This is a genomic window from Microtetraspora fusca (assembly GCF_001570365.1).
In the GTDB taxonomy this organism is placed as follows: domain Bacteria; phylum Actinomycetota; class Actinomycetes; order Streptosporangiales; family Streptosporangiaceae; genus Microtetraspora; species Microtetraspora fusca.
Genome location: NZ_BBYK01000055.1, coordinates 98932 through 155819, shown reverse-complemented (window position 1 = coordinate 155819; position 56888 = coordinate 98932). Strand labels below are relative to the sequence as shown.

Here is a 56888-nt window from a genome sequence, read left to right as displayed (position 1 = left end):
GGCGTGGTGACGCCCTCGTACGCGAGGTGGAGGGCCATGCCCATGTCGGCGTGGGCGAGGTTGTGGCAGTGGTTCATCCACATGCCGGGGTTGGTGGCGCGGAAGGCCACCTCCCACACCTCTCCGGGGCGTACGTCGAAGGTGTCGACGTACAGGGGGCTGCCGGTCGGCGGGCGGCCGTCGCGGCTGAGCACGAGCACCCGGTGCCCGTGGAGGTGCCAGGGGTGGGTCTCGCGGCCCCGGTTCACGACCTTGATCCGGACGAGGTCACCCTCCGCCACCATCTGCGTGGGGATGGAGGGGAACGCCTGCCCGTTGACCGTGTGGGCGTACGCCGGTCGGCCGTTGACCATGGCCAGGCCCTGGTCCAGGACGAGGGTGAACCTGCGGTCGTCCGGTGCGCCGGGGTCGAACGGCGGCGCTGTGGGCCGCCCGTACGCGAGGGGGTCGAGCTCCGGCCAGCTCGCGGTGGACGTCACCGGGCCGGACGGTCCTGGGGAGGGAGTGGCGGCGGTCCCCGGGGTCTCGGAGGGAGTCCTGGCCTGGGACGTGCCCGATGCCGGGGGCACCAGCCGCAGCCCCTCGGTGCGGTCGTCCACGATCAGCCGCACCCCTCCGTCCCGGGACGGCTCGAGTTCGAGCGGCATGGTGAAGACGAGGTCGTACCGGCTCCCGGCGGGTAGCCGCAGGCCCACCTCGCTGATCTCGCCGGGCTCGTTCACGTTGTTGCCGTCGATCGCCGCCAGCCGGTACGGCGTGCCGGTCAGGGCGAACCGGTGCGGCGTGTTGTCGGTGTTGACCAGGCGCAGGCGCACCGGCATGCCGGGGGCGGCCCGCTGCTCGATGGGCTGGTCGTGGTTGCCGAGGACGGTCCTCCCGGAGAACGTGTGCACAGGGAGGGTGAGGTCCACGCCCTCGGTTCTGGGGGCGGAACGCGGGCGGACCACGAGGGTGCCGTACAACCCCATCCGCACGCCGAGGTCGGACACCTCGTGGGTGTGGTACCAGTACGTGCCGACCTGGGTGGCGAGGAAGCGATAGACGAACTCCTCGCCGGGCATGACCGCGTTCTGGGTCAGGCCGGGGACGCCGTCCTCGCCGGAGGGCACGTCGTAGCCGTGCCAGTGGAGCGTCACGCCCGACTCGATGTCGGCGTTGCGCAGCCGTACCTCGATCAGGTCGCCCTCGACGGCGATGATCGGCGGGCCGGGCACCTGGCCGTTGAACGTCCAGGCGGAGACCTGCTGCCCGGACGACAGGGCGATGGTGGAGGTGCGCGCGGTCAGCATGTACCGGCGCACCCTGCTGCCCTCGGCCGGGGCGGCCGGGCCGCGCAGCGAGGTCACCGGCACGGCCTGCTGCCCGTGCCGGTCGTGCTGCGCGTGCTGTTCCTCGGAGACGCCGCCGAGGTCGCTCGTCTCGCCCGGCGCGAGCGCCAGCCCGGTCCCGAGCAGGCCGACCGCGAGGATCGCGGACATGCCGGGGCGCAGGCCGCGTACGGGAGGGCAGGCGATCCGCCAGCTCACCAGCAGGGCCACCCCGAGGAACGCGATCGTGAGCAGGCCGGTACTCCAGGTCGCGGGATAGCCGAGCAGGAGGGTGTGCGCCAGCCCGGCCGCGGCGGCGAATCCGGCGCCGAACAGGGGCATGACCACGATCGGCCGGGCCGCGGCGACCCCGCGCCCGCGGGCCGCCCGGACCAGGCGCGGCCCGGCGAGCACGGCCGCGACCAGGACGGCGAGGCCGAGAAGGGGCACCGCGATGATGACCTTCTCCTGGACGAACCACCAGCCGGCCCGGGCGAGCATGATCACGCAGCCCATCCGGGCCAGCGTCAGCAGCACGGCCACGGGAAGCACGGCCAGCGCCGTTTTCGGACGCCGGACGGCGGCCGCCGCCCCGGCCCCGAGCCACGCGAGCGTGGTCAGGGCCGAGGCGAGAAGGTCGAGCGCGAGCAGCCCCGAAACGGTCATGACACCGGCGCCGTCACGTTCTTCGGAGCCGCTCCGTCAGCGGACGCGAGCCGGCGGGCTCCGGCGAGCACCTGCCCGGCGACGCCCATGATCGCCAGGCCGTTGACCGCGTGCAGGCCGAGCACGGCGAGCGACCCGGCGGTGGTGTTGCCGGTGCTGTCGTTCAGCGCCCGGCCCAGGATGATGATCAACATCTGGACGACGACCAGGCCGAGCGGCAGGATGCTCAGGCCGATCAGGCGGCCCGGTGCCTTCGCCAGCGTGGCCACCACGGTGACCACCAGAGACAGGACCGGGATGACCATCATCCCGAGCGTGGCGTGCAGCCCGTACGAGTCGTCGGCCTGTGGCTTGTCGAAGGCGCCGATCCCCGCGAAGTAGAACTGCGCGAGTACGGCGAGCAGTTGCAGGCCGGCCAGCGCGACGTAGACCCTGCGCACGGTGCGCTCCCTTCAGATACGTGGGTTCGGGAGGATCCTGTCCCATCACGCCCGTGCCGTCGTCGTCCGGCCAGAGACACGTCGAGTACGACCAGGGGAGTACGCGAGGGGGGTGCGGCGTCTCGCCCGTCGCCGGAGGAAGGTGCGGCGGCTTCCCCGGGACGGGAGACATCCTGCTCGGATCTGCTCAGATCACGCTCAGGTCATGCTCGGATCACGCGTGCCGGTCGCTCAGATCAGGCCGAGCGCCAGCATGGCGTCGGCGACCCGCTTGAAGCCGTCGATGTTGGCGCCCGCCACGTAGTTGCCGGCCATGCCGTACTCGTCGGCGGTGCTCAGGCAGCGGTCGTGTATGTCGCGCATGATCTCGCGCAGCCGGCGCTCGGAGAACTCGAACGTCCACGAGTCGCGGCTCGCGTTCTGCTGCATCTCCAGCGCGCTGGTGGCGACGCCGCCCGCGTTGGCGGCCTTGCCCGGTCCGAAGGCCACGCCCGCGTCCTGGAAGACCCGGATCGCCTCGGGCATGGTCGGCATGTTGGCGCCCTCGCCCACGGCGAGGCAGCCGCCGCGGACCAGCCGCTCCGCGTCCTTGCCGGTGATCTCGTTCTGCGTGGCGGACGGCATCGCCACCTCGCAGTCCACCTCCCAGACGCTGCGGCCGGGCACGAACACGGCACCCTCGCCGGCGCGCTTGGCGGCGTACGCGCTCAGCCGCTGGCGCTCGACCTCCTTGACCTGCTTGAGCAGGTCGAGGTCGATGCCCTTCTCGTCGACGACGTATCCGGAGGAGTCGGAGCAGGCGATCACGAGGCCGCCGAGCTGACGCACCTTCTCGATCGTGTAGATGGCGACGTTGCCCGACCCGGACACCACGACGCGCTTGCCGTCGAAGGACGTGCCGCGCGCCTTGAGCATCTCCTCGACGAAGAAGGCGCAGCCGTACCCGGTGGCCTCGGTGCGCACCTGGGCGCCGCCGAAGCTGAGCCCCTTGCCGGTGATGACGCCGGACTCGTACCGGTTCGTGATGCGCTTGTACTGCCCGAAGAGGTAGCCGACCTCGCGGCCGCCGACGCCGATGTCACCGGCGGGAACGTCGGTGTACTCGCCGATGTGGCGGTAGAGCTCGGTCATGAAGCTCTGGCAGAAGCGCATGATCTCGCGCTGCGACCGGCCCTTGGGATCGAAGTCCGAGCCGCCCTTGCCGCCGCCGATGGGCAGGCCGGTCAGGCTGTTCTTGAAGATCTGCTCGAAGCCGAGGAACTTGATGATCCCCAGATAAACCGACGGGTGGAACCGGAGCCCGCCCTTGTACGGCCCGAGCGCGCTGTTGAACTCGACCCGGAATCCGCGGTTGATCTGCACCTCGCCCTGGTCGTCCTCCCAGGGAACTCGGAAGATGATCTGCCGCTCGGGCTCGCAGATACGCTCGATGATCTTCGATTCCGCATACTCCGGGTGCTTGCCGAGAACCGGGCCGATGCTCTCCAGCACCTCGCGTACAGCCTGGTGGAACTCGATTTCCCCGGGATTGCGGCGCAAAACGTTGTCGTAGATGGTCGACAGCTTCTCGTGTAGCACCCGGTACCCCGTTCGTTCAGGTCTGGTGGTCCATGCCCCCCAATCTTATGAGTCCCGACTTGGCGTTGTTATGCCGGATCGGCACGTCAAGGCCGCTTTGCGTCCATATTTCGGACAAAGGCGGTTGGCGTCGGCTTTTACCTGCGGCTCCTGTTACGGTGGGTCGCTTACGTGGCCTCTCTGCCATGCTCTGTTGTAGGTCTCTTGATGCTCTCTTGACGGAGGCGTTCCGTGGTGCGGCGGTCTTCTCTGACAGGGCCGACGAAGTGAAGGTGCGGCAGGCCGGGTGGGGCTCGGCCGTACTCGACCGGTTCCAGAACCCGACACAGGTCCTGGCGACCGTGTTCGGCAGCGTGATCCTTGTCGGCACCCTTCTCCTACGGCTCCCGATCGCCACTACCTCGGGTGAGCCCGCTGACTGGGGGGCCGCGCTGTTCACCGCGACCTCCGCCGTCTGTGTGACGGGGCTGGCCATCGTCGACACCGGCGGGCACTGGTCGGGCTTCGGCGAGGGAGTGATCGCCGGGCTCGTTCAGGTCGGCGGGTTCGGGATCATGATGCTGGCCACCCTGTTCACCATGCTCGTCTCGAACCGGATGGGGTTGCGCGCCCGCCTCATGGCCCAGGCCCAGACCAGTACGCTCACCGTGGCCGACGCTCGCCGGGTGGTCCGCAACGTCATCGCCTTCAGCCTCGTCTCCGAGACGATCGTGGCGGTGATCCTCACCGGCAGGCTGATGATCGGGTACGGCGAGCCGTTCGGTGAGGCGGTCTACCATGGCGTCTTCCACGCCATCTCCGCGTTCAACAACGCCGGATTCTCGCTGTGGCCAGACAGTTTGACGCGGTTCGTGTCCGATCCGTGGATCTGCCTGACCGTCGCCGGAGCGGTGATCGTCGGCGGGCTGGGCGTCCCTGTGGTGTTCGAGCTGCTGCGCTCCTGGCGGCGGCCCAGCCACTGGTCGGTGCTCACCCGGGTCACGGTCGTCGTCACCGCGCTCCTGCTCTCGATGGGAACGCTGGTGTTCCTGATGACCGAGTGGCGCAACCCCGGCACCATGGGCGCCCTCGACGACTCCGACAAGCTGCTGGCCAGCTTCTTCACGGCCGTCATGCCGCGCTCGTCCGGTTTCAACACCATCGACGTCTCCCAGATGGCGCCGTCGAGCTGGCTGGCCACCGACGTCCTCATGTTCATCGGCGCGGGCAGCGCCGGCACCGGGGGCGGGGTCAAGGTCACCACGTTCGGGCTGCTCGCCTTCGTCATCTGGGCCGAGATGCGGGGCGAGACCCAGGTCAACATCGGACACCGCAGGCTCACCGAGTCCGCGCAGCGCCAGGCGGTGGCCATCTGCATGCTCGGCGTCGCCCTGGTCGCCGTGTCCACGTACGTGCTGCTCGTCATGACCCCGCACAGCCTGGATCGAGTGCTGTTCGAGGCCGTCTCGGCGTTCAGCACGACGGGCCTGTCCACCGGCATCACCGCCGATGTGCCCCCGGCCGGACACCTGCTACTGGTGGTGCTCATGTTCATCGGCAGGATCGGCCCCCTCACGCTCGGCTCGGCGCTCGCCCTCAAGGAGCGCACGCGGCGATACGAACTACCCGAGGAGCGAGTGATCGTTGGCTGACAAGAGAAACGACCCGGTCGTGGTCATCGGGCTCGGCCGCTTCGGCAGCTCCCTCGCGCTGGAGTTGGCGCGCAGGGGCACCGAGGTTCTGGCCATCGACAGTAGGCCCAAGAAGGTGCAGAGCCTGGCCGGGCAGATCACGAACATCGCGGCCGCCGACGCGACCGACATCGAGGCGCTGCGCCAGCTCGGCGTGCCCGACTTCTTCCGCGCCGTGGTCGCCATCGGCAGCGACCTGGAGGCGAGCATCCTCGCCACCTCGCTGCTGGTGGAGCTGGAGCTCGAGGACATCTGGGCCAAGGCGGTCAGCCGGCAGCACGGCCAGATCCTGAACCGGATCGGCGCCCACCACGTCGTCTTCCCCGAGCACGACATGGGCGAGCGGGTCGCGCACATGGTCAGCGGCCGGATGCTCGACTATCTCGAGGTGGACGAGGACTTCGCCCTGGTCAAGACGCACCCGCCCAAGGAGTTCGTGGGCGTCCCGCTGGGGGAGTCCAAGCTGCGCCGCAAGTACGGCGTGACGATCGTCGCGGTGAAGAGCCCCGGCGAGGAGTTCACCTACGCCACCCCCGACACCGAGCTGTCGTACGGCGACATCGTGCTCGTCTCCGGCAGGAGCGACAACGTCGAGCGCTTCGCCGAACTCCCCTAAGCCCAAGCTCCCCTGCCCCCTGCCTCTGCCCCCCTGCCTCTGCGCCCTGCCTCTGGGCCCCGAGTCGAGCCTGAACGGCTCGGCGAGGGGCGATGACGCACCCCATCTGTCACATAAGTGGCAACAGGTCACTTTATCTGTCATTTGTCGGGATTTACGGAGATCGTGGAGCTGGCTCAGGGGCAGGCCGGGCATAATTCGCCCTGGTCACGCGTTTGCTTAGCTGTACTAACTTCTTCACGCTAGGGGGCAAAGAAGATGTGCGGTATAGCCGGTTGGGTCGACTACGACCGTGATTTGAGAGCCGAGCGCGACGTCGCTCTCGCCATGACCGAGACCATGTCGTGCCGGGGCCCGGACGCCGAGGGACTGTGGACGGAGCCGCACGCGGCACTCGGTCACCGCAGGCTCGCCATCATCGACATCGAGGGCGGCCGCCAGCCGATGGCGGCGGAACACGACGGGCGGGTGCTCGCCGTCCTCACCTACAGCGGCGAGGTCTACAACTTCCGCGAGCTGCGCGCCGAACTGGCCGCCCGCGGCCACCGCTTCCGCACCGAGAGCGACACCGAGGTCGTCCTGGAGGCGTACCTGGAGTGGGGCGAGGACTTCGTCGACCGGTTCAACGGCATGTACGCCTTCGCGATCTGGGACGCGCGCCGCGAGGAGCTGCTCCTGGTCCGCGACCGGATGGGCATCAAGCCGCTGTACTACTACCCGACCCCGTCCGGGGTGCTGTTCGGCTCCGAGCCCAAGGCGATCCTCGCCAACCCGCTCGCCGAGCGGGTGGTCGACGCCGACGGGCTGCGCGAGCTGCTCGCCTTCGTCAAGACGCCCGAGAGCGCCGTCTACCGGGGCATGTACGAGGTCCGTCCCGGCCAGATTGTCCGGGTCCGCCGTGAGGGGCTGACCAAGCGCCGCTACTGGCGGCTCGAGTCCCGCGAGCACACCGACGACCTCCCCACCACGATCTCCACGATCCGCGGGCTGCTGGACGACATCGTCGGCCGCCAGCTCATCTCGGACGTGCCGCTGTGCACGCTGCTGTCCGGTGGTCTCGACTCCAGCGCGGTGACCGCGCTGGCCGCACGGTCCCTGGGATCGACCAAGGTGCGCTCGTTCTCCGTCGACTTCGCCGGGTACACCGAGAACTTCCAGCCCGACACCATGCGCGACACCCCCGACGGGCCGTACGTCAAGGACGTGGTCGAGCACATCGGCGCGGACCACACCGACATCGTGCTGAACTCCGCCGACCTGATGAACCCGGTCGTACGCGCCGCGGCGCTGCGGGCGCGTGACATCCCGGCGGGCATGGGCGACATGGACACGTCGCTCTACCTGCTGTTCAAGGCGATCAGGGAGCGCTCGACGGTGGCGCTGTCCGGCGAGTCCGCGGACGAGGTGTTCGGCGGCTACCGATGGTTCCACGACCCGGAGACGGTGAACGCGGGGACCTTCCCCTGGCTGGCCACCGTCGGCGTCGGCCACCGCAACGGCCTCACCACGCTGTTCGACGAGCCGCTGCTGCGCAAGCTGGACATCCCCGCCTACCGGGCGGACGCGTACCAGCAGGCGCTGGCCGAGGTGGAGTCGCTGCCCGGAGAGAGCGGCCTGCAGAAGCGGATGCGCGAGGTGAGCCACATGCACCTCACCCGCTTCGTGCAGATCCTGCTCGACCGCAAGGACCGGATGAGCATGGCCGTCGGCCTTGAGGTGCGTGTCCCGTTCTGCGACCACCGCCTGGTGGAGTACGTCTTCAACACCCCGTGGGCGATGAAGACGTTCGACGGCCGGGAGAAGAGCCTCCTGCGCGCCGCGACCCAGGATGTCCTCCCCCGCTCCGTCGTCGAGCGCCGCAAGAGCCCGTACCCCTCGACGCAGGACCCGGCGTACGAGCGGGCGCTCCAGGCGGAGACGGCTCGGCTGCTCGGCCGGGACGACCTCGCGCTCGCGCCGCTGCTCGATCTGACCAAGGCACGGAACGTCCTCGACCACGAGGTGGGCACGACCAGCCTCCAGGAGAACAGGACCGCCATGGAGCAGTTCGTCCAGTTCAACGCCTGGATGGAGGAGTACGGGGTGCGGGTCACCATCTGACCCCGGACTCCGCGAGCACCACGGAACAGCGCCGCCTTCCGGGGCGGCGCTGTTCGCGTCCGCCCGGCGAAACAGCACCACGACAGCACCGGAAAGAGCCCAGCGAAACCGCTCGGGAAATAATCGACGCCGGATGTAGAGGAAGCCTTTCCCACCCCGACTGAGGGGTGGCAGCGGCCGACGGGGCGCGCGGGACCGAGAGGAAGACCGAGATGAAGTACGTGGCGATGATCTACGGCAACCAGGCCAAGTGGGACTCCTTCCCCGCGGAGGAGTGGCCGGAGGCCATCGCCAAGCAGGAGGCGTTCAACCGCAAGTACCGCGAGACCGGCGAGCTCCTGGGCGCCTACGGCCTGGCGGACGCGGCGAGCGCGCAGCTCATCCGGCGCAAGGACGGGGCCGCGGTGGCGACCGACGGGCCCTACCTGGAGACCAAGGAGTACCTGGCCAGCTTCTACCTGCTCGACTGCGAGAGCCTGGAGCGCGCGCAGGAGATCGCGGCCGACATACCCTTCGCCGACGTGGATCCGGTGGAGCTGTGGCCGATCCTGCACGAGTCCGCGGCGGACATGTGAGCGTGGACCGCGACATCGAGGACCTGCTGCGTGAGCTGGCGCCGCAGGTCCTCGGCGCTCTGGTCCGCCGGTACGCCGTCTTCGACACCTGCGAGGACGCCGTACAGGAGGCGTTGCTGGCCGCGGCGCTGCGGTGGCCGGACGAGGGCGTGCCGGAGAACCCCCGGGCCTGGCTGGTCACCGTCGCCTCGCGCCGCCTGGTGGACGAGGTACGCAGCGAGCAGGCGCGCCGGCGGCGCGAGGACCACGTCGTGCTGGCCACCCCGCAGGCGGAGCTGCTCAGCCGCGCCGCCGACGCCGACCGGGACGCGGACAGGGACGACTCCCTCGCATTGCTGTTCCTGTGCTGCCATCCGGCGCTGTCCGCGCCGAGCCGGATCGCGCTGACGCTGCGCGCCGTCGGTGGCCTGACCACCGCCCAGATCGCGGCGGCGTTCCTGGTGCCCGAGGCGACCATGGCTCAGCGCATCAGCCGGGCCAAGCAGACGATCAGACAGACGGTCGACCAGACGGGCACGCCGTTCGGCTCACTGGGGCCCGCCGAGCACGCCGAGCGGCTCGGCGAGGTGCGGCACGTGCTGTACCTGATCTTCAACGAGGGGTACACGACCTCCGGCGGGGACGACCTGACCGCGCCCGCGCTGGCGGAGGAGGGAATCCGGCTCACCCGGCTGCTGCACCGCCTGCTGCCCGGCGACGGCGAGACCGCGGGCCTGCTGGCGCTGATGCTGCTCACCGACGCCCGGCGCGCCGCGCGCACCGGACCGGGCGGCGACCTGGTGCCGCTGGCGGAGCAGGACCGCGCCCGCTGGGACCGGAGCCTCATCACGGAGGGCATCGAGCTGATCAGCCGGACGCTGCCCCGGGGGCGGGTCGGCCCGTACCAGCTCCAGGCCGCGATCGCCGCCGTCCACGCCGAGGCGGAGCACGTGGACGCCACGGACTGGCCGCAGATTCTCCTGCTGTACGACCTGCTGGAACGGGTCGAGCCGAACCCGATGGTCACCCTCAACCGGGCGGTCGCCGTCGCGATGGTGGACGGCCCCGCAGCCGGCCTGGATCTGCTGGCCGCTCTCGCGGCCGACAAGCGGATGGCGCGCCACCACCGTCTGCTCGCCACCCGCGCCCACCTGCTGGAACTGCTGGGTGAGGACGCGGCGGCGGCGGAGGCCTACCGCGACGCGGCCCGGCGCACCGGCAGCGCCCCCGAGCGGCGCCACCTCACCGCCCGCGCGGCACGCCTCGCCGCGGGCCGCCGCTGATACGGGCCCGCCCCACTGTCTTCCCTGCGTCCTTCCCGGGCGCGCCGGACGGGGGGCGAGGGCCCGTGCCGGGATCACGCCCGCTCGCCGGTCCGCCGGTGGCGGAGCAGCACGACCTGGTCGTCGAGCACGCGCGACTCGACCAGGTCGAGGCCGGTCCTGGGGATGCCCTCCCGGAAGGCCGGCTTCCCCCCGCCCAGGACCACGGGATGGACGAAGACCCGGTACTCGTCGATCACGCCGTGCTCGCTGAGGTGGGACGCCAGCTCGGAGCCGCCGAACAGCAGCAGCGTCGCGCCCGACTCCTTGAGCGCGGTCAGCTCCTTGACCGCGTTCTCGCGGATGATCCGGGTGTTCCACCCGGCTTCCTCCAGCGTTCGGGAGACGACGACCTTGGGCGTCTCGCGCCAGATCGGGGCGAAGGCCAGGTCGTGCTCGTGCGTCGAGTACTGCTCGGCCCGCGGCCAGTAGTTCGACATCACTTCCCAGACCACGCGCCCGTAGAGGAAGGTCTTTCCCCCGCTGGACAGCTCCTGCGAGTAGGCGGACAGCTCCGGGCCCATCAGCGGCCAGTCGAACTCGCCGTTCGGGCCCTCGATGAAACCGTCCAGGGACTGGTGCACGAAGTGGATGAGCTCGCCCATGGCGGCGTCCTCCCGTATCTGTGGGTCTCTCGCGCCCTCCATGCGCGCTGTCACCAAGGAGACGGAGCGGTCGCCGGGTTCTCGACATGTTCTCGACGGCTTTCGCGAGATTTTTCCGGCGCCGCGGTCACGTCCGTGGTCAGCGGGGCCAGTTCGCCACCGTCTCGGCCTTGATCGGGTCGATGTAGCAGCTCAGCGTCGTACGCCGGGCCCGGTCGAGCACGCAGACCTTGACGTCCACCCGGGTGATCTCGCCGTCCGAGGAGAGCCGGAAGCCGCTGCTCGCCGCGCAGGTCGTCCTGGGCTGCGCCCAGCCCGTGCCGCCGCCCGCGTAGTGGAAGCGAGCGCGGATGTACGCGCAGTGGTCGCGGTGCCGGTCGCGGTCGTACAGCGTGCCGGAGACGACGAACGTCTCGGCGCTGAAATCGGTGATCCACACGTCTGCCGTGGCGTACCCGCCGTGGCCGCCCTTGGAACGGACCTGCCCCCAGTGGAGCCGTGCCCCGGCCGCCTTCACGGTGGCCGTGGTGGTGGCATTGGTGGTGGCCTTCGTGGTCGTAGTCGTGGCAGCCGCCGGAGTCGCCAAAGCGCTCGTGGCGGCCAGCGTGAGCAGCGCGGCGGCGGCGATTCCACGGGAGACGGCTCCCCGGGCGGTCGTGAACGAGGGGGTGATGGTGCTGTTCTTCATGGACCCATGAGTAGTCCCGCCGACTTGGAAGCACCTTGTATCCGGCTGGGTCGTGGCGGTTCAGTGGCGGTTCAGCGGAGGGGCGGGAGGCAGGTGGGGAGGAGAAGAATGGTCATTTCTCGTACAGCGATTCTCATCTCTGCGTAGTGTCTGCATCACTCATTGTGATCGAAGCGGGGGTTGTCGTTGTTGACTCGCGCGCAGATCCGGCTCGTCATGGCCGGACTCATGCTCGCCATGCTGCTCGCCGCCCTGGACCAGATGATCGTGGCCACCGCGCTGCCGATGATCGCGCAGGAGCTCGGCGGGCTGGATCAGCTCTCCTGGGTGGTCACGTCCTACCTGCTCGCCTCCACGGCCGGGACCCCGCTCTACGGCAAGCTCTCCGACCTGTACGGCCGCAAGCAGATCTTCCAGGGCGCGATCGTCATCTTCCTGATCGGCTCGATCCTGTGCGGCCTCGCCCAGAACATGGCCCAGTTGATCGTGTTCCGGGGCGTCCAGGGGCTCGGCGGCGGCGGGCTCATGGCGCTGGCGATGGCGGTGATCGCGGACGTCGTCCCGCCACGTGACCGGGGCCGCTACCAGGGCCTCTTCGGCGGCGTCTTCGGCCTGGCCAGCGTCGCGGGCCCGCTCGTCGGCGGCTTCTTCACCGACCACGCCACCTGGCGCTGGATCTTCTGGATCAACCTTCCCGTGGGCGTGGCCGCGCTCGCCGTGATCGCGGTCGCGCTGCACCTGCCCCGCGCCACGGTGCGGCACAGCATCGACTATCCGGGGGCCGTCCTCCTGGTCGCCGCGGTGTGCGCCATCCTCATGGTCACCGTGTGGGGCGGCCGGACGTACGACTGGGGATCGCCGCAGATCATCGGGCTGGCGGTCGCCGGGGTGGGTCTGACGGCGGCCTTCGCCGCCCGCCAGCGCAGCGCGGCCGAGCCGATCCTGCCGCCGCGGGTGATCGCCGACCCGGTGGTCGCGGTGAGCGCGGGCCTGTCGCTGCTGTCCGGCGTGGCGCTGTTCGGCGCGGTCGTCTACCTGCCCACCTACTTCCAGATCGTGCGCGGGCAGTCGGCGACGGAGTCCGGCCTCGCCCTGGTCCCGCTGACCGGCGGGGTGATCGCCGCCTCCCTGGCGAGCGGCATGGCGATCTCCAAGACGGGCCGCTACAAGGCGATGCCCGTCATCGGCGCGGCGGTGCTGGCCGCGGGGCTCTACCTGCTCAGCCTGGTCAAGATCGACACCTCGATGGCGTTGATCATGGGCTTCACCGTCGTGGTCGGCCTGGGGGTGGGCGCCTTCATCCAGGTTCCGCTGGTGGCGACGCAGAACGCGGTGCGCCCCCGCGACATCGGCACCGCCTCCAGCGCCATCGCGTTCTTCCGCACGCTGGGCGGCTCGCTGGGCACCGCGCTGTTCGGCACGATCCAGATCCGCACCCTGGAGGACGAGCTGGCCAGGGCCGGGCTGCCGGCGCGGGCCGCCCAGCTCGATCCCGCCCTGCTCGCCCGGCTGCCCGCCGCGCAGCTCCACGGCCTGCTCGAAGCGTTCACCACGGCGGTCCAGAGCGTCTACCTGTGGGCGATCCCGTTCGCCGTGGCGAGCCTGCTGCTCGCGCTCTTCCTGAAGGAGGTGCCGCTGCGCGGCGAGGTGACCACGCGGCCGAGCGCGGTGACGCTCGCGGTCACCGGCGTCGCCCTCGCCTGGCTGGCCGACCGCCTCGAACGCGGGCACTCGCCCCGGCTGGTCGCGGCCGCGGCCCGGCTCCTCCCGGACCAGGGTCCGGACGGGGGCGGGGACGACCGCGTGCGGGCCCGGCTGGCCTCGCGCAGGCTGCTCAGGCCGTTGGCCGGCCAGGTGCTGCTCGCGGCATTGACGGAAAAGGAGAAGAAATGACCCGCTATCTGGCCGGCCTGATCACGGCGACCGCCGCGCTCGCCGCCGGTGTCTGGCTGATGCTCGCGCCGTACGGGCTGGACTATCCCTCGGGCGGGACGGCGGTGCAGGTGGACATGTGGACGGGAGCGGGCGTGTGCGTGATCGCCCTCGCCACCGTCGTGGTGTGGGCGCGGGCCTGGCGCGGGCAGCTCCGCGCTGACGGGCTCCTGCCCGAGCGTCCCGCCGAGGAGCCCGCCGCGGCGGCCGAGCCGGAGCAGCCGCCCGCTCCCGCGCCGGTGGCCGCACCGACGACAGAGGACCTGCACAGCCTGCTCAAGCCGCTGGTGGCGGCGCTCGCCGCGGACCAGCTTGAGCGGACCGGCAACAGGCACAACGAGGAGGACTGGTGAGCAGATGGGGGATCGCCGGCGTCGGCCTGCTCTTCGCGACGGGGGTATGGCTGGTCGCGGCGCCGTTCGTGACCGGCCAGCAGCCGGAGGGCGCGGCCTGGACGGCGGCCACGCGCAACGACGTGATCGTCGGCGCGGTTCTGGCCTTGCTCGGCTTCATCGGCTTCTTCACGGTGCTCGCCGGTCACATCGCCGACATGTACGCCAGGGGCCCGCAGCCTCCGGCCCAGCTCTGACCCGCGACCACCGGGCTTGCGGTTCTCCCGGCGGGGACGCGCCCGTTGTGCGGGCGTGTCCCTCGCCCGTCCCCGCCGGGAGAACCTTCATTTCCTGAAATCTCCCGACAAGGGTTACTTCAGGCCGGTGTCCACGGCACTGGTCAGCGTGCCGGTGTCACCGGACATCTCCCAGATCATCACGCCGAGCAGCCCCTTGGTACGCAGCCACGCGGTCTTCTTGCCGATCGACCATGTGTCGTCGAAGGTCCACCACTGGCCCGGCTGGCTCGCGCTGCCGGTGTAGCAGAAGGTGGCCACCGCCTGCTCGTCGTGCCGTACGGTGCAGCCGGGCACGCTCGCCAGCAGGTTGCTGTAGCCCCGGGTGCCCGCCTCCTCCTGGAACTGGCCCGGCGCCGCGCCGTTGGCGGACTGCCACTCGCCGTACTTGCCGCCGTCGGCCACGCCCTGCCAGCCGCGGCCGTAGTACGCGAGCCCGATGGTGAGCTTGCGCGGGTTCACCCCGGCCTGCAGGTACGCGTTGACCGCGTTCTCGACGCTGAAGTGGAACGAGTAGGGGTCGTCGACGTCGGCGTACAGGTTGCCCTGGTGGCCGGTCCGGTTCGGCTCCCAGGAGTTGTCGCTGCCCGAGCCGTGGAAGTCGTAGCCCTGGACGTTGAAGATGTCCAGGGACTTGGCCACCTCGGGCAGGTCCCAGCCGGCCGCGATCTTCGCCGGGTCGGCCGGCGTGAACGCGGTGAGCTGGTAGCGCTTCCCGGTCTCCGCGGTCAGCGCGTCGAGCTGCTTGCGGAACTCGGCGATCAGGGCGGTGTTGTTCGCCTTGTCGTTCGCCCCGATGTGGTTGCCCGGGTGCCCCTCGGCGCCCGGCCACTCCCAGTCGAGGTCGATGCCGTCGAAGATCCCGGCGGCGCTGCCCGGCCCGCCCGCGCTGTTGTACTCGGGCAGGTTGCCCTTGATGTACATGTCGATGCACGAGCTGACGAACTTCTTGCGGGCCGCGTCGGTGGCGGCGACGTCGGAGAAGTACTTCGAGTACGTCCAGCCGCCGATCGAGATCAGGACCTTCAGGTTCGGGTACTTCGCCTTGAGCTTGCGGAGCTGGTTGTAGTTGCCGCGCAGCTTCTCCCAGCCGGTGTCGGCGACGCCGTCCACGGACTGGGCCGAGCTCATCGGCCGGCCGTAGTCGGCGTCGGCGTCGCCCGCGCCGTCACCCTGGTTCGGGTCCTCCGGATCGGACGTGGTGCCCTTGGTGACGCCGTTGAGGCAGGTCAGCTTGACCGGGTCGATGTTGGCGAAGGCGTAGTTGAGGTGGGTCAGCTTCGCCGCCGCCCCGGTCGTGTCGAGGTTCTTCACGAAGTACTGCCGGCCGTAGATGCCCCACTGGACGAAGTAGCCGACCCGGGCGTACCCGTTCTCGACGATGTCGGCGGTGGTCGCCTTCACGGCCGCGCTGGCCGCCGACGTGTTGTCGTACAGGTCGCGGGCCCGCACGGTGAAGGAGTACTCCGTGGACGGGGAGAGCCCGGTGACCGTGGCGGTCGTGCCGAGGACGCTCATGGCCAGGGTCGAGCCGACGTACACGTCGTATCCGGCGACGCCCTTGTTGTCGGTCGAGGCGTCCCAGGCGAGGGAGACGCTGGACGAGGTCTTGCCGGTGCTGCGCAGGTTCGCGGGGACGGTCGGCGGCTGGGTGTCGTCGGCCGGGTTGTTGGTGGTCACCCTCAGCGGCGTGCTGGGCGGGGAGAGGGTGCCCTTGCGGTCCTTGGCCTTCACCGTGAACGTGTACTCGGTGTTCGGGGTGAGGCCGGTGACCGTCGCGGTGGTGCCGCTGACCGTCGTGGCCAAGTCGCCGCTCCGGTAGACCTCGTACGCGGTGATGGGCAGGGTGCCGGGGGTCGCGGCGTCCCAGGCGAGGGAGACCGTCTTGGTGGTCTTGACCGGTGAGCGCAGGTTGCCCGGCGCCGACGGCGGGGTGTCGGCCGAGCCGTCACACGGCACGTCGTTGACCCGGCAGCTCGTCGGCTCCACCGGGGAGCTGAGCGTGAACGTCGGGCTGTACGGCTCCGTGGTGGCGTGCGCGTTCACCTTGGTGTTGTAGAAGGCCGGGCTGAGCGTGACCTGGCGGCCGCTCTGGCTCAGCGAGCCGTTCTGGGCGTTGCTCGCGGTGACGCCGGCGGGCAGCTCGAACTGGATCGACCAGCTGTCGAGCGCGGCGTCGCCGTTGTTCTCGACGACGAACTTGCCCTGGTTGCCGCTGAGCGAGAAGCTCGCCACGACCGGCGCGGCAGGGGGCGGAGGGTCGCCGCTGCCGTCGCAGTTCGCGTTGTTGATCAGACATTTCGTCGGCTGCACGGGCGAGCTGAGGGTGAAGGTCGGGCTGTACGGCTCGGTGTTCCCGTTCGCCCGCACGGTGTTGATGTAGAACGCCGGCGTGAGCTTGACCCGCGTGCCGGTCTGCGTGGTCGTGGCGTTCTGGGCGTTGCTGACGGTGACCCCGGCGGGCAGTTCGAACTGGATGGACCATCCGGTGACGGGTGAGCTGTCGGGGTTGCTCACCACGAACTTGCCCTGGTTCCCGGTGAGGGTGAAGGCGGCGGTGAGACGGCCGGCGGCGTGTGCGGGGGCCGCGACGAACGCGACCATCATGGCGATCGGGAGCAGTAGAACGGCTAATCGGCGCATGTGACGGCTCTTTCCTTAAGGAAAGTTTCCTAATAATTAGCCGGATCGTAACTCCCGCTCATGACTGCGGCAAGGCCCAAAACCGTCGAGGCGGGAAATGTCTGGCTTGCGTGGATGGGCTATCTTTGGGCTATCTTGGTGATATCACTTCAATAGCAAGGAGGAACGATGGAGCGTCGGGCGTTCCGTCTGAACGGCTTCGCCGTGCTGCTCGGACTGCTGGTACTCGGTGGCGTCGTCGCCGTGTTCGCGCTGCGCGGCTGGTCGGGAGACGGGATGGACGGTGGATCCTTCGGCGACGACCCCAGCGACTTCGGGCTCCCGGGCCTGGCGGTGATCGCGTGGATCGTGGTCTTCTTCGTCGCGGCCACCGGTTTCACCGTGATCAACCCCAACGAGGCCAAGGTCGTGCAGTTCCTCGGCCGGTACGTCGGCTCGGTGAGCGAGGCCGGCTTCCAGTGGGTGCTCCCGCTGACGACCAAGCAGCGGGTGAGCCGGCGCGTGCGCAACTTCGAGACGACCAAGCTCAAGGTCAACGACGCCGACGGCAACCCGGTCGAGATCGCCGCGGTCGTCGTCTACAAGGTCGTCGACACCGGGCGGGCCGCGTTCGCGGTGGACGACTACGAGGAGTACGTGGCCATCCAGTCGGAGGCCGCGGTGCGGCACCTGGCCACCAGCCACCCGTACGACTCCCATGAGGAGGGCCGGACCAGCCTGCGGGACGGCGCCGAGGTGGCCGGGGAGCTCACCGCCGAGCTGCGCGAGCGCACCGGCCTCGCCGGGATCGAGGTGATCGAGGCCCGGATCACCCACCTGGCGTACGCCCCCGAGATCGCCCAGGCCATGCTGGTCCGGCAGCAGGCCGCTCAGGTGGTCGCCGCGCGCACCCACATCGTCGAGGGCGCTGTCAGTATGGTGGGTCTCGCCCTGGACCGCCTCTCGGAGCAGGGCGTGGTCGAACTCGACGAGGAGCGCAAGGCCCAGATGGTGTCCAACCTCCTGGTCGTCCTCTGTGGCGACCGGGCGACCCAGCCGGTGGTCAACGCCGGCAGCCTCTATGCCTGACCCGTCCTGACCATGGTCGAACGCAAGAAGCTCCTGCTCCGGCTCGACCCGGCCGTCTACGAGGCGATCGCCAAATGGGCCGCCGACGATCTGCGCAGCGTCAACGCCCAGATCGAGTACGCGCTGCGCCTCGCGCTCAAACAGGCGGGCCGCGAGGCGAGGCGCGACGCCGGAGGGGGAGCGGCAGACCGGACCGAGGAGCCGGACGTCCCGACGGGCTGACCCGCCCGGGGGCGTCCGGTATCACGGGGACGGACCGGCTGATCCGCGGCCGCGGAGAGAGGGCAGGTCGCGGATGTGCTATGGAGGAGCCGTGACGAATCCCCAGGCCGTACCCCACGCCGATGCTCACGCCGATGTTCACGATCTGAACGGCAGGCCCTTCGACGCCGTCCTGTGCGACCTCGACGGCGTGATCCGCTTCTACGACATGACCGAGTTGACCCGGATGGAACGCGCGGCCGGGCTGGCGGAGGGAACGACCGCCGAGATCGCGCTCGCGCCGGCGAACGATCTGCCGGTGCTCCGGGGCGAGCACACCGTGGAGCAGTGGCGGGACGCCATCGCCGCCGCGCTGGCCGATCACGTGTCCGAGGAGCAGGCCCGCGAGCTGGCCGTCATGTTCACCCGGACGCCGTTCCGCGCGGACGAGAAGGTGCTGGAACTGCTCCGCCTCGCCCAGGCGTACGTGCCCGTCGTGCTGGTGACCAACGCGACCCCCGAGGTGGAGGACGACCTCGCCGGGCTGGGGCTCGCGTACTTCGCGGACGACGTGGTGAACAGCGCCCGGGTCGGCGTGGTCAAGCCCGATCCGGCCATCTACGCGATCGCCGCCGAGCGGGCCGGCGTCCCGATGGACCGGTGCCTCTTCGTGGACGACCGGGCGGAGAACGTCGAGGCCGCTGTGGCGCTCGGCATGACCGGCGTGCTGTTCGGCGGTGTCGCGGACCTGGAGGCGGCGCTGGCCCCGCTGCTGGCCCCGCTGCTGGCCCCGCCGTCGGACCGGCTGTCGGACACGCTGTCGGACCCGACCGCGCGCTGATCGAGCCCCGGACGAGACGGCCGCCTTCCCGACGATCGGTCGGGCGGCCGTCCCCCGGCCACGCGTTCGACCGGCTGAAGAGGCTTATCCCCACCGGGAGGGACGGCCAGCCGCCTCCCATTTGCCGGATTTGGGGGAATAGGTGGCTATGTTGCCCCGTTGGCTGGTAGAGCGAGGTGAACCCGGCGACGGCACAGGAGATCACGCGGCGCGCGGACCGGAGGGCGGCCGCCCCGGCCGCCTCGTGAACCGCCGGACGTCCTCGCCGAAGAGGCCGCCGAACCTCCCGCACGATGCGAGCGCGATCAGGCGTGTGCGGTGAGACCGACGAGCCTCACCCTCCCCATCCACCGAAGGAGCCACCGTACCTATGCGGGCACGTCTGCCTGTCACGAAGCCACTCGGGCCCGGCCTGGTCGCTCTGTCCGGAACGCGACACGGCACCGGTAACGGGGCCGGGAGCGGCGTCGTCCTCACCGTTCTTCACGGGGACGACCTGCCGCCTTCGCGGGATCGCCTGCACGATCTGGCGGGCGAGGTCCGGTACGCCCGGGGAACGGAGCTGGGCGACGCCCTGCCGGGGAGTGACGCGCTGCTGGTCTGGGACTCGTTCTCGCCCGCCCTGCGCGGGGTCTGGCACCACGCCGAGGCGCTGCGCTGGATTCACGTCACGGCGGCGGGCGTGGATCGGCTGCTCTTCGACGAGCTGCGCGCCTCCGACGTCGTCGTGACGAACTCGCGCGGCGTCTTCGACCGGCCCATCGCCGAGTACGTCCTCGCGTGCGTCCTGGCCTTCGCCAAGGACCTGCCGGAATCGTGGCGCCTGCAGCGGGAGCGCCGGTGGGAGCACCGCGTGACGGAGCGGCTCGACGGGAAGACCGTCATGATCGTCGGCACCGGGGCCATCGGGCGGGCGATCGCCCGCATGCTGCGCGCGGTGGGGCTCACGGTGCTCGGCGCGGGCCGCTCGACGCGGGACGGCGACACCGACTTCGGCGAGGTGTTCGACTCCTCGCGGCTCCCGTCGCTGGTCGCGGACATCGACTATCTGGTCAACGTCACGCCGCTGACCCCCGAGACCCGGAAGCTGATCGACGCCGACGTCATCGGGGCGCTGAAGCCGTCGGCCCGGCTGATCAACGTCGGCAGGGGCGAGACGGTGGACACCGACGCCCTGGTCGAGGCGCTGCGAGCGGGACGGCTCGCCGGGGCGGCGCTCGACGTGTTCGAGGATGAGCCGCTCCCCGCCGGGCATCCGTTGTGGTCGTTCCCCCAGGTGCTGATCTCCCCGCACATGAGCGGCGACGCGGCGGGGTGGCAGGACGCCCTCGCCGAGACCTTCCTGGAGAACCTGCGCAGGTACGTCGCGGGTGCCCCACTGATCAACGTGGTGGACAAGCACCTCGGCTTCGTCCCCTCGCCCTGACCGCGAGGCGCGCGCCACCGAAACCGGCCGAGGCGCGCGGTCTCGCGGGGAGCGCCGGTCCCGGGCCCGGTCCGGACCCGAAGCCCGGACCCGGCCCGTGATCCGACGTGTCGCGGCGTCCCGCCCCGGGAGGCCCGGGGGAGTGCCGGTTCCGGGTCAGGGCTTACACCACACCTTGACCGCGATGATCACCTTGAACGCCTGCACGCGGTTGATCGACGCGCCGCCCTTGGACAGCTCCGCGACCGTGAACTGAGGGAGGCTCATGCCGCCGTCCTCGGGCTTGAGGACGCGCTGGCACACCAGGCCGGCCTGCCGGATCGCCTGATCCTCGTCTTCGGCGAGTTCGGGCGAGATCGCCCGGAGGGTCTCCAGGTAGACCGCGCGCTGTCCGGGGCTCGGGGTGGGCAGGGCCTCGGCGGTGCGGGCCGCCCCGCTCTTGGCCGGCTTCGCCTGCGGCGCGGGGTCCTCGCCGCCGGTAAGGAAAAAGAACGCGCCGACGGCGGCGGCCACGACCACGATCGCGATGACGATCAGCAACGGCGCCTTGCTGCCGGACTTGCGGCGGGAGGCGGGTGGCGGTGGCGTGGGAGGCGTGGGCGTGGGGGGCTGCATCGGGGTGTGTGGCTGCGGCTGCGGCGCCTGCTGGTGCCATTGCTGCTGTGGGGGGTCGTACGGCTGCTGATAGCCAGGCGTTTGGTGCATGATTTGGAACCGTAGAGCCCCGGACTCCGCCTTGTCCCGGCCACGCGCCCAAATGTCCACTTTTGGTCGGCGCTAATCGTATTTATGATCTTATAAATACGACATGGTCATATAAAGGCGGCCTAAAGCGTCATTCCCCGCACAATGGTGAAAACAGCGTCAAAGGGTGCTTTACTTGGCTTGTTCCGGCGCGGAGCGGAGAGATCTGGGAAAGGTCCACTCGCGAAGGGAAACGACCATGTCCGGACTCCCTCGGCTGCCGTTCGCGCGGAACGACGTCCTGGAGATCGCTCCCGAGTTCGGGCAGCTCAGGGCCGCCGAGCCGATCACCCGGGTGCGCACCGCGACCGGCGACGAGGCCTGGCTGGTGACCGGCTGGGAGGAGATCAGGCAGGTCTTCGCGGACGAGCGGTTCGGCCGGTCGCATCCCACCCCCGCGTCGGCGCCGCGGCTGTCCAACAGCGCGTTCGCGGGCGGCCCGACCGGCGACCACGCCACCGAACGCGAGGTCCATGACTCCATGCGGCGGCTGCTCACGCCCGCCTTCTCCGCGCGGCGCGTACGGCGCCTCACCGGGCGCGTGGAACTGCTCGTGGACGCGCTGCTCGACCGGATGGCCGCGCAGGGGCCGCCCGCCGACCTGCACGGCACCCTGTCCGCCCCGCTGCCCGTCCACGTGATCTGCGAGCTGCTGGGCGTGCCGTACAGGGACAGGGAGCGGTTCCGGGCGATCGCGGAGGAGATGACGGACCTGACCGACCCGGCGCGGTCCGCGGCCGCCCAGGCGGAGATGAACGCGTACAGCTTCGCCGTGGTGCGATCCAAGCGGGAGCGTCCGGGCGAGGACGTGTACTCCGACCTCGCCACCGCGGAGCTGCCCGAGGCGGAGATCGCCAGGATCGCGGGCGGCCTCCTGTTCGCCGGGCACGAGACGACCGTCAACCAGATCGACTACGGCGTGCTGCTCCTCCTGCGCGATCCGGAGCAGCGGGACGCCCTGGCCCGCGACCCCGGGCGGGTCCCCGCCGCGGTGGAGGAGATCCTGCGGATGGCCGCGCCCAGCCAGCACGGGCTGGTCCGGTACGCGCACGAGGACGTCGAGATCGGCGGCGTGACGGTCCGCGCCGGTGAGCTGGTGGTGCTGGCGACGTTCGCCGCCAACCGGGACGAGCGGGCCTTCCCCGACCCGGAACGGTTCGACATCGGGCGTGAGAGCGAGAACGCGCACGTCGGGTTCGGCTACGCGGGCCGCTACTGCCTGGGCGCGAGCCTGGCCAGGATCGAGCTGCGCGCCGTGTTCCAGGCGCTCTTCCCACGCTTCCCCACCTTGAGCCTGGCGGTGCCGTACGAGGAGCTGGAGGTGCGCTCCGACCGGCTCACCGGCGGGTTCGCCGCGCTGCCCGTCGCCTGGTGACATCGCGGCGCGGCGCCCTCCGTCATCCCTTTCGTGCGCGGACCATTCACCGACTTGTTCTGCGGCTTTTGCGGATAACAGTGGGGATTCGCAGATCTTCTGCTCGCCGTGCGGATGTGACTTTCACGCGAGGTCGACGCGCGTGGTGGGCAGCCCACCGGCGCTTCGCGTTCAGGAGGGGGCGGCGCGTGAATGCCGCCTGCACGTGGAGGGGTGGACGGAGACCATCGCGGGCTTCGCGGTCAGGAGGGAGGCGGCGCGTGAATGCCGCTACGTCGCTCCGGACGCCGACGTGACTGTACGGCTCGCGTCCGCGGGCGCGGTCGGGCACGCGAGCCGTACCGGCCGGGGGCGGTCCGTGGACCCGCGAAGCGACGCGGATCCACGGAGCCCGCCGATCAGAAACCGGCCGTGATCTTGGTGAACTCCCAGTTCTGCTGCGCGATGCCGCTGCAGTTCTCGGCCACGCCGCCGCCCGGGCACGGCCGGTCGCGGTTGGCCGACCAGAACGCGAGGCGGGTCAGGCCCTTGGACAGCGCCCAGTCACGGATCTGCGTCCACGTCGCCGGGCTGGTCTGCTCCTGCTGGTCGGACAGGCCGTTCATGCCGGAGATGCCCATGTGCGCGTACGCCTGGGCGTCGGTCCAGCCGTTGGCGGACTTGAGCGCGTTCTTCAGGCCCTCGGCGGCGTTGACCGTGCTCTGGTACATGTTCGCGCCGCCACCGAAGTCGAACGGCATGATCGTGTAGTTGTCGATCGGGACTCCCAGCGCCTTCGCCTGGTTGATCAGGCGGACGCCGTGCGAGTTCGGCCCCGAGGTGGTGGTGCCGAAGGTGACCACGACCTTGACGTTCGGGTTGTTCTGCTTGACGGTCTTCAGGCCGTTGAGGATGCGGTCCTGCACCGTGTAGTTCTCGAACTCGTCGGTGTTCTCGATGTCGAAGTCGACCACCGCCGGGCCCACCGCGTCGATGACCTGCTGCACCGCTCCGGCGAAGGCGGCCGGGGTGGAGCAGTTCGGGCCGAGCTTGTTGCCCTGCCAGCCACCGAACGAGACCTGGACGCTGCCGCCCTTGGACTTGATCGTCGAGATCGTCTGGGCGTCGACGCCGCCGGAGAGCTGCCGCTGGCCGTCCCACTTCGGCGTGCAGCCGCCGCCGGACAGGATGAACGCCATGGTGAAGGACTTGATCCCCGTCGCGTCCATGACCGTCGCCGCGCTCGGCGGGTCGCCCCAGCCCATGTAGAGGTACGGCGCGCCCGGCATCCGGCCGCCGGTCGGGCAGCCGGTGGTGCTGCCGCTGACCGCGCCGCTCGCCGCCGACTCGCCGCTCGCGTTGTACGCCTTGACGGTGTAGGTGTGCGACGAGCAGGTCGTCAGGTTGGAGATCGTGGCGGTGGTCCCGGTCACCTGGGCGACCTGCGTGCCGCCCTCGTAGACGCGGTAGCCGGTCACGGTGCCGCTGGAGGCCGGCCAGGACAGCGAGATCGACGAGTCCGTGCTGCCGCTGACGGTCGGCGTGCCGGGCGCGCCCGGCGCGCCGTTGCCGCTCTGGGTGCTCGCGGTCAGCGTGTTGCTGGGGTCGGAGAGGTTGTTCGCCGCGTCCCGGGCGCGGACCGTGTAGTTGTAGGAGGTGCCCGCTGACAGGCCGGTGTCGGTGTACGTCGTCCCGGTGACGGTCGTCACCAGGTTGCCGTTCCGGTAGACGTTGTAGCCGGTGACGCCGACGTTGTCGGTGGAGGCGTTCCAGGCCAGCGAGATGCTGCTGGTCGTGCTGCCCGTGCTGCGCAGGTTCCCGGGGACCGACGGCGGCGTGGTGTCGCCGCCGCCGCTCGCGACCTTCCACAGGGCCGGGACGTTCGACGGCTCCCACCCGGGCTGCGAGGTGTGCGCCTGGATGCACTCGTAGTCGACGCCGTTGTACGTGACGCGCGCGCCGACGCTGTAGGCCGTCCACGCCTGCCAGGCCGGATACGCGGCCAGCGTGGTCGAGGCGCCGAGTGCCGCCGGAGTGGCGGCGGCGACGCCGAGGGTGGACATCGCGGCGGCGGCGAGGGCCGCCGTCGCCATGCGACGCAATCTCATTCGCGCTCCTTGGGGGGTTAAGGGAGGGTGGCGAGGTGAGGCTTGACAATCTTGGAGAAGTTCCAGTTGTTGCTGGCGTCCCAGTTGATCGACCAGGTCATCGCGCCCCTGATCTCGGGGTAGGCGCGCGGCGGCACGAAGGTCCCGCAGCTGGTACGGGTCGCCAGGCAGGTGAGGGCCTGGTTGACCAGGGAGGGGGACACGACGCCGCCCCTGGCCGCACCGGGCCCGGCGGGCAGGCCGAGCGCGACCTGGTCGGGGCGCAGGCCCTTCTCGAGCTGGATGCAGGCCAGCGCGGTCATGAAGTTGACCGTCCCCTGCGAGTACGCGGCGGACTGGTCGCAGCCGAGCATGGAGCCGGAGTTGTAGTACTGCGTGTGGACGACGGTGAGGATGTCCTTGATGTTCAGCGCGAGCTTGAAGTACTCCATCCCGGTCGACTGCATGTCGATGGTCTGCGGTGCCATCGTGATGATCAGCCCCGCGCCGGCCTTGGCCTGCAGGGAGCGCAGCGCCTGGGCCATGTAGGTGGAGTTGAGGCCGTTCTCCAGGTCGATGTCCACGCCGTCGAAGCCGTAGCTCTGCATCAGCGCGTACACCGAGTCGGCGAACTTGGTCGCGGCGGCGGTGCTGCCGACCTGGATCCGGCCCTTCTCACCGCCGACGGAGAGGATGACCTTCTTGCCCCGGTTGTGCAGGGACTGCACGTCCGCCTTGAACTGCGCGTCGGTGTAGCCGCCGAGCCCGGCCGCCAGGTCGGCGCCCACGGTGAAGCTCACCTCACCGGCGGTGGAGGTCGCCTCGCCGAAGGCCACCGCGATCAGGTCGTACTCGTCCGGCACGGCCGACAGCTTCAGCAGCTTGGCCGCTTTGTTGTCGAAGTTGTGCCAGTACCCGGTGAGGAAGTGCTTGGGCAGCGGGCCGATCGGGCACCCGGTCGTGGTGGCGGTGACCGGGTCGCTCGCCGGGCCCTCGCCGACCGAGTTGTACGCCGCGACCGTGTAGGTGTAGGGCGTGCAGGCGGTCAGGCCGGTGATCGCGTGTGAGGTGCCGGTGACGGTGGCCGCCACCGTGCCGCCGGTGCGGATCCGGTAGCCGGAGACCGTGCCGGTCGCGGCCGGCCAGCTCAGGGTGAGGCCGGTGTCGCCGATCTGCCCGGCGGTGACCGTCCCCACCTTGCCCGGCACGCCGCTGGAGCAGCCGGTCGTCGAGCCCGAGACCGGGTCGCCGGCCGCCGACTCGCCCGCCGAGTTGTACGCCTTGACCGTGTAGGTGTGCGATGTGCAGGCGGCCAGGCCGGTGATCGTGGCGGTGGTCCCGGTCACCTGGGCGACCTGCGTGCCGCCCTCGTAGACGCGGTAGCCGGTCACGGTGCCGCCGGCCGCGCCCCAGCTCAGGGAGATCGACCCGTCGGTCGCGCCCGTGACGGTCGCCGCGCCCGGCTTGCCGGGGACCTGGACGTCCGATCCGCCGCAGGCGGCGCCGTTCACCGTGCACCCGGAGATGCCGGGGAAGTTGCCGGGCGTGCCGTTGAAGCCGAAGCTCTGGCTGGCCCCGGCGGCGAGCGCCCCGGCCCAGGAGGGCGGGGTGAAGGTGTAGTGCTGGCCGCTGCGGGCCATGGTCGCGTCCCACGCGGACGGGATGGAGAACCCGGACGGCAGGTCGAACTGGACGGACCAGTTCACGGGTGAGGACGTCCCGTTGGTCACGGTCACCCGGCCCTCGAACCCGGAGCCCCAGTCCTGGGTCTTGGTGAAGGTGGCGGTGACCGACGCGGCCTGGGCGGGCAGCGCGACGAGGCTCAGGAAGAGGGTCGCCAGGGCGACCAGGGTGGCGCGTAACTTCATGTTCACCTCGGGTCGGAGTGGGGGGTGCCGTACGGCTCGCGTCCGAGGAGGTGGCGGACGCGAGCCGTACGGGGCGGCGGCCGGGCGGGAGAGTGCGCCGCGGCCGCGTGACCGGCCTGAGGACGGCGGCGGCTCCACCGGTCTCGTCAGGCCAGGTGAAGGGGGATCGGGGGGGTGGGAGGTGTCAGTGAATCTTTTAAGAAAGTTTCCTAAGAGTTGTGGCGATCGTAGCTTTGACATCCCGCCGTTACAAGGCCCAAAAGCCGGGCCGACGCCGATAGGGGCGGCGGCGGTCAGCTCGGGGTGAACTCCACCAGCGCGTCGGGCTTGCGCGTCAGGTCGGGCACCTCCGCGTCGGCCGCCGCGTACCCGACCGGGAAGAGGATGTACGGCCGCTCGTTCGCCGGCCGCGCGCAGATCTCGCTGAGGAACGCCATCGGGTTCGGCGTGTGGGTGAGCGTGGACAGGCCCATCTCGTGCAGCGCCGCGATGAACAGGCCGCACGCGATGCCGACGCTCTCGTTGACGTAGTAGTGCTTGACCCGGGTGCCGTCAGGCCGCACGCCGTACTTCTCGGCGAAGCAGACGACCAGCCAGGGCGCCACCTCCAGATAGCCCTTGTCCGAGGTCGTCTCCAGCGGGGCCAGCGCCTCCCGCCACTCCGGGGTGAGCCGGCCGCCCTCGTAGTTCTGCCGTTCCTCGATCTCGGCGGCCTCCCTGATGCGCTTCTTGGTCGCCGCGTCGCCGACCAGCACGAACTTCCACGGCTGCTGGTGGGCGCCCGACGGCGCGGTGTTCGCGGCGCGCACCGCGAGTTCCACGCACTCACGCGGCACCGGCTCGTCGCTGAAGAAGCGCACGCTCCTGCGCCGGTCGAGGTGCTCGTAGAACGCCCGTCCTCGGGCGATCGTCTCCTGCTCGTCGTACCGCTGCGGGCGGTACGGGATGAACGGGTGGGAATGCTGGCGTGCCATCGCAACCTCCACGGCTGTCGTTTATGCACGCGTAGTGTGGTTTGCCGGGTCAGACCGGGCAACAGGCGGCCCGATTCACTGCCAGATCGGCAGTTTCCGGGTCGGTTCGCGTCGCGGAGGTGGGCAGATTGGCAAGAACCGGCGCGTCGGCGCTCTGGGAACACGACCCGATGAAGCGCGGCGCTCCGGCTACGGGCGCGACTCGAAGCGGGAGGGACCGCGTATCGCCACGATGAAGGCCAGGAAACCGGCCGCGCCTCCGGCGGAGATCAGGACAAGGGCGAGCCAGAACGAGCCCTGCCCCTGGTCGCTCTCCTGCTCACCGTCCCGCGAGACGACGGACGGACGGCCCGGCGGCAAGACCGCGCCGACCACGCGGGCGGCCGCCTTCCCGGGCCAGTCGAACTCCGCCGATGCCAGAACGCCCGGGTCGATGGCCCCGGCGACCTTGCCCAGCGCGTCGTGGAGCACATCGAGGGCGGCCTCGTTGCAAAGGACGAGCAGCGTACGGCCCGGCAGCCCGTCAGGCCCGTCCAAGCGCGCGTAGCCGCCGTCGCCGGCGGCGGAGCGGGGAACGACGGCGGCCTGCACCGCCTTGTCCCGAAGGGCGCGCAGCGGGTCCCGCCCTGAGACGGATTCCAGTCGCAGCGAGGGAGAGCGCCGCTTCAGGGCCTCCGCCAGCTCCCCCGGGGCGGTGTCCGGCAGCGAGACACGGACGTCCTTGTCCTGCCCCTGGAAGGCCGCGCGCAACTTCTCCGGCGTGATCAGCCCGATGTCGTAGACCAGGACGTCCGGGGTCGGCACCGGGATGGAGCCGACCTGGACGAACCCCCGCGCCGCCGGCGGTTCTCCCGCGAGCGCGGAGGCCGGGCCCTCGACGAGGACCACGGTCGGCTTCTCGACGGGCGCGGCGGCGGTGGGGGTGTCGCTCCGCCGGATCTCGAACCGATAGCCCGAGCGCCGGACGACCTCGGCCACCACGTTCGTCGCGAACGCGTCCTCCGGCCGGTCCGCCGCCTGGATGACGACGGTGCCCGGCTGCGCCCCGGCGATGTCCGGGCCGGTAGGGGGATCGCCCCCGGAAGAGCGCACCAGCATGACCACGCCGAGACCGATCAAGGTGATGCCCAGCGTCGCGAAGGCCACCGTCACCGTGACCTTGGCGTGCGGACCTCGGCCGGACCGGGCCCGCTTCCCGTGACCGGCCTGTTCCAGCCCGCCGAGCGCGGCCTGCATCGAGAGCGGCACGGCGCCCGGCGCCGGCCCCTCGTCCGCCGTCCGCCGGTAGGGCGTGGTGGGCGCGGCGGTGTCCCCGGGCGGCGCGCCGGGTGCGGGCGCCCTGCCGCGGCCGCGGCCCAGCCGGCTCAACACGCTCCGTGGCAGGGTCGGCCGCCGCGCGTTCCCGGCGGGTGGGGACGCTCCGGCCGGCCCGACGTCACCGCCGTTCCGCTCCGGAGCCGGCTCGCGTCCCGGCAGATCGGGCGCGCCGGAGGCGGGTGCCACCGTGCCCCGCCCCGCCGGATCGTCCGGTCCACCGCCGTCCCGGGGGTCCTCCGTCTCTTGGGGCTCCCGCTCCGCTTCGTCCGCGGAGCCGGACAGCAGCTCGGGATAGCCGGAGTGTTCGAGCAGCCGTACGGCGACCGGACGGTCGGCGGGGCCGAACGACAGCGGCTCGGTCCGCCCGGCCAGCCCCCGGAGCATGTCCGCGAGCCGGACGTCGGACCGGGTCAGCAGGTCCAGGCACAGGGGGGCCGGGGTGTCCCGCTGGGTGATCTCCGCGCCGTACCCCCAGCGCACCTCGTAGGCGTCCTCCGGCGCGTGCCGCGCGAAGGAGAGCCTGATCTTGTGCCGGGCCGTGCTGCTGGTCCAGGTCGCCGCGGTCAGCCGTGCCCGCATGCCGTACGGCAGGAGCGCGGCGACGGTGTCCAGGAAGCGCAACCGCTCGATCATGGGGACGCCGTCCGCGCCCACGACGCAGACAGGCCGCCCGGTCAGCAACAGCGCGGCGGCGCACCGCGCGTCCGGCCCGGGGGCGACGGCCGCGGGGTCGAACTCCGGCACCTGAACGGCCAGGGGAGGGGACGGGGTCACCGGAAGGCCCGCGAGGGCGTGGTAGAGCGCCTCGTAGGACACCGGGTGGGCGGCCAGCTCGTGGTACGGGACGTAGAACCATCGGGTATAGACGATCTTGCGGTTGGTGGCGTCCCGGTGCCCGGACCACTCCTGGATCGCGAGCACGATGTGGCGCGACACCCGCTCGCGTTCCCTGGTCGCCGCGACCGCGATCGTCACCTGGGGCAGATCCGCCGACAGACCCGTGGCGTACCTGCTCCTGATCTCCTCGAAGACCTCGGGCCCGAGGCGGTCGTCGCTCCAGGAGAGCAGCTCGTAGTCGTCGTGGGCGCCGGGCCGCTTCCCCTCCAGCGCCCACTCGAAGCCGATCTCGCGCCGGGTCACGAGATCTCCGTCGCCGGCCGGATCGCGGCGAGCCGCTGCCCCAGCCACAGCATCGGCTCCACCACGTTGATCGGATGCAACTGCCCCCGGATGCGGGAGTCCTCGTCCGCCTCCCCGGGGACCATGTTCTGGAAGTCGTCCCAGTCGAAGCGCTTGGTACGCCGGTCCACGTAGAAGCCGATCGAGGACGTGGCGAAGAACCGGATCCGATCCGGGTGGAAGAACTGGTCGAGCGCGTTGAGCACCATGTCGGCGTTGCCGCTGGCCGACACCTGGCACAGCTCGCGGAACAGCTCCCGCGCGTCCTCGCTGTCCACCCGGGGCAGCCGGTACGGATCGTCGAGGTCCACCGTGAGCAGCCGCCGCTTCTCGGCCGTCTCCAGCACCCGGGGGTCGTCGAACTTGGTGACGCACACGGCGATGTGGTGCGGCAGCTTCCCGTCGGTGAACTCCCCGGAGGCGAGCATCCGCTCCGCGAGCCGGGTGAGCGGGGCGTGCATGTGGTCGAAGGCGTCCCCGAAGGTGAACTCCCTGATCGGGTCGAAGAGGAAGACGATGCCCCGGCTCCGCTCAAGGTTGTCGAGCAGTTCCTGCCGGCGCGGGTCGCCCGCGCCGTCCGGAGCGCTCACGCCGCCCGCCGGGCGCCGGCCCGTGCCGAACAACCCTCCGGGAGCGTCGATCATGCTGAGGCCGATCCGGGCCGGCGGTCCGGGTTTGGCCTTCCTGCCCCAGAAACCGGTCTTCTGCGGAGCGGGGCCGATCAGCGTCCAGTGATAGCGCTCCAGGGTCATGCTCGCCTCGGGGAACACCTTGCCCCGCGAGAGGGCGTTGGTTCTGTCGATCAGGTAGTCCGACGACGCCGGGTCGGACCCGACGATCTTCCAGTCGTCGTTCCTCCTGGTCAGGGCGATGAACAACGCCGCCAGCAGAGTGGTCTTGCCACTGCCGGGGGCGCCCCACATGGAGATGTTGTGATCGGGACGCCCCCGGCTCGGTTCGGGCTGCATGCGCTCTGTCACTCCGTCTCGTCGAGCAGGGGGAACGGGAGATGGACGGGAGAGGGGGTGACCAGGCCGAGAGCGGCGGCCAGCCCGCGCACGTCCACCGCCTCCAGGGGGGCCAGGGCAGCCGCGCCGATCCCGTGCCACGCCTGGTGCGCCTGGTCGGCGGCCTGGTCGCAGATCGCGCCCAGGACCGTGCCCTGCCGCTTTCGCAGGAGGGCGAGGAGTTTCCGCCAGTCGTGCCGGTGGGGGCAGGGCAGGAGCCTGGATGGGTCGGTACGCGCCGGATGCGGCGGGCGGCCCCCGACCGTGAGGACGACGGCGGGCGTCGGATCCGCCCAGTCGAGCCGCTCGACGACCACCGCGAGCATGTCTTCGAGCTGCGCCGCGTGGGGGTGGTACGGGTATCCCCCGGCCACCGCTCCCCGCTCCTCCAGCGCGTCGAGCGCGTCGAGGGCCTCGCCCGCGTCGGTCTTCCAGGCCGCGACGCGCACCGGGAGCTCCGGCGCCGACGGGTCGTACGAGTGCGCCCCGTAGGCGAGGAGGGAGACCCGGAGCAGGTCGCCGAGCTCGCCGGAGGCGAAGCTGATCACCTGGCGGGCCCGGCTCAGCCGTTCCGCGACCTGGTCGTCCGCTCCGCAGACCTCCACCGCGCAGACGAGGTGCGCGGGGCCGACGCCCCCCGGCAGCCGGTCCGGGAGCGCGGAGACGAGCTGGTCCCAGTCTCTGGGGTCGGGTGAGAGCTCGGGCAGGCCGGTGAACCTCACCCGGCCGGGCCGTACCAGCTCGGCGGTCACCTCGTAGCGGCCGGGCACGAGCGGGGCGGACTGGACGGACAGCAGTCGCGGCGCGGGACCCTGCCAGGTGACCACGGCGAACGCGGTGCCGTAGGGGCCGGCGGCTTCGCAGCGGACGGCGACCCTGGTCCGGGCCCCCGGGCGGGAGCCGAGGGGGAAGAGTTGCCTGCTGGTCAGCCGAGGCCGTCCGCTGCCCGGGTCGGCGAGGACGACCACCAGCTCGTACGACCGGGTCAGCGGATCGTCCGCCATGACCTCCCGGACGAGCGCGGCGATCGGGGGCTCGGCTCGCAGCACCTGGGCGGCGGGATGCGCCGCGCGCAGCCAGTCGAGGGCCTGCTCGGCCTTCGGATCGCCGGAGGAGACGGCCACCAGGATCACCTCGCCGGAGGACGAAGGGGCCCGGGACGCACGCACCACGGCCTCCCGGGTTCCGGCCGGATCGGCGTCCCAACCGCGTTCGCCCACGAGGTCCGCCCAGGTCGCCGACCAGCTCCGGCCGCGGGGGCACCCGTTGTCATCCCGGTGGAGCAGGAACGCGGTGACGCCGTCGGCGGCGACCACCACCAGGGTGAGGTGGCCGGTGTCGGCGAGGTCGGCCAGAGCCTGGGCGATCGCCTTCCTGCTCAGATCCCTGTCGGGCTCCGGCACGAGGAGTCCTCCATAGGTATGTCGTATTAGCGGCGCTGCGTCCCCGATATCCAGATTACTTAGCGCATTTAACGTTATGCTGCGTTAAGCGGGTGAGGTGTCGTGGAACTTCCTCGGCGAATTCCTATTGGGTATCCGGAAATGTGATATTGGGCGCCTATGATAACCCCTCCGGGCGAACCGGCGGCGGCCCGATCGTTGCGGATGTGGTGAGACTCCCATTCCCGAGGAGGAGCATGAGACGTTTCCTGGCCGGGCTGTCCGCGGTTCTGATCGCGCTGTCGGGAGCGCGCCCCGAGGTCCTCCGGACGTGCCCGACCGAACGCGGCAAGTTCGAGGGCATCGGTGGCGCCGTGCTCACCACGAGCGTGCTCGCCGTCGTCTCCATGACGTTCGCCCTGAGCAGCGCGCTCGGCGTCAACATCGTCCTCGCTGTCGCGGCCGCGCTGCTGTGGGGCCTGGCGATCCTCAGCCTCGACCGGTGGCTCGTCTCCACCATCAGGGCGGACGCGCCGAACCGCTGGGCGCTGGCCGCGCCGCGGATCGTCATCGCCGTCGTGCTCGGCCTGGTGATCTCCACTCCTCTGGTGCTGCAGGTTTTCAAGGCCGAGATCGACACGCAGATCGTCGAGATGAAGCAGCGGCGCGCCGACGACTTCGCCAAGCAGCAGGTGCAGGGTGAGGTGGGGAAGGGTGTCGACCAGCTCCGCAAGGAGGTCGCCGACCTGCAGCGGGTGATTTCCTCCGGTGGCGACGTTCCTCTTGACATAGAACAGGACTCGAAGATAAAGGCGCTGTCCGCCCAGCGCGCCGATGAGCAGAAGCAAGCGGACAAACACTACAAAGAGTGGCAGTGTCAGCTCTATGGTGGAGCAAACTGCCCCAAAAAGGGCAATGGCCCGCTCGCTCAGGAGAGCCAACAAGCGTACGAAAAGGACAAAAAGCGCATCGACCTGCTCGCCCGGCAGATAGAGGATCGAAAGCGCGAGCTGAACTCGTCCGGGGAGCAGGCCAAGGAGACACGGCTGGTCGCCGCCAAGGAGGCCCTGCCCAAGGTCCAGCGCCAGCTCGACGCCGCGGTCGAGCAGCAGGGCCGGATGCAGCGGTCCTTCGACGAGGACAACCTGGCCACCGACGGCCTGCTCACCCGGCTCCGGGCGCTCAACGAGCTCACCGGCAAGGACCTCACCCTCAGCATGGCCCGGCTGCTGCTGTTCGCGTTGTTCCTGCTCATCGAGTGCCTGCCGGTCGCGGTGAAGCTCATGCAGCGGCCCGGCATCTACGAGAAGGCGCTCGCGCTCGCCGAGCGCCGGGATCTGGACGGCATGCGGGACGAGTTCGGCGTCCGCTCGACGTTCCGGGCCCGGGCCGCCGAGCCCGGCGGGTCGGACAGCGTCTGGCGCATCTGGTCGCCGCGCGAGGACGAGCCGCGCCGGCCCACGGCCCGCTTCGGGGAGGAGGCGCGGCCGCCCGAGGGACCGAACGGCACCCGGGCCGACACGGACGACTCCGGCTACGCGTACGGCTCGCTGGAGGACGAGGCCCTGCGCGGCATGGCGGACACCCGTACCCTCCGCATGCCGGGGCCGGGCGCGGAGCGCTCGGGCGGGGTCGAGCTGCTTCCCGACGAGGACTGAGGCGCACCGGTGACGGCACGAATCGTGCGCGGCCGGTACGAGCTGAGGTCGCGGCTCGGCAGGGGCGGCATGGGCACCGTGTGGCTCGCCTGGGACCGTACGCTGCGGCGATCCGTCGCGCTCAAGGAGGTCGTGCTGGCGGCGTACGGCGAGGACATGGCCGTACGCCGGGAGAGGGCGCTGCGCGAGGCGCGCGCCGCCGCGCGGATCAGCCATCCGGCGGTCGTCGACATCTACGACGCCTTCATGGACGACGGATCGCCGTGGATCGTCATGGCGTACATCGAGGGCACGTCGCTGGACCGACGGATCGAGCGGCAGCCCCTCTCCGAGCAGGAGATCGCCCGGGTGGGGCGCGACGTGCTGGCCGGACTGGCCGCCGTGCACCAAGCGCAGGTGCTGCACCGGGACGTCAAACCGGCCAACATCATCGTCGATCCCGGCGACCGGGTCTTCCTGGTCGATTTCGGCATCGCGCGGATCTCGGGGGAGCGCGGCCTCACCTCGACCAACATGCTGCTCGGAACGGTCGAGTTCATGGCGCCGGAGCGGATCGACGGGCACGCCGCGGGGCCGGCGTCGGACCTGTGGTCGCTCGGGGTGACGTTGTTCTGCGCGCTGGAGGGGTACTCACCGTTCCTGCGTGACAGGCCGCTCGAAAGCGTGCGGGCGGTCGCCGCCGGGCGACTGCCGCGCTTCCGGCGACCGGGTCCGCTCGCCGACGCGATCGCCGGCCTGCTCGTCACCGACCCCGCCGGGCGGATGGGCGCGTCCGAGCTCGGACGGCGGCTGGACGGGATCCTCACTTCCGTGTCCCGCCCCCCGGTCGTACGCGGCCCGATCTGTCACCTTCCGGGGGGACGCGTTCCCGGCGGCCCCGGCCCGGAGGGACGGCGCGGGGGCGGTCAGGCCCCGGGTGGACGCGGTCCGGAGAGAAGCGCTGCGAGCGGTCACGGCGCGGGCGGCCCGGGCTCCCAACCGGACGCGGTCCCTTCGGACGCGAGCCGGGAGACCGTTCGGAAGGACGGCCGGGACGACGCTCGGAAGAACGGTCGGGAGGGCGGTCGGGAAAGGGACCGCCCGCTGCTCGAACAGCCGCGGCAGGAAGCCGCCGAGCTGCTCGCCTCGACGGATCCGAGGGCGGCGGGACGCCTCATGGACGGCATGGCCGGCGCCCCGGCCGCGGCGGCCGAGGTGCTGGCGTTGCTGCCGCCGCCGCGCGCCGCGCGCGTGGTCGACCACATGAGCCCGGACCGCGCGGCCAAGGTGGTGGGCGCGATGCCGCCCAGCCGGAGCGCGAGCATCCTGGCGCACACCGACGACCGTGTGACGGCCGCCGTCCTCGGTGCGCTCGGCGTCGTCCCCGCCGCGGTCCGCCTGGTGGAGGCGATGACGGTGCGCCGCGCCTGCCGGGTGCTCGGATACGTGCCGCCCGCGGTCGTCGTGGCGCTGCTGTCGGCGACCTCGGACGGCCGCGCCGACCGGCTCGTGAGCGGGCTCAGCCGTGCCGTACGGGATGAGATCACCCGCCTGAGCGGTCAGGCGTGACCGTGCTCGGCCGAGGCGGCCTCAGCCCTGGGTGAGCGTCATGCGGTAGTGGACCTCGGGCAACGAGACCCCGGAGATCTCCGCCGCCTGGGCGCGTCCCGAAAGGGCGAACCCGGACTTCTCATAGAAGCGGCGCGCCCGCGGGTTGGCCTCGAGCACCCAGAGCCCGGCCTCGCCATGCCCCAACTCCGTCAACCGGGCCAGCGACAACGCCATGAGGTCCGGCCCGAGCCCGCTCGACCAGCACTCCTTCAGCGTGTAGATCGCGTACACCTCCCCGCCGGGGATCCCGTTCCGCGCCGGGCCGTACGCGCTGAGCCCGACGATCCGCCCGGCGGCCTCGCCGACGACGACGCCGCACGCGGGATCGGCCATCATCCCCTGCCAGTGCGCGACCGCCCCCGGGGTGACGGTGAGGCCGTCGAGAAAGTCGTCGGGCACCACGCCCCGGTACGCCTCCTGCCACGAGGCGTTCTTGACCCGCAACACGTCCGCCGCCTCGGCGGGCTCGCCCATCCGTACCGAGAAGTCCATGGGGCCGAGTATCGAATCCGCCGTGCGGCGCGTCGAAGGGTTTTCGACACCGGGAGCGGGCGGCGGGCATCATGGTGCGCGTGGCCGGCCCTCCCCAAGACCTCAGAGACGTGCTGGAAGAGGCACTCGGGCGCTTCGCCGTACCCGAACTGACGCGCTCGGTGCAGAGCATCATCGCGCAGTATCGGGAGGGCTTCGACCGGGCCGCGCCCGTGCTGGGCTCCGAGACGGCGGTGGCCGCGTACGCCGCGTACCGGATGCCCGCGACGTACGCGGCCGTGCGCACGGCGCTGCGCAACGTCGCCGCGCTCGCGCCCGGCTTCGCGCCGGAGACGCACGTGGACGTGGGCGGCGGCACCGGAAGTGCGATCTGGGCCGCGAGCGACGTCTGGCCGACGCTCCGGCAGGTCACCGTGCTGGAGCAGTCGCCGTCGGCCATCGGCTTCGGCCGGCGGCTGGCGAAGCGGTCGCCGACGGCCGCCGTTCGCGAGGCCCGCTGGCAGCAGGTCGTCATCGACCGCGCGGTCCCCAAGCCTCCGGCCGACCTGGTCACCATGTCGTACGCGCTGGGGGAGCTGTCGCCCGCCGCCCAGGAGGACGTGGTCCGCTCCCTGGCGAAGGACGCCCGGGTCCTCGTGATCGTCGAGCCCGGAACGCCCGCCGGCCACGAGCGGATCATCGCGGCCCGGGACCTGCTGACCGAGCTGGGGGCGCACGTGGTCGCGCCGTGCCCGCACGACCGGGAGTGCTCGATCCGCGGCGCCCAGGACTGGTGCCACTTCTCCGTGCGGCTCAACCGGGGCTCGCTGCACCGGCAGATCAAGGACGGCACGCTGAGCTTCGAGGACGAGAAGTTCTCCTACATCGCGGTGTCGGCCGAACGGCGGCCGCGCGCGGAGAGCCGGGTCCTGCGCCATCCGCAGAAGCGCAAGGGCCTGGTGATGCTGCGGCTCTGCACCGACGAGGGCCAGGTCGCCGACCTGACGGTGTCCAAGCGGCAGGGGGAGACGTACCGCGCCGCGCGCGAGGTCGTGTGGGGCGACGAATGGCCCCTGCGTGAGCAGGACGGCCGCGCCACGACCGACGCGACTCGATAACATGATCGAAACGGTGAAGCACCAGTAGGATGCCACGGTCCAAGACAGACGGAGATCGACCCGGAAAGGGCTGCACGTGGCGCAGAAGGTGATTCTGGTTGACGACCTCGACCACTCCGAGGGCGAAGACGTGGCGAGACGGGAGTTCCCGCTGCTGAACCGGACCTTCGCCATCGACCTGTCGGAGGCCAACCAGCAGCGGCTCGGCGAGGCGCTCGCGTTCATCGAGACGGTCCTGGAGAACTCCCGCGAGGTGAAGCAGGCGTCCCGGTCGAAGAAGGCGGCGACCGACGTCTCGCCCCGGCTGCGCGGCTACACCGCCACCGACGTCCGGGAATGGGCCCGGGAGCAGGGCATCGAGGTCCCGGTCCGGGGCAAGGTCCCCGACGAGATCATCGAGCAGTTCATCGCGGTGCACCCCGACGCGGACGCGACCGCGGCCGACTCCGCCCAGGACGCGGAGACCGCCGCGGAGGCGGACGGCGCCGGGGCGGACGGCCAGGGAGAGGGCCCGAGGGAGGACGCCGAAGAGGGCGCCGCGCGGGTGAGCGTAGCCTCCTGAGGCAACCTCCCGGGATCGTTCGCTGGATCGTTTCCCGAGGCTGGGGACCCGCCTCTCGCCGGGCCGCGCACGCGGCCCGGCGAGAGGCCGCTGTGTGTATTGGCCTCGCTTCGCTCGGCGGCTCGGGGCGCCCGCAGGCGATGTCTTCCCTCGTCGCTCGGAGTCGCTCGTCCCTCGCTCCCCGCTCGCTCCTCAGTCCAGACACCGCCGCGCCCGTGTCTATTTGCGCTCGCTCCGCTCGCGCGGGCTCGGGGCGCCTTGAGGCGATGTCTTCCCTCGTCTCTCGGGGCTTCGTCCCTCAGCCCACTCGTTCCTCAGTCCAGACACCGCCGCGCCCCTCGCGCTCTGGTAAAGAACGTCAAAAAAGAAGTCAAGATCGCTCTGTACACGGCGGGTCTGACACCGGTAAGAACTAACCGTGGTGGATCTCCGTGCGAACTATGGTGTGGACGCTCCAGGGGTGCTGGCCGGTCTGGCCGCGGGCGGGGTCGCGGAGCTGGCCGTCGCCGCCGTGTTCTTCGGGATCGGCTGGCCGATCCCGGCGGTGGTGCTCCTGCTCGGCGGCGTCATGCTGGTCGTGGGCGCGGCGCTGTTCGCGCACACCACGCTCCGAGGGAAGTTCCGGGTCTGGGACGCCGAGCTGGACCGGCTGGGGCTCAAGGGTGACGAACGCGTCCTCGACCTGGGCTGCGGCCGTGGCCTCGTCCTCTTCAAGGCGGCGGCGCGGGTGCCCCGGGGGAAGGCCGTCGGCCTCGACCTGTGGACCCGCGACCAGTCGGGCAACAGCCAGGACGCCGCGTGGGGCAACGCCCGCGCCGAGAAGGTCGCCGACCGGGTCGAACTGGTCACCGACGACATGCGCCACCTGCCGTTCAAGGACAGGACGTTCGATCTGGTGGTGTCCAGCCTGGCCGTCCACAACATCCCCGACGCCGAGGGGCGCGCGGCGGCGATCCGCGAGGCGTTCCGGGTGGTCAAGCCCGGGGGCAGGCTCCGGCTGGCGGACTTCCGGAACGCCCGCGACTACGCCGCCGTGCTGCGCGAGTGCGGTGCCGCGGACGTCGAGGTCTACGACCTGGGCTGGCGGTTCTGGTACGGCGGCCCCCACGCGCGGACGTCGATGGTCGCTGCCCGGCGCCCCTGACCGCTCGCAACCCCGACGGCCCCGTCTCCTGCCGCCCGTAACCCCGAGCGCCCGTAACCCCGAGCGCCCGTAACCCCGAGCGCCCGTAACCCCGAGCGCCCGTAACCCCGAGCGCCCGTAACCCCGAGCGCCCGCGGCCTTTGCGCCCGCGGCCTTTGCGCCCCGGCCGCCCGCGTCCGACGCCGATGGCGTCCTGAGCGGGCGGCGGCCTGTCCGCACCCGCCGGTGCGGACAGGCCGCCTGTGATCGCCCGCGAGGCCCGGTGGATCGCTATCCGGCCAGGCCGCCCAGCCAGCGGATGATCGCCGCGTACAGCTCCGGGGCGTTGCGGTGCAGGTTGAGCGCGTGTCCCGCGCCGCTGAGCACGTACGTCTCCGGCCCGGTCTCGGGCGCGTAGAACCAGCTCTCCCACGTCTTCACCGCGGCGGCGTCGGTGCACTGGAGGTACGGGCCGTTGCAGAACAGGTCGTCGTGCTCCCCGACCGCCAGGAACACCGGCACGCGTACGGCGCCGGAGATGGCGGGATCGCCCGCGTCGGCGAGCGTGGACTGCTCGCCGGTCGTCATCGTCGTCTTCGTCAGCTCGATGGCCGACCGCATCAGGGGAGAGCTGCCGGACGCGTCGAGGAACAGCCCGGCCCGGGTGCCCGCCTTCGTGGTGAGATAACCGGCCGGCGGCCGGGTCAGCCGCAGCACGGGGTCGTCGGCGGCGGGCACGATCGCCTGGTTGAGCTCGTCCAGCCTGGGGCCGACCGAGTGGACGAAGCCGGTCGCCACCACCGCGTCCAGGTCGCCGTGCCGGGCGGCTTCGGCGACCAGCGCGCCCGCGCCGAACGAGTGCCCGACGCCGATCACCCGCCGGTACGCGTGGCCGCCCAGCGTGCCGTCCCGCAGCCGGCCGAGCACCTGGTGGATCGCCTCGACCTCGGTGTCGAGGGTGACGTCCGGCGCCGGCGGGCGGTCGCTCAGCCCGCTGCCCGGCCGGTCCAGGGCGAGCACGGCGTATCCGGCGTCGGTCATGTGCCGGGCGTACGGCCGGCCGCTCGGGTCGCCCGGAGTGAACCAGTACGTCTGGTCGAAGGTCACGCCGGAGACCAGGAGCTGGACCGTGTCCACGGCCGCACCGGACGGCCGGCACAAGGTCCCCCTGAGGGTGACCTGATGGGCGGCCACGGTCACCGGGACGGAGACCAGGCGGCACCCGGCCGGCGTCGCGGCGCCGGCCGGCGCGGGCAGGACGGCGGCGAGCAGGAGCGCCAGCCCGCCCACGGCCGCCGCCAGGAAACGCGAGAGTCGGTTCGCGGTCATCGACGCCTCCTCAGCGCGATCTGCCGGCGGGCAGGCTCGGCAGCACCTTGTCCAGGAACCGTTCGAGGCTCGCCACGGCCACGTCCCCGGCGACGGCTCCGAAGTCCATCTGCCAGAGGAACCCGTCGGCTCCGAGCGTCGCGGCGACCTCCTGGATCCGCTCCGCGACGGTGGCCGGGGCTCCGACGATCGCGCTGCCCATGGTCCGGAACGACGCCGGGTCCAGCGCCCGGATGGCCCGGCTCATCCCGGTGTAGCCGCGGTAGTCGTCCGAGGTGACCGAGACCCACGGGTCGGTGGCGGCGGCCCACACGTCGAGGTAGCCGCGCAGCAGCGGGTCGGCGGTCCGCCGCGCCTCCTCGTCGGAGTCCCCGACGTACAGCGGCAGGCTGGCCACGACCTGGGACGGCCGCGCGTGCCCCGCCTCGGCGTACGCCTCGCGGTAGACGGCGATGTGGTCGCTCATCTCGCTGAGCGGGGTGAGGGCGGGGGTGACGAGCAGGTTGTGCCCCTGCTCGCCGATCCAGGCGAAGCTGGAGCGCGAGCGCACCGCCGCGATCCAGACGGGCGGGCGCGGGCGCTGCACCGGCCGGGGCAGGATCGTCACGTCGCGGAACCGGAAGAACGGCGTGTCGACGCTGACCCGCTCCTCCGTCCACAGCCGCAGCACCGCGTCCACGGTCGCGGTGAACCGCTCCCTGCTGCCGTCCAGCGGCACCTGGAACGTCTCGAACTCCTGCGGCAGGTACGCGCGGGCGAAGCCGACGTCGAGCCTCCCCCCGCTGATCGCGTCCACCATGGCGGCCTCGGACGCGAGCTGAACGGGATGGTGGAAGACCGGCAGCACGCATCCCGTCATCAGCCGGATCCGGGTGGTCACGGCGGCCACGGCGGACAGGAAGGCCAGCGGGCTCGGGCAGTAGCCGCCATAAGCGCCGAGGTAGTGCTCGGTCATCTTGACGTGGCTCATCCCGCCCTGGTCGGCGAGGCGGCTGAGCAGCAGCACGTCCCGGAAATAGTCGTCGGGCGCCTTCGTCCCGGGTGAACAGTCCGGGAGCAGGGACAGGCCATGAAACATGTGGGTGCCTTTCTCCGCGGGCGGCCTTCTAGGCCACCGCGAACAGGAAGAAGGTGACGTGCGCCACCACCAGGGGGAGCAGCAGGGGGTAGTGCCAGAACAGGACACCGTGGGTGAGGCCCATCACGATCGCGCCGACGACGGGGAACATCGCGGCCCGCCACGAGGACATCAGGAAGATCTGCATGACGGTGAACAGCAGGCAGGAGATCCCGATCGCCAGGACCGGCCCGGCGTCGCGCAGCCAGGTCAGCACCAGCCCGCGGAAGACGACCTCCTCGCTGCCCACCTGTACGGCGGTGAGCGTGATGGCGAGGGGAAGGGAGATGACCTCCATCGTCTTGAGGTGGTGCCGGATCCAGCCGCCACGTGAGAGGCCGAGCCACTGCCGCGTCCGTTCCCCGCTCGCGACGGCGCTCGCCGCGGCCGCCGGCTGCGCGCCGGACGGGACGTTCTCGGCCCCGGACCGCCGTCGGCCCATCGCCTGCACGCCCTCGATCAGCACCCGGCACAGCAGCGAGCCGAGTGCCACCTCCCCGACGCCGACCGCGACTCCGAGCGCGATCAGGTCGGGCCGGTTCAGGCCGAGGACGAGCCCGGTGAGGTCGACACCGGTGACCAGGACGAGAAGCACGACGACGAGGACGTGGCTGGCCCCCGCCGCCGCGAGTTCCAGCACGCTGCCGCGCTCGCTGGCGTCCCAGCGGCGGGCGAAGGGGAGCAGGTGGGCGACCCGGCGGCAGGCGGCGAACAGGGCCGCCTTGGCGTACTTGTAGTAGAGGATCACCAGGGCGGCCAGCGTCAGGGCGCGCAGCGGCCAGGGCAGCGCGCTCATGCCGTCGCCCCCCACATCCCGCGGGCGGGCACGCGCCGGGCTACCGGCTCGCTGCGCCGGTAGCGCCACACCCAGACGTTGAACACGACGTGGCAGACGATCGCCGCCAGGACGTTCCCGGTGAGCAGCGTGGCCGCGCAGGCCGCGACCGCCAGCGGGATCTTGGCCAGCACCTGGACCCAGCCGAAGAAGACGTGGGAGCAGGCGAAGACCGCCGCCGCGACGGCGAGCCCGGCGACCACGAGCGGGCCGTCCGCGAGCAGCAGGGCGAGCCGGGTCAGCAGGCCGCGGAAGACCAGTTCCTCGCCCACGGCCACGGCGACCAGCAGCTCCAGCCGGACCTGCAGGTCGCTCCTGGTCGGCGCGTAGTCGTTGCGGGCCCGGACCAGGCCGGTACGGCGGCGCTCGGAGAGGCCGGTGCCGGAGGCGGCGAAGCCGGCGGGGCGGGCGGCGGTCATCCGCGGCGGCTGGGGCCGCGCAGGTGGCGTGGATGACCGCCGCCAGGACGTGGTGATCGCCCGGTCCACCCGGATGATCAACAGGCCGAGCGCGAAGCCCACCAGGGCTCCCGAGGGCAGCCCCCACCAGCCCGCCGGATGCTCCGGCACCGGCTGGAGCAGCGCCATCGGGCCGAGCAGCGCCGCGCCCGCGAGGACGAGCGCGCTCATGAGCAGCACGTGCACCGCGAGCAGCGGCAGCCGTCGCACCCAGGCCCACCGGGTGTGCAGGTGGGCCGCGAGCGTCAGGCAGGACAGGGAGAGCAGCGCGAGCGCCGTCAGAGCGTACGCCCGCGTGTCAGGGATAGGGGTGGGGATCATGGCGGCGGAACCCTCCGTACGCGGCGAACCGCTGGTGCGCCGCCGCCGGGGCGCCGGGCAGCGGCAGCGTCACAAGATCGGGACACCAGAACCTGGCCACGACGAAGCCCAGGTCGGCCACGTCCACGGTGGTGAAGTCGGCCGCGTACAGGCGCTTGCCGGTCCGGTGGAACGCCCGGACGAGCTCGCGTGTGCGGACGCCGGGCGGCCGCTCGTCGTCAGGTGGCAGGTCGTCGGCCGAGGCGTCGTCGCACTCGGCGAACCTGGCCTCGACGACCCGCGCGCCCTCCGGCAGCGCGGCGAACGAGACGTTGGACTCCAGGTCGAACATGTCCTCGGGGGTCGCGGACGCGTCCTCGAACCGCTGCCGTAGGGCGGTCCACACGGCCAGCGCGCGCACGCCGGCCGCCTCCAGCAGTGCCCGGTACATCGCCCGCTCCAGCACGCCGTCGATGCCGAGCCCCACGGCGACGGCGGGCAGCCGGCCGTCCGCGCTGCGGATGAGGCAGGCGACGGTGAACCCCGGCAGGTCGGCGCTCGGCAGCAGGTGGAACTCGGGCCGGTCGCCCCGCGGGTCGAAGGAGGACTCGACCACGCGCTGGAGCGCGGCCGTCCTGGCCCCCGCGCCGATCCGCGTCGACCTGCTCGCTCCGTGCCAGTGGCAGATGGCGGCGTCGATCTGCACCATCTCCTCCAGCGCGTTGAGCGCGGCCCGGTCCGGGTCGGTGTGGGCCGCGGTGCCGGTGGAGACCGCGGGCGCGAGCCACGGCTCGCCCATCCGGTCCTGGACGACGTACCCGACCAGCAGGAGCTGCGCCGGCACCCAGCAGTCCCGGCCGTCGGAGAGCCGGGTGGCGCGCACCCAGCCCAGCCGGTGGCCGTCCTCCCGTGGCCGGAACGGGAACCCCTCGCGGGCGTACTGCTCGGCGCTGTACGGCGCGACCGGGCCGGCGTCGCAGAGCTCCCCGGCGGCGGTCAGCTCCTCGACCGACGCGTACCGGATGGGGAAGCGCCCGCTCACCGGGGCCAGGTAGCCGCCGTACCGCTCCACCACCTCGCCGAGCGTCCTGATGTGCGACTCGAAGGGGCGCAGCCCGTACCCGCCGATGTGGTACGCGCCGATCTTGGGCGCGGGCAGGCCGCGCAGCACGTGCACCCCGGTCAGCTCGCCGCCGGCCACCATCAGCCGGGGGCCGCCCCGCTGGCGCTGCAGGAAGCCCATGGACGGCATGAGCCCGCACAGCGGGGAGTGCATCCGCGCCCGCAGCCGCGCGGTGAACTGGTCGGGCGACTCCAGGAGGCGCGGGGCCAGCAGCTCAGGCATCGATCCACCGCCGCACGTCGAAGTACAGTTCGGTGGCCTCACGCTCGACCACCGGCCCGCAGGCCCGGCAGCCCGGGAGCCGCAGCACCTCGGAGTAGGAGATCTCCATGGTCGGCACGTAGATCCCGAGCACCTTGCCGAGGGTGGTCGTGGTGCCGGTCAGCGCGAGGTTGAGCGCCTCCAGTCCCACGTGCCCGGCGACCAGGGCGCGCAGCGCGTCCAGGGTGGGCGGCTCGCCGACGCGGATCGTCTGGCGGACCAGGGCGTCCTTGTACCGCTGGTACGCGGCCGACTCGCGGAGGTTCATCAGCACCCGCGTCTCGAAGCAGGCGAAGCAGGCCGAGGTCGGAGGCGAGAACGACGGGCCGATCAGCACCATCGGGCCGTCCACGGCGGCCTGGATCCATGGCGTGCGCAGCGCCAGGGCGATCCGGTTGAGCGTCGAGAGTCGCAGGGGATGCGGCTCCTCGGCCACGTGGACCAGGAGTTTGCCCCGCCACGGCTCGAACCGCTCGACGAACCGTTCGAAGGCCAGCCCGTCCTCCAGGGCCACCGGATCGGCCTCAAGCAGGGCATGGTGCAGCGGCTCGCTCTCCTCGGCCAGCTCCACGCCGCCGGGCGCGCTGGCCTCGAGAACGCGGGCGGTCGCGGTGGCCAGCGCGCCCCCGCCCAGGACGACGACTGGGGGAGCGGGCGATTCCGCGACATAGCCGCCGGTGCTCTCGATGTAGGCGTCCAAGGCGGTTTCGGGAGCGCGGGCGATCACGCCGAGCTGGTCGAGGTGGTCCACCAGCGCCTCGACCTCGGCCCGGGTGACGCCGTTGGCCTTGGCCACCTCGGCCCGGCTCGTGGTGCCGTCGAGCCCGCGGAGCAGGCCGTACAGGCGGCCCGTGCGGGCGTGATCCGTCAGGGTGTACGAGCGGACGTTCCAGACCCCGTGGCGGAGCTCGACGGTGTCCGCGTCGTGGGCGACAACGCTGAAGGACGGTTTGATCCGCACGTTCTTGCTCTGTTGCATGGGTGCCATTCCTTCCTTACTGGCCTTACCTGGCCGGGGACCTGCCTGGTACCTGCCTGAGACCTGGGGCGCTCCGCGCCGCCGGACGCCGTCAGCCCAGGAGCGCCGCGGCCCGGGACTCGGCGCCGGCCGCGGCGGCGATGCCCGCGAACTGCAGGTCGATGAAGGCGCCGGCGATCTGGTCGCGGCGCAGCCGGACGCCCTCCTCGTCCGAGCACACCTCGGCCACCCGCTCCAGGAAGCCGAGCAGGTGGCGGCAGGGCCCCAGGGCCAGCACCTCGTCCAGCTCGACCCCGGTGCGTTCCCGCCAGAGCTCCCGCGAGGCGCCCTCGAAGGTGGTGAGCGACTGGTAGAGCAGCCGGGACGCGATGGCCGGGGAGGCGGCGGGATACCGCTCGTCGAAACTCAGCGGATCGCGGTTGTAGGCGGCGAGGAAGCCACGCCGGTGGGCGAGGTACTCGCCGCCGATCAGCGAGGTCGCGCCGGAGCCGAACCCGGCCCAGTCCATGCGGAGCTGGAAGTAGGCGAGGTCGCTGAGGCACCGCTGGTCGCCGAAATGGCTCATCGCGTACTCGGGGAACCCGGCGTCCACCAGCAGCGAGGCGCCGAGCGCGTACGCCTCCTTCTGCTCGGAGCGCAGCATCGCGGTGGTGCCGCGGGTCACCTGCCGGCGCAGCACCGTGCCGTGCGCCGGCCGGTACGGGTACAGCGCGATGTGCGTCACGGGCAGCCCGACGGCGGTGCGCACCGACGCGGCGACCTCGTCGAGGTCCTCTCCCGGAAGGCCGCAGATCAGATCGATCGACCTGTCCTCGAAGCCGGCCTCGGCGGCGAGGTGAACGGCGCGGCGGGCCTCCTCCGCGTCGTGGCTGCGGCCCAGCCGGCGCAGCCGGCGGTCGTCGAAGGACTGCACGCCGCTGCTCCAGCGGAGGAAACCCACCTCGCGGAAGGCGGCCAGCTTGGCCGCGGTGAGGCTCTCCGGGCTGCACTCGATGGTCGCCTCCTCCAGATCGGAGGAGAGGTCGAACACGTCGTGCAGCGCCGCGCCGATCTGGGCGATCTCGTGTTCGGCGAGGATGCTGGCGGTGCCGCCGCCCCAGTACATGATGGCCGGGCGGTATCCCCGCGCCGTCAGCTCCGCGCCCCGCTCCCTGATCTCCCGGCAGAGCGCGGCGATGTAGGCCCGCCGGGGGGAGTCGGCGGGACGCAGCAGCAGCTCGGCGGTGGGGATCTCGGTGACCCAGTCGCAGAAGTGGCACTTGGACCGGCAGAACGGGATGTGCACGTAGAGCAGCAGCGGCCGGGTCTCGCTCATCCCGGCCATCCGACCACGATCGTGTGGGCCAGGAAGGCGAGCACGCCGTCCAGCCCGAGCGCCTCGTTGGCCAGGTCGTCCACGTAGCTGGAGCAGTCGGTCGTCCCCAGGCCGAAACCCGTGGCGGTCAGGTGCATGTTCTGCGCGATCCCGCCGCATTCGTGCAGGACGAAGCGCATCCCGCGCGGGCCGTACTTGCGCATGGACCGCCACGGCCGGGCCACGAGGAGGACGACGAAGGCCGCGCTCTCGAGGGAGATGATCCCGCCGGGGATCGCGAACGCGTCGCGCAGCCGGTCCACGGTGGCCCGGTCGCCGGTGCGGACGAGCACGTCCTCCACGGGGCTGTAGCGGTAGGTGCCCACGGACAGCTCGGGGACGTCCAGGGCGGCGACGTGGACCTCGACCGGGTAGAGCCCGCCGCCACTCGGGACGGCCCGGAACCGGTACGTGACCGCGCCGCCGCGCATCAGCTCGGCGTCGGCCTCGCCGGTGACGCCCGCGCCGAAGCGGAGCATCGTGCCCATCTCGGCCAGGGCGACCGGGTCGCCGGTGTACCTGCGTACGCTCCGCCTGCGGGCGACCGCCTCGTCCAGCGCGATCGGCACCTCCAGCGGCGGCGGCAGCTCGACGGTGTCGGCGGCGGGCGGCGTCTCCTGGTCGACCACGGACAGCGCGGTCGCCATCACGTCCCCGAAGTAGTCGGAGCCGGAGAGCTGGGCCTCGCGATCCCAAGGGGCGAAGCGGCTGGCGACGAGGAACTCCTCGGCGGGCCGGGGGAACCGCGCCTCGCCCAGGTTGTCGTACCGGGCCTGGTTGGTGCGCAGCCCGACCGCGGAGAGGTCGGGGCTGAGCGACCGGTACGCGCTGACCCCGGCGCTCGCCTCGGCCAGCTGGGGATCGGTGACGTGGTCCATGGGCGCGCTCACTCCTGGAAGATCTCGGTGGGCGGGGGCACGTTCCGGTTCAGCGCGATCGACTGGTCGACGAGCTGCTCGGGGGTGACCGGGTTCGCGTATCGGCCGAGCCGGAAGGTCGCGTGGGCCCATTCGCTGAACTGCACCAACCCGAACCGGTTGCCGTCGGCGTCGGCCACGCTGGCGCCGAGCCCCATCGAGTCGCCCGCGTCGCCCCGGTAGAACGGGCTGTCGCGGAACTGCTCCTGGAACTCCGGCTTGATCTGCTTGGGCAGCGGCAGGTCGTACGGCCCGGCCGTCACCTCGCCGCCCAGCTCGACGATCTTCTTCAGGACGCCGTCGAGGTCGTAGACGTGGAAATAGACGGTCACCGTCTCGCCGGGGAACCTGCGTTTGTTCACCGTGAGCAGGATTCCGTCGCTCGACACCGGGGCGTGATAGGAGATCTCGTACGAGAGTGAACGCGCCGCCGGCATTCCGAGAAACGCCTGATAAAATTCCAGGCCGCGTTCCATGTCGTCCACGGGAACGTTGATGAGAACGGGCTTCGGAATGGCGGAGACGTCGATTTCCGATTTGATTTCCATGCCTGACACCGCGTTTTCTGTCGTTAAGTGGCCATGGTGGGGGCGGAGCCCGGAGGCCGAGGCTCCCCGGGCACCGCTTTCATCTCTACGGCCGCACGATGGTGCCGCACGAACTGGACGTGCAGCCCGCGCAGCACGACGACGCGCCGGGAACGACGACGCCGAAACCGGCGCCGGACAGGCCGGCCCCAAGCGGCTGAGCAGTCATGCTGCGGTGGTCAACCGTCGCAGTGCTCTCAAGCTTCATGCCGAATTCACCCTCCCTTCCGCGGATGCCGGCGGAACGCCGCCGGGAATCGAGGTGCGGATTCATGTCGGGCCCGGGGTCCGCGCTCGAGTCCCGAAAGGCTCCGTCTTTTCTGGACCGGACGCACCGATCATCAGCACAGGTCCGAATTCCGTCAATGATGCGAATCCGGGTGAAATGACGGTGACAAAAATCACCGTTCAATGATGAGAAAGAGGATCTGTTCGCGGCCCGGGGGCCGGCCGTAGTGTGCGGCGGTGACGGCTGATCACGTCCGTGGCGCACCGCTGGAGGGCCTGACGGAGATGACATGGGACACCGCCGACACCGCCGCCCGCTCCGCGGGAGCATGCGCGGCATGGCCGGAGCGTCCCCGGCCGGGGTGGTCCGTCAGCGCGGCGGGCCGGGTTCCCCCGTCACAGCCAGTCGTGGGACGCGGCGATCCGCACGGCCTCGTGGCGGTTGCGCGCGCCGGTCTTGCGGATGGCGCGGGTGAGATAGTTGCGCACCGTGCCGGTGCTGAGACGCATGGTCCGGGCGATGTCGGCGACGGTGAGGAAGTCACGCGCGTGCCGCAGGACCGCCACCTCCTGCGGAGTGAGCGGGCACGGCGCGGCCAGCGCGATGCGGGCGGCCAACTTGTCGTCGATCACGGGTTCGCCGGTGGCCACCTGCCGGATCGCGGCGACCAGTTCGGTCGGCGAGGTGTCCTTGACGAGGTAGCCGCAGGCGCCCGCGGCCAGCGCGGCGCGCAGCGCGCGGGGCTCGCGGAACGCCGAGAGGATCAGGCACCTCGTCGCCGGCGACCGGCGGCGCAGCGCCGCGACCACCTCGACCCCGCTCGACGGCCGCTCCTCCCCTCCGGGAGCGGGCGGCATCTGCAGATCCACCAGCGCGACATGCGGGCGGACCGCGGAGCCCACCGAGACGGCCTCCTCGACGGTGCCCGCGGTGCCCACGACCTCCAGCCCCGGATATCCCGAAAGGAGTTCCTTCAGGGCGTTCCGGATCAGGCTCTGGTCCTCCGCGATGAGGACGCTCAGCGGCGGCTCAGACATGGGCGGGCCCTCCCTTTGCGAGTCGTGCGGTGATGCGGAGAAGGCCGTCATGGGAGCGTTCGAGCAGGAGTTCGGCGTCGGCCTGCTCCAGCCGTTCCCGCAGTCCGGTGAGCCCGGCGCCCGGCACCACCGGCCGCTCGGGCCGTCCGTCGTCCTCCACGGTCACGCGATCGGGTCCGAAGATCACCCGGCAGTTCCGCGCGCCGCTGTGCTTGACCACGTTGGTGACGGCCTCCCGTAAGAACCAGGCGAACGGCGCTTGCCGGTGCGCCTCGGCGGGGTCGCCGGACACGGACAGCTCGATGCCCGCCCACGTCAGCAGTTCGCGGGCCTCGTCCAGCTCGGCCAGGACGTCCGGCTCGCGCATCTCCTCCACGACCGCCCGCGTGTTGTCCAGGGTCGTACGGGCGAGCGCGGCGATCTGGCGCAGCTCCTCCTCCGCCCCGCGCCCGGAGTCGCTGCGCGCGACCAGTTCCGCGTGCATGGCGAGCGCGACCAGATCGCGTCCGACCAGGTCGTGCAGGTCCCGGGAGAGGCGCCGGCGCTCGCGCTCGGTCGCCAGGCGCTCGGAGAGCTTCCGGGTCTCCCACTGGGCGCCGGCGAAGTCGGCCACCCGGTGGATCCCGGTCAGAGTGAGGGTGAAGACGCCGAGCTGGATCGCCAGCATGCCGAGCCGGGACGGGGGCAGCCCCCGGGTGAACCCGACGAACACCATGACGAGCACCAACCCCGCGGCGGACAGCAACGCCGCGTACGGTCCCTGCGTGATAACAATGCAGGTCAGAACATAAAACGGCAGGTAGTAAATCCAATTCTGCGGTAGTACGGCGAGCAGTGCGAATCCGCTGATGATATGGATTGACATCGCCCACGGAACGTGGATCCGTCCGGAACGCGGTATCGAGCGGACCACCACGCGGACGTAGGACGCGCCGAAGGCGACCAGGCCACATCCTGCGGCGAGACATCGTGACAGGCCGGGATTCTCGGCGGCGAAATCGGGCCAGAGCGTGACGACGAGCAGAAGAAAGGCGACGGTGAACAGGCGCATCCCCCGGTAGAGGGATGTCAACGGTGTTCCGGCCGATTGGCCGGATTTTACCTCATCCCGCACGGGTCAGATCGTCTCACGCGACACCACATTTGAGGAGGATCGCGACAAAATATTTCAGGTTAATGAACCGCCGGGGGAGATAATCTCCGGCGCCCCGGCGCTCCCGCCCGCGCCGGCCAGGCCGGAGGTGGCGCGGCCGTCGCGGACGCGACGGCCGGCCCGGATCACCGCGGTGTTACAGCCGCTGAAGGGCGGTCGTGTGCCCGTCAGCCCCGCTTCGGGGGACGCGTGTGCATGGTCGCCCCGAGGCGGTTCCACATGTTGATCTGCGCCACCAACGCGACGAGGTACGCGGCCTCCTCCGGCTTGTACGCGGCGGTCACCGCGTTCCAGACCTCGTCGGACACGCCGTCGGGCTGCCTGGTGGCGGCCTCGGCGTAGGCCAGCGCGGCGCGCTCGGCGTCGGTGTACAGCTCGGACTCCCGCCAGCCCGGGAGCTGGAAGATCCGATCCTGCGTCTCGCCGTGATGCAGGGCGTCGTGGATGTGCATGTCGATGCAGAAGAGGCAGCCGTTGATCTGCGAGGCGCGGATCTTGACCAGCTCGCGGACCGCGCCGTCCAGCGGCCCCTTCCGGAGCGCCTGCTCCGCCTGGATGAACGCCTTGTACACCTCGGGCGCCAGCTCGGGAACGTTCAAGCGTGTCATCGTGCTTCCCTTCCTCGTTCGGTTGTCGCCAGGGAGACGGGACAGCACCGGCGAGTGTGACGGCTTCGCCGGAAAATCTTCACGGAGAGGCTCAGCGCGCCGGGGTGAGGTGCGCGAGCTTGTCCGGGTTGACCACCCGCCGGATGGCCAGGATCCGCCCGTCGGGCGCGATGTCGAAGGTGTCGACCAGCGTGATCCGCTCGTCGCGGCACACCACCAGCGCGAGCTCGCCGCCCACCTCGTACGGCGCGAGCGGGACGAGCCCCCGGTGCCGGGCCACGCGGGCGAGCACCATGGCGATGCGCTCGCCGCCCGTGATGATCTTGCGGGCGGCGAAGACCTTGCCGCCGCCGTCGGTGACGTACACCGCGTCCGGATGCAGGAGCTCGACCAGCCCCTTGATGTCGCCTGCCTCGTACGCCGAGCGGAACGCCGCGAGCACCCGCTCGTGCTCCCGGCGGCTCGCGCGAGGCCGCTCCTTCGTCGCGGCCACCCGGCGCCGCGCCCGCGAGGCGAGTTGGCGGGAAGCCGCGGGAGTGACTCCGAGGACGTTCGCGATCTGCGCGAACGGCACGTCGAAGACGTCGTGCAGCACGAACGCGACCCGCTCCGGCGGCGTGAGCCGCTCCATGACGAGGAGCATCGCCGTGCTCACCGACTCGTCCACGAGCACCGGCGCCGATGCGTCCGGACCGGTCAGCAGCGGCTCGGGCAGCCAGGGACCGGCGTACGTCTCGCGCCGGACGCGGGCGGAGCGGAGGATGTCGTAGCACCGGCGGGCGGAGACCGTCACCAGCCAGGCCCGCAGGTCCTCGACCTCGGACAGGTCCGTCGCGGCGGCGCGCAACCACACGTCCTGCACCACGTCCTCGGCGTCGCCGACGCTGCCCAGCAGCCGGTAGGCCGCCCCGAAGACCGCCGGACGGTGCCCGATCCACTCTTCCTCGGTCACACGCCGACCGTACCGGCGACGCCGTACGGGCCGCCGACCGCGTCCCCATGTGGCTCATCTCCTCCTGGACCGGGCGATGGCGATCACGAGGATGATGAAGACGGCGACCAGCACCAAGAAGCCGACCAGGCCCGCGGTGGGGCTGTAGTGCGGCAGGCGCGCTTCCCCGGCGAGCGCCTGGGCCGCACCGAAGGCGAGCGGCGGCGAGCAGGCGCGGGATCCGTAGACGATCGCTCTCACCCCCTCTACCTGCTACCTGGCCATTCTCCCGGACGGTGGTGGAGGGCGACGGCCGGGTCAGTGCCCGAGCGCCATCTGGACGATCTTGACGATGACGAGCACCGTGGCGACGGCCAGGTAGATGCGCAGCACGGCCATGCCGAGCCGGCGTGTCGTGGACAGGACGGGCCTGCCCAGCTCGGCCGGCGGCGGCGTCCGCCAGTCGTCCCGGCCCGTACGGTCGATCGGCACGGCGGCGGAGCGGCGCCGACGCGCGAGGGCGCAACCCGTCACGACCGCGCCCGCGGCGGCGCACCCGCCAATGATCACGAAGATCTGGCTCTCGCCGATGCCCGGGAACAGGACGGCGGCGGTGAGGATCACCGACAGGGTGACCAGGACGCCGACGACCAGCGAGGTGAACGCGTTGGTGGCCCGGCCGTTGACCCACGGCCCGAGGATCTCCCTGTCGTTGCACAGCAGCAGCAGGAACACCGACGCGCTGGGCAGGAGCACCCCCGCCAGCGCCTGCACGCCCTCGGTGAGCAGGCCGAGCGGCGAGCCGGGGATCAGCACGACGGCCGCCGCGGCGGCGACCAGCCCGGCGTACACCGCGTAGAACCCCTTGGCGTGCCGGATGCCGCGGTGCAGCGAGTGGTTGAGGTCGAGGACGTCCCCGACGGCGTACGCGGTGGACAGGGAGACCGCGAAGGCGCCGATCACGCAGGCGTCCAGCAGGGCCACGGCGAACAGCGCCCCCGCGGCCCGGCCCGCGTACGTCTCAAGGCCGCGCGCGATGCCGGCGGAGTCGGTGAAGTTCCCGGCGGCCCCGGTCCCGGCGAACGCGGCGGCGGCGACGCCCATCATGGCGGCCGCGCCGACGATCACCACGGCGATGCCGATCCACAGGTCGGCCTTCTCGTACTTGATGAAGCGCGGCGTGATGCGCTTGTCGATGACGTAGGACTGCTGGAAGAAGAGCTGCCACGGCGCGACCGTCGTGCCGACGACGCCGATGACGAGGAGCATGAGCGGGGCCATGCCGCCGGGGCCCGCGGGCAGCGAGGGCAGCAGGAAGCCGCGGGCCACCTCGGAGGGGGCCGGGTGCGCGATGACGTACACGGGCACCAGGAGCAGGGACGCGCCGCAGAGCGCGATCGCGATCCGCTCGAAGCGGCGGAAGGAGCCGGTGGAGGCGGCCGCCATGATGACCAGCCCGGCGAGGATCACCGACGGGATCTTCGGCAGGCCCAGATAGCCGGCGGCCAGCGTGATGCCGATGAACTCGGTGACCAGGGTGAGCGCGTTGAGGATGAACAGGTCGATGACGCTGAACGCGCCCCAGAACCGGCCGAACCGCTCCAGGATGAGCCGGGCGTGTCCGATGCCGGTGACCGCGCCGAGGCGCAGCACCATCTCCTGGTTGACGTACAGCACCGGCACGAGCAGCAGGAGCGTCCACATCAGGGCGGTGCCGTAGTTCTGCCCGGCCTGCCCGTACGTGGCGAACGCGCCGGCGTCGTTGTCGCCGACCATCACGATCAGGCCGGGGCCGATGATCGCCAGCAGCGTCTTGAACTTGGCGGAGAGGCCGGGGGCGGTCGTCTCGCCGTGCCGGATGGTGCCGAGCGCGCCGCGGATGTCGCCGGCGTGGGCGTGGTCCGGTGGCGCGCCGACGTGGCCGGGGGCGGTGAACTCTGTGGTCATGACGAACCCCTCTCGGCCCGAAGCGGGCCAACCGGGGCACGCGTCGCGCCGCCGTCTTCGCGCCTGCCGTACGCGACGGGATCAGGGGAGGGACGCGAGTGGGCGGCTACCGCATGCCGGAGGCGGACGAGGACACGCGAACCTTGAGCCGACTTCGGCTGGTACTGCGTTCGAACACGTCGTCACCTCCGTCCGGCCGGGCGCCGCCATTCCAAGCGGCGCTGCTTCCAAGACGGGGCCCGCCTCGTGACAGGCGGCGCACCCCACATCTCGTAAGAGCTTCGGCACTGCCCGGCGTATGCCCGCGTCCCGCGCGGGAAGCCACCTGGCCTCACCCCTTAAGCCGGGGAAAGGTGTCCTGACCCTGGGCGTCTCTCGACGTCGTGGGGTCAGTGGCCTGTATCCGGAGCAGACGCCTCACCTAACGAGGTGCCTTCCCCCAAGCGTAGGCCGCCGCGCGTAAAGCGGACAACCCGGGCAGGACGCCGTACGGGCAGGTCACGGCAGGTGGGGGTGGGGGACGTCCGGGGCGTCCTCGTCGCCGCAGACGAGGAGCAGCACGCCGGCCCGGGACTCGCTCAGCGACCGGACCTTGTGCGGCGTCGTCGCCCTGAAGTAGACGGAGTCGCCGGGCGCGAGTTCGACGGCGTAGGACGGGAAGAGGAGTTCGGCCCGCCCCTCGTGAACGAAGAGGAACTCCTCGCCGTGGTGGTCGCGGAAGGGGATGCGGTCGGCGTCGTGCGGCGGATACAGCATGAACGGCGTCATCCGCTTGGCGCCGGCCTGGAGCGCGATGCCCTCGTAGCGGGAGCCGGTCTCCTCGTCCGGGGTGAGCGGGTGCCGCTCGCCCGCCCGGGTCACCGTGACGTCGCTCAGCTGCTCGGAGTCGAGGAAGAGCCGGTCGAGGTGGACGTCGAGCGCCCGCGCGAGCGCGACGCTGACCGCGATGGACGGTGTGCTCTGGCCGCGTTCGACCTTGGAGAGGTAGCTCTTGGTGACCCCGGCGCGTTCCGCGAGGGTTTCCAGGGTCATCAGCCGCTCTTTGCGCAGCTGCCGTACCCGGTTGATCACCTTGAGTCCCCTTTACCCGCGGCCGCCTGAACGGACGGACGGCCTGAAGGAATCGTATACGCGGTGTTCCGCCGGTCGGCTCGGCAAAGGAGACCCCCTTCTCTTCATGAAACCTTGTGTCATATAGTTGCCCATGTTTCCTGATGGCGCGCGACATCGGGCGACGGGGCGGCCGGAGACACCGGCGCCCGGAAGTGGAGCTGACAATGGCGAAGACACTGCACGAGAAGAAGGACGTCCTGGTCGGCCGGGCCGAGCGGCAGATGCGCGAACACTTCGGCGAATCGACGCTGACCACCCGGCAGAAGCTGGCCCTCACCTGCCGCATCCTGTTCGACGGTGGTCACGACTCGGGGCTCGCGGGCCAGATCACCGCCCGCGGTGAGGAGCCGGGCACCTACTACACCCAGCGGCTCGGCCTCGGGTTCGACGAGATCACCGAGACCAACCTGCTGCTGGTCGACGAGGACCTCAACGTCCTGGAAGGGGAGGGCATGCCCAACCCCGCGAACCGGTTCCACTCCTGGATCTACCGCGCTCGCGAGGACGTCAACTGCATCATTCACACGCACCCGCTGCACGCGGCGTCCCTCGCCATGCTGGAGATCCCCCTGGTGATCTCCCAGATGGACACCACGCCCCTGTACGACGACTGCGCCTTCCTCAAGGAATGGCCCGGCGTTCCCGTCGGCAACGAGGAGGGCGAGATCATCTCGGCAGCCCTCGGGGACAAGCGGGCCATCCTGCTCGCCCACCACGGGCAGCTCGTGACCGGCACCACGGTCGAGGAGGCCTGCAACCTGGCGATCCTCATCGAGCGGGCCGCCCGCATGCAACTCCTCGCCATGTCCGCGGGGACCGTCCGGCCGCTGCCCCCGGCGCTCGCCCGGGAGGCCCACGACTGGACCTCCACGCCCCGGCGGAACCAGGCCAACTTCGCGTACTACGCGCGCCGCGCCCTGCGCAACCACCCCGACTGCGTCGCCACCGGAACGGAGATCTGATGTCCAACCCGCCCCTGAAGGGGATCATCGCGTACCCGGTCACCCCCTTCGCCGCGGACACCGGCGAGATCGACCTCGGCACGCTGCGCGGGCTGACCGACGACCTGGTGAAGGCGGGCAGCCACGGCGTCGCCCCGCTCGGCAGCACCGGCGAGAGCGCCTACCTCACCGAGGCCGAGTGGGACGCGGTCTGCGAGACCACGCTGCAGGCCGTCGCGGGCCGCGTGCCGACCCTGGTCGGCGTCGCCCACTGGAGCACGGAGATCACCGTACGGCGGGCCCGCATGGCGGCGCGCAACGGGGCGACCGCGATCATGATGCTGCCGCTCGCCTACTGGAAGCTGACCCCGGCGGAGCTGGAACGGCACTTCGCCGCCGTCGCGGCGGCGACCGACCTGCCCATGATGCTGTACAACAACCCCAAAACCAGCGGGGTGGACCTCTCCCCGCAGACCATCGTCACGCTTTCCAGGAAGATCCCCAACCTGACGATGGTGAAGGAGAGCTCGGGCGAGGTGTGGCGCTTCGGCTCCATCCTCGACCTGTCCGGGGGCGAGCTGTCCGTCTACAACGGCAGCAACCCGGTCGCGCTCGAAGCCCTCCGCTCCGGCGCGGCCGGCTGGTGCACCGCGGCGCCCTGTCTGCTGCCGCGCTGGTGCCTGGAGCTCTACGCCGCCGTACAGCGAGGCGAGCACCAGCGCGCCGACGACCTGCTGGCCGCCCAGTTGCCGTTCCTCCAGTTCATCGTCGCCCAGGGGCTGCCCAGGGCGATCAAGGCAGGACTGGAGCTCCAAGGCCGGTACGCCGGGCCGCCGCGCCCGCCGCTGCTCCCCCTCCCCGCCGAGGAGAAGGAGCGGCTGCGCGAGCTGCTGACCCTGCTCGGCTCACACCCGCTGCTGGACCGCGCGCACTGAGGTCGCGTACCGGCT

Annotated in this window: 50 protein-coding genes and 1 riboswitch (1 of these 51 running past the window's edge); of the genes, 20 read left to right on the top strand and 30 right to left on the bottom strand. The window is 71.2% G+C overall.

What is annotated here, in order from left to right; all coding sequences use genetic code 11:
- The 3 genes from AWQ68_RS24985 to gdhA all read right to left on the bottom strand — a co-directional run.
- A protein-coding gene (locus tag AWQ68_RS24985) for a multicopper oxidase family protein (protein WP_066944253.1) crosses the window boundary here: on the bottom strand, positions 1-1973 show its 5' portion. 25 nt of this gene lie to the left of the window's left edge; 1973 of the gene's 1998 nt are visible here — the first part of the coding sequence; the start codon lies at positions 1971-1973; its stop codon lies beyond the left edge, outside the window.
- The gene (locus AWQ68_RS24980) at positions 1970-2413 is read right to left on the bottom strand and encodes a DUF6220 domain-containing protein (RefSeq protein ID WP_066944251.1); all 444 of its coding nucleotides are present in this window, start codon (positions 2411-2413) and stop codon (positions 1970-1972) included. The genes AWQ68_RS24985 and AWQ68_RS24980 overlap by 4 nt, the downstream gene beginning before the upstream one ends.
- A gap of 231 nt (positions 2414-2644) precedes the next feature.
- On the bottom strand, positions 2645-3991 hold the full coding sequence (gene gdhA, locus AWQ68_RS24975) for an NADP-specific glutamate dehydrogenase (protein WP_066944249.1): 1347 nt from the start codon (positions 3989-3991) through the stop codon (positions 2645-2647).
- 215 nt (positions 3992-4206) lie between these two features.
- Here gdhA and AWQ68_RS24970 point away from each other — a divergent pair, with 215 nt between their 5' ends.
- From AWQ68_RS24970 to AWQ68_RS24950, 5 genes are all read left to right on the top strand, one after another.
- Entirely contained in the window at positions 4207-5622 is a 1416-nt protein-coding gene (locus AWQ68_RS24970; RefSeq protein WP_306306824.1) for a TrkH family potassium uptake protein, read from the top strand.
- A complete protein-coding gene (locus tag AWQ68_RS24965; RefSeq protein ID WP_174554141.1) occupies positions 5615-6277 on the top strand; it encodes a potassium channel family protein in 663 nt (220 codons plus the stop codon). Before AWQ68_RS24970 ends, AWQ68_RS24965 begins: the two co-directional genes overlap by 8 nt.
- Before the next feature lie 258 nt (positions 6278-6535).
- Positions 6536-8377: an asparagine synthase (glutamine-hydrolyzing) gene (gene asnB, locus AWQ68_RS24960; RefSeq protein ID WP_066944247.1), complete on the top strand. Its 1842-nt coding sequence runs from the start codon at positions 6536-6538 to the stop codon at positions 8375-8377.
- Between the two features lie 212 nt (positions 8378-8589).
- On the top strand, positions 8590-8952 hold the full coding sequence (locus AWQ68_RS24955) for a YciI family protein (RefSeq protein ID WP_066944316.1): 363 nt from the start codon (positions 8590-8592) through the stop codon (positions 8950-8952).
- Positions 8949-10214 carry an RNA polymerase sigma factor gene (locus AWQ68_RS24950; protein WP_066944245.1) on the top strand — a complete coding sequence of 422 codons (1266 nt, stop codon included), beginning with the start codon at positions 8949-8951 and terminating at the stop codon, positions 10212-10214. The genes AWQ68_RS24955 and AWQ68_RS24950 overlap by 4 nt, the downstream gene beginning before the upstream one ends.
- A gap of 74 nt (positions 10215-10288) precedes the next feature.
- On the opposite strand, the gene AWQ68_RS24945 is transcribed toward AWQ68_RS24950, so the two are convergent.
- Together AWQ68_RS24945 and AWQ68_RS24940 are read right to left on the bottom strand one after the other, a co-directional pair.
- Positions 10289-10858, bottom strand: coding sequence for a dihydrofolate reductase family protein (locus AWQ68_RS24945; protein WP_066944243.1), 570 nt, complete (start codon positions 10856-10858; stop codon positions 10289-10291).
- Positions 10859-10997: 139 nt separating this feature from the next.
- Positions 10998-11546, bottom strand: coding sequence for a hypothetical protein (locus tag AWQ68_RS24940; protein ID WP_066944241.1), 549 nt, complete (start codon positions 11544-11546; stop codon positions 10998-11000).
- Between the two features lie 189 nt (positions 11547-11735).
- Between AWQ68_RS24940 and AWQ68_RS24935 the strand changes: the two genes are divergently transcribed.
- Genes AWQ68_RS24935 through AWQ68_RS24925 form a run of 3 tightly spaced genes read left to right on the top strand, consistent with a single transcriptional unit; the run spans position 11736 to position 14067 of the window.
- Positions 11736-13439 (top strand): MDR family MFS transporter, encoded by a 1704-nt coding sequence (locus tag AWQ68_RS24935; RefSeq protein WP_066944239.1) that lies wholly within the window; start codon positions 11736-11738, stop codon positions 13437-13439.
- Positions 13436-13831 carry a hypothetical protein gene (locus AWQ68_RS24930; protein ID WP_066944237.1) on the top strand — a complete coding sequence of 132 codons (396 nt, stop codon included), beginning with the start codon at positions 13436-13438 and terminating at the stop codon, positions 13829-13831. Before AWQ68_RS24935 ends, AWQ68_RS24930 begins: the two co-directional genes overlap by 4 nt.
- The gene (locus AWQ68_RS24925) at positions 13828-14067 is read left to right on the top strand and encodes an SPW repeat domain-containing protein (RefSeq protein WP_066944235.1); all 240 of its coding nucleotides are present in this window, start codon (positions 13828-13830) and stop codon (positions 14065-14067) included. The genes AWQ68_RS24930 and AWQ68_RS24925 overlap by 4 nt, the downstream gene beginning before the upstream one ends.
- A gap of 114 nt (positions 14068-14181) precedes the next feature.
- On the opposite strand, the gene AWQ68_RS24920 is transcribed toward AWQ68_RS24925, so the two are convergent.
- Positions 14182-16749, bottom strand: a complete 2568-nt coding sequence (locus AWQ68_RS24920; RefSeq protein WP_084464369.1) for a glycosyl hydrolase family 18 protein — start codon at positions 16747-16749, stop codon at positions 14182-14184.
- Positions 16750-16917: 168 nt separating this feature from the next.
- Here AWQ68_RS24920 and AWQ68_RS24915 point away from each other — a divergent pair, with 168 nt between their 5' ends.
- The 4 genes from AWQ68_RS24915 (at position 16918) to AWQ68_RS24900 (ending at position 20285) form a co-directional block, all read left to right on the top strand.
- Entirely contained in the window at positions 16918-17817 is a 900-nt protein-coding gene (locus AWQ68_RS24915) for an SPFH domain-containing protein (RefSeq protein WP_066944233.1), read from the top strand.
- A 12-nt stretch (positions 17818-17829) separates the two neighbouring features.
- Complete coding sequence (locus tag AWQ68_RS24910; protein WP_066944231.1) at positions 17830-18039, top strand: type II toxin-antitoxin system antitoxin; 210 nt, start codon at positions 17830-17832, stop codon at positions 18037-18039.
- Between the two features lie 91 nt (positions 18040-18130).
- The gene (locus AWQ68_RS24905; RefSeq protein ID WP_066944229.1) at positions 18131-18859 is read left to right on the top strand and encodes an HAD family hydrolase; all 729 of its coding nucleotides are present in this window, start codon (positions 18131-18133) and stop codon (positions 18857-18859) included.
- A 370-nt stretch (positions 18860-19229) separates the two neighbouring features.
- Positions 19230-20285: a D-2-hydroxyacid dehydrogenase gene (locus AWQ68_RS24900; RefSeq protein ID WP_084464367.1), complete on the top strand. Its 1056-nt coding sequence runs from the start codon at positions 19230-19232 to the stop codon at positions 20283-20285.
- A 156-nt stretch (positions 20286-20441) separates the two neighbouring features.
- On the opposite strand, the gene AWQ68_RS24895 is transcribed toward AWQ68_RS24900, so the two are convergent.
- A complete protein-coding gene (locus tag AWQ68_RS24895) occupies positions 20442-20990 on the bottom strand; it encodes a hypothetical protein (protein WP_157545674.1) in 549 nt (182 codons plus the stop codon).
- 238 nt (positions 20991-21228) lie between these two features.
- Here AWQ68_RS24895 and AWQ68_RS24890 point away from each other — a divergent pair, with 238 nt between their 5' ends.
- On the top strand, positions 21229-22404 hold the full coding sequence (locus AWQ68_RS24890) for a cytochrome P450 (RefSeq protein WP_066944225.1): 1176 nt from the start codon (positions 21229-21231) through the stop codon (positions 22402-22404).
- A 398-nt stretch (positions 22405-22802) separates the two neighbouring features.
- Here the strand turns inward: AWQ68_RS24890 and AWQ68_RS24880 are convergent, their stop codons facing one another.
- The 6 genes from AWQ68_RS24880 to AWQ68_RS24855 all read right to left on the bottom strand — a co-directional run bounded on the left by AWQ68_RS24880 (position 22803) and on the right by AWQ68_RS24855 (position 32218).
- Positions 22803-24491: a fibronectin type III domain-containing protein gene (locus AWQ68_RS24880; RefSeq protein ID WP_066944221.1), complete on the bottom strand. Its 1689-nt coding sequence runs from the start codon at positions 24489-24491 to the stop codon at positions 22803-22805.
- 17 nt (positions 24492-24508) lie between these two features.
- Positions 24509-26338 carry a cellulose binding domain-containing protein gene (locus tag AWQ68_RS42705; protein WP_066944219.1) on the bottom strand — a complete coding sequence of 610 codons (1830 nt, stop codon included), beginning with the start codon at positions 26336-26338 and terminating at the stop codon, positions 24509-24511.
- Between the two features lie 293 nt (positions 26339-26631).
- Positions 26632-27312 (bottom strand): nitroreductase family protein, encoded by a 681-nt coding sequence (locus AWQ68_RS24870; RefSeq protein WP_066944217.1) that lies wholly within the window; start codon positions 27310-27312, stop codon positions 26632-26634.
- Positions 27313-27501: 189 nt separating this feature from the next.
- Complete coding sequence (locus tag AWQ68_RS24865) at positions 27502-29769, bottom strand: hypothetical protein (RefSeq protein ID WP_066944215.1); 2268 nt, start codon at positions 29767-29769, stop codon at positions 27502-27504.
- The gene (locus AWQ68_RS24860; protein ID WP_066944213.1) at positions 29766-30776 is read right to left on the bottom strand and encodes a DEAD/DEAH box helicase family protein; all 1011 of its coding nucleotides are present in this window, start codon (positions 30774-30776) and stop codon (positions 29766-29768) included. Before AWQ68_RS24860 ends, AWQ68_RS24865 begins: the two co-directional genes overlap by 4 nt.
- Before the next feature lie 8 nt (positions 30777-30784).
- On the bottom strand, positions 30785-32218 hold the full coding sequence (locus AWQ68_RS24855) for a hypothetical protein (protein ID WP_066944211.1): 1434 nt from the start codon (positions 32216-32218) through the stop codon (positions 30785-30787).
- 236 nt (positions 32219-32454) lie between these two features.
- Between AWQ68_RS24855 and AWQ68_RS24850 the strand changes: the two genes are divergently transcribed.
- The gene (locus tag AWQ68_RS24850; protein WP_066944209.1) at positions 32455-33855 is read left to right on the top strand and encodes a DUF4407 domain-containing protein; all 1401 of its coding nucleotides are present in this window, start codon (positions 32455-32457) and stop codon (positions 33853-33855) included.
- 9 nt (positions 33856-33864) lie between these two features.
- Positions 33865-35403, top strand: coding sequence for a protein kinase domain-containing protein (locus AWQ68_RS24845; protein WP_157545672.1), 1539 nt, complete (start codon positions 33865-33867; stop codon positions 35401-35403).
- A gap of 21 nt (positions 35404-35424) precedes the next feature.
- On the opposite strand, the gene AWQ68_RS24840 is transcribed toward AWQ68_RS24845, so the two are convergent.
- Positions 35425-35937: a GNAT family N-acetyltransferase gene (locus AWQ68_RS24840; RefSeq protein ID WP_084464366.1), complete on the bottom strand. Its 513-nt coding sequence runs from the start codon at positions 35935-35937 to the stop codon at positions 35425-35427.
- A gap of 80 nt (positions 35938-36017) precedes the next feature.
- On the opposite strand from AWQ68_RS24840, the gene AWQ68_RS24835 reads away from it, so the two are divergent.
- The 3 genes from AWQ68_RS24835 to AWQ68_RS24825 all read left to right on the top strand — a co-directional run bounded on the left by AWQ68_RS24835 (position 36018) and on the right by AWQ68_RS24825 (position 38740).
- Positions 36018-37034, top strand: coding sequence for a small ribosomal subunit Rsm22 family protein (locus AWQ68_RS24835; RefSeq protein ID WP_218007012.1), 1017 nt, complete (start codon positions 36018-36020; stop codon positions 37032-37034).
- An 88-nt stretch (positions 37035-37122) separates the two neighbouring features.
- Positions 37123-37596 (top strand): Lsr2 dimerization domain-containing protein, encoded by a 474-nt coding sequence (locus AWQ68_RS24830; RefSeq protein WP_245656073.1) that lies wholly within the window; start codon positions 37123-37125, stop codon positions 37594-37596.
- 418 nt (positions 37597-38014) lie between these two features.
- Positions 38015-38740 carry a class I SAM-dependent methyltransferase gene (locus AWQ68_RS24825; protein ID WP_066944201.1) on the top strand — a complete coding sequence of 242 codons (726 nt, stop codon included), beginning with the start codon at positions 38015-38017 and terminating at the stop codon, positions 38738-38740.
- Positions 38741-39010: 270 nt separating this feature from the next.
- On the opposite strand, the gene AWQ68_RS24820 is transcribed toward AWQ68_RS24825, so the two are convergent.
- The 16 genes from AWQ68_RS24820 to AWQ68_RS24745 form a co-directional block, all read right to left on the bottom strand.
- Positions 39011-40048: an alpha/beta hydrolase gene (locus AWQ68_RS24820; protein ID WP_066944199.1), complete on the bottom strand. Its 1038-nt coding sequence runs from the start codon at positions 40046-40048 to the stop codon at positions 39011-39013.
- A 10-nt stretch (positions 40049-40058) separates the two neighbouring features.
- A complete protein-coding gene (locus AWQ68_RS24815) occupies positions 40059-41126 on the bottom strand; it encodes an LLM class flavin-dependent oxidoreductase (RefSeq protein WP_066944196.1) in 1068 nt (355 codons plus the stop codon).
- Positions 41127-41154: 28 nt separating this feature from the next.
- A complete protein-coding gene (locus AWQ68_RS24810; RefSeq protein ID WP_157545670.1) occupies positions 41155-41961 on the bottom strand; it encodes a CPBP family intramembrane glutamic endopeptidase in 807 nt (268 codons plus the stop codon).
- On the bottom strand, positions 41958-42779 hold the full coding sequence (locus AWQ68_RS24805; protein ID WP_066944192.1) for a CPBP family intramembrane glutamic endopeptidase: 822 nt from the start codon (positions 42777-42779) through the stop codon (positions 41958-41960). The genes AWQ68_RS24810 and AWQ68_RS24805 overlap by 4 nt, the downstream gene beginning before the upstream one ends.
- Positions 42757-44103, bottom strand: coding sequence for a YcaO-like family protein (locus tag AWQ68_RS24800; RefSeq protein WP_066944190.1), 1347 nt, complete (start codon positions 44101-44103; stop codon positions 42757-42759). Before AWQ68_RS24800 ends, AWQ68_RS24805 begins: the two co-directional genes overlap by 23 nt.
- Positions 44096-45121, bottom strand: a complete 1026-nt coding sequence (locus AWQ68_RS24795) for a TOMM precursor leader peptide-binding protein (protein WP_066944188.1) — start codon at positions 45119-45121, stop codon at positions 44096-44098. Before AWQ68_RS24795 ends, AWQ68_RS24800 begins: the two co-directional genes overlap by 8 nt.
- A gap of 91 nt (positions 45122-45212) precedes the next feature.
- A complete protein-coding gene (locus tag AWQ68_RS24790; RefSeq protein ID WP_169808982.1) occupies positions 45213-46436 on the bottom strand; it encodes a coproporphyrinogen-III oxidase family protein in 1224 nt (407 codons plus the stop codon).
- A complete protein-coding gene (locus tag AWQ68_RS24785) occupies positions 46433-47365 on the bottom strand; it encodes a SagB/ThcOx family dehydrogenase (protein ID WP_169808981.1) in 933 nt (310 codons plus the stop codon). Before AWQ68_RS24785 ends, AWQ68_RS24790 begins: the two co-directional genes overlap by 4 nt.
- Positions 47362-47940 (bottom strand): VOC family protein, encoded by a 579-nt coding sequence (locus AWQ68_RS43670; RefSeq protein ID WP_066944183.1) that lies wholly within the window; start codon positions 47938-47940, stop codon positions 47362-47364. The genes AWQ68_RS24785 and AWQ68_RS43670 overlap by 4 nt, the downstream gene beginning before the upstream one ends.
- 663 nt (positions 47941-48603) lie before the next feature.
- Entirely contained in the window at positions 48604-49245 is a 642-nt protein-coding gene (locus tag AWQ68_RS24775) for a response regulator transcription factor (RefSeq protein WP_066944181.1), read from the bottom strand.
- Positions 49238-50317: a sensor histidine kinase gene (locus AWQ68_RS24770; protein ID WP_157545665.1), complete on the bottom strand. Its 1080-nt coding sequence runs from the start codon at positions 50315-50317 to the stop codon at positions 49238-49240. The genes AWQ68_RS24775 and AWQ68_RS24770 overlap by 8 nt, the downstream gene beginning before the upstream one ends.
- 248 nt (positions 50318-50565) lie before the next feature.
- Positions 50566-51006 (bottom strand): carboxymuconolactone decarboxylase family protein, encoded by a 441-nt coding sequence (locus tag AWQ68_RS24765; RefSeq protein ID WP_066944177.1) that lies wholly within the window; start codon positions 51004-51006, stop codon positions 50566-50568.
- 91 nt (positions 51007-51097) lie between these two features.
- Entirely contained in the window at positions 51098-51958 is an 861-nt protein-coding gene (sigJ, locus tag AWQ68_RS24760) for an RNA polymerase sigma factor SigJ (RefSeq protein WP_066944176.1), read from the bottom strand.
- 54 nt (positions 51959-52012) lie between these two features.
- The gene (locus AWQ68_RS24755) at positions 52013-52198 is read right to left on the bottom strand and encodes a hypothetical protein (protein WP_066944173.1); all 186 of its coding nucleotides are present in this window, start codon (positions 52196-52198) and stop codon (positions 52013-52015) included.
- 57 nt (positions 52199-52255) lie between these two features.
- Complete coding sequence (locus AWQ68_RS24750) at positions 52256-53884, bottom strand: Nramp family divalent metal transporter (RefSeq protein ID WP_066944172.1); 1629 nt, start codon at positions 53882-53884, stop codon at positions 52256-52258.
- Between the two features lie 260 nt (positions 53885-54144).
- A riboswitch (M-box (ykoK) riboswitch) is annotated at positions 54145-54320 on the bottom strand.
- 62 nt (positions 54321-54382) lie between these two features.
- Positions 54383-54955, bottom strand: coding sequence for a helix-turn-helix domain-containing protein (locus tag AWQ68_RS24745; protein WP_084464364.1), 573 nt, complete (start codon positions 54953-54955; stop codon positions 54383-54385).
- A 206-nt stretch (positions 54956-55161) separates the two neighbouring features.
- Between AWQ68_RS24745 and AWQ68_RS24740 the strand changes: the two genes are divergently transcribed.
- On the top strand, positions 55162-55959 hold the full coding sequence (locus AWQ68_RS24740; protein WP_066944170.1) for an aldolase: 798 nt from the start codon (positions 55162-55164) through the stop codon (positions 55957-55959).
- Entirely contained in the window at positions 55959-56873 is a 915-nt protein-coding gene (locus AWQ68_RS24735; RefSeq protein WP_066944168.1) for a dihydrodipicolinate synthase family protein, read from the top strand. The genes AWQ68_RS24740 and AWQ68_RS24735 overlap by 1 nt, the downstream gene beginning before the upstream one ends.
- The last annotated feature ends 15 nt before the right edge of the window (positions 56874-56888 follow it).

Bases quoted from the DNA above. Each gene is read 5' to 3' on its own strand.
- AWQ68_RS24910 (WP_066944231.1), top strand. From the start codon at position 17,830: ATGGTCGAACGCAAGAAGCTCCTGCTCCGGCTCGACCCGGCCGTCTAC.
- AWQ68_RS24940 (WP_066944241.1), bottom strand. From the start codon at position 11,546: ATGAAGAACAGCACCATCACCCCCTCGTTCACGACCGCCCGGGGAGCC.
- AWQ68_RS24930 (WP_066944237.1), top strand. From the start codon at position 13,436: ATGACCCGCTATCTGGCCGGCCTGATCACGGCGACCGCCGCGCTCGCC.
- AWQ68_RS24860 (WP_066944213.1), bottom strand. From the start codon at position 30,776: ATGCAGCCCGAACCGAGCCGGGGGCGTCCCGATCACAACATCTCCATG.
- AWQ68_RS24890 (WP_066944225.1), top strand. From the start codon at position 21,229: ATGTCCGGACTCCCTCGGCTGCCGTTCGCGCGGAACGACGTCCTGGAG.
- AWQ68_RS24870 (WP_066944217.1), bottom strand. From the start codon at position 27,312: ATGGCACGCCAGCATTCCCACCCGTTCATCCCGTACCGCCCGCAGCGG.
- AWQ68_RS24945 (WP_066944243.1), bottom strand. From the start codon at position 10,858: ATGGGCGAGCTCATCCACTTCGTGCACCAGTCCCTGGACGGTTTCATC.
- AWQ68_RS24765 (WP_066944177.1), bottom strand. From the start codon at position 51,006: ATGACACGCTTGAACGTTCCCGAGCTGGCGCCCGAGGTGTACAAGGCG.
- AWQ68_RS42705 (WP_066944219.1), bottom strand. From the start codon at position 26,338: ATGAAGTTACGCGCCACCCTGGTCGCCCTGGCGACCCTCTTCCTGAGC.
- AWQ68_RS24795 (WP_066944188.1), bottom strand. From the start codon at position 45,121: ATGCAACAGAGCAAGAACGTGCGGATCAAACCGTCCTTCAGCGTTGTC.
- AWQ68_RS24880 (WP_066944221.1), bottom strand. From the start codon at position 24,491: ATGAGATTGCGTCGCATGGCGACGGCGGCCCTCGCCGCCGCCGCGATG.
- AWQ68_RS24735 (WP_066944168.1), top strand. From the start codon at position 55,959: ATGTCCAACCCGCCCCTGAAGGGGATCATCGCGTACCCGGTCACCCCC.
- AWQ68_RS24900 (WP_084464367.1), top strand. From the start codon at position 19,230: ATGCGGGCACGTCTGCCTGTCACGAAGCCACTCGGGCCCGGCCTGGTC.
- AWQ68_RS24775 (WP_066944181.1), bottom strand. From the start codon at position 49,245: ATGTCTGAGCCGCCGCTGAGCGTCCTCATCGCGGAGGACCAGAGCCTG.
- AWQ68_RS24750 (WP_066944172.1), bottom strand. From the start codon at position 53,884: ATGACCACAGAGTTCACCGCCCCCGGCCACGTCGGCGCGCCACCGGAC.
- AWQ68_RS24800 (WP_066944190.1), bottom strand. From the start codon at position 44,103: ATGCCTGAGCTGCTGGCCCCGCGCCTCCTGGAGTCGCCCGACCAGTTC.
- AWQ68_RS24920 (WP_084464369.1), bottom strand. From the start codon at position 16,749: ATGCGCCGATTAGCCGTTCTACTGCTCCCGATCGCCATGATGGTCGCG.
- AWQ68_RS24955 (WP_066944316.1), top strand. From the start codon at position 8,590: ATGAAGTACGTGGCGATGATCTACGGCAACCAGGCCAAGTGGGACTCC.
- AWQ68_RS24805 (WP_066944192.1), bottom strand. From the start codon at position 42,779: ATGATCCCCACCCCTATCCCTGACACGCGGGCGTACGCTCTGACGGCG.
- AWQ68_RS24820 (WP_066944199.1), bottom strand. From the start codon at position 40,048: ATGACCGCGAACCGACTCTCGCGTTTCCTGGCGGCGGCCGTGGGCGGG.
- AWQ68_RS24790 (WP_169808982.1), bottom strand. From the start codon at position 46,436: ATGAGCGAGACCCGGCCGCTGCTGCTCTACGTGCACATCCCGTTCTGC.
- asnB (WP_066944247.1), top strand. From the start codon at position 6,536: ATGTGCGGTATAGCCGGTTGGGTCGACTACGACCGTGATTTGAGAGCC.
- AWQ68_RS24895 (WP_157545674.1), bottom strand. From the start codon at position 20,990: ATGCACCAAACGCCTGGCTATCAGCAGCCGTACGACCCCCCACAGCAG.
- AWQ68_RS24840 (WP_084464366.1), bottom strand. From the start codon at position 35,937: ATGGACTTCTCGGTACGGATGGGCGAGCCCGCCGAGGCGGCGGACGTG.
- AWQ68_RS24850 (WP_066944209.1), top strand. From the start codon at position 32,455: ATGAGACGTTTCCTGGCCGGGCTGTCCGCGGTTCTGATCGCGCTGTCG.
- AWQ68_RS24815 (WP_066944196.1), bottom strand. From the start codon at position 41,126: ATGTTTCATGGCCTGTCCCTGCTCCCGGACTGTTCACCCGGGACGAAG.
- AWQ68_RS24915 (WP_066944233.1), top strand. From the start codon at position 16,918: ATGGAGCGTCGGGCGTTCCGTCTGAACGGCTTCGCCGTGCTGCTCGGA.
- AWQ68_RS24810 (WP_157545670.1), bottom strand. From the start codon at position 41,961: ATGAGCGCGCTGCCCTGGCCGCTGCGCGCCCTGACGCTGGCCGCCCTG.
- AWQ68_RS43670 (WP_066944183.1), bottom strand. From the start codon at position 47,940: ATGGAAATCAAATCGGAAATCGACGTCTCCGCCATTCCGAAGCCCGTT.
- AWQ68_RS24740 (WP_066944170.1), top strand. From the start codon at position 55,162: ATGGCGAAGACACTGCACGAGAAGAAGGACGTCCTGGTCGGCCGGGCC.